A 57,524-nucleotide genomic window follows, 5' to 3' on the forward strand; every position below is an offset into this window, starting at 1 on the left:
GGGGCCCGCGCCGCCGGGGAGGAGCATCGGTTCCGCCGCGGCTCAGCCGAGCAGCCACCGTTGCATCCACTCCGCGGCGGCGCGCCGGAAGAGCCGCCGGTTGTCGGCACGCCGGAAGTCGTGGCCCTCGTCGCGCAGCATCAGGAGTTCCGCCACCAGGCCTCGCGCGCGTGCGGCACCGACGATCTGCTCGGACTCACCGGGCGGGACGTTCGTGTCGTGCTCGCCGTGCACCGCGAGCAAGGGCACGCGCAGCTCGTCGACGCGGCTCATGGGCGACAGCGCACGCAGCAGTGCGCCGTCCCGCTCGGGATGGCCGTACTTGTGGGCGGCGGATTCCGCGAGCCAGGGCTCGGTTCCGGCGAAGAACGTGGCGAAGTCCGACATCCCGCACACCGTGATGCCGGTACGGAAGAGGTGCGGGTGCCATACGAGTGAGGCCAGGGTGAGGTAGCCACCGTACGAGTGCCCCATCACGGCCAGCCGCTGCGGATCGGCGAGTCCTGACGCGACCGCGTGGGTCGCGCAGTCGGCGACGTCGTCGATCGCGGCGAAACGCCCTTCGCCCAGGTCGGCGTCGACGAAGGAGCGGCCCCAGCCGGAGGAGCCGCGGACGTCGGGGGCGAAGACGTCCATGCCCCGGCCGAGCAGTTCCTGGTAGAGCGGGTCGAAGACCGGTCGTTCCTGTTCCTCCGGGCCGCCGTGCAGATGGACGACGCACGGCGCCGGCTCGCCGGGGGACCTGCCGGGGGCACGGTGGTACCAGCCCCCGAGGAGCAGCCCGTCGCGCGCGGTGGCCCGCAGAGGTACGGGCGGTACGGGCGGAAGCCCCCGGGGTACGGAGGCGGCGTCGCCTGCCGACCACGGTGTACGCGCGGGCGGCGCCGCAGCCGGAACGGACCACACACCGGGGCGTCGCCGGGAGCCCGAGAGGGCGACCACCATGCCGTCCGGCCCCGCGGCCGCCACCCGGGTGACCACCTCGTGCGCCAGCGGCACCTCGCGCGGCGCGGGCGGCGCACTCCCTTCAGCCGTCAGCGGGAGGGTCTCGAGCACGCTCGTCCCTCCGTCGTTCCACGCCAGGGCCGCGCGCCGGTCGCCCTCCACGAACGTGAGGAGTTCGAGATCGCACCCGTCGCGTGCGGCCACCACGGTCAGGTCCTTCCGCTCGTCGGCGCCGTCGAGACGGAGCGCGAGCAGCGCCGCGAACTCCCGCTCGTGGTTGCTGCGCAGCCAGACCGTGCGGCCGTCGGCCGAGAAGCGGCCGATCCACGGATCCCCGTCGGCGACCGGCAGCGCGCACGTCGGGGTCTGGTCCGCCGCGCGGACGACCACGCCTTCGCGCCTCGCCCGGGGTCCGCGGCGCAGCAGGGCCAGACGCCCGTCCTGGCTGATGTCGCACACGCGCAGCGTCGCCGCCCCGGTCTCGTCCGCGAGGAGCCGGGGCGCCGTCGTTCCCGCGGGATCGACGAGGTACGCCGTGAGCCGGTCACGGACCGGCGCGGGCGTCCCGTCGGCCGCCCCGGCCGGAGGCACGCCGTCGAGGAGGGTCGCGTGCCCGTCGCGTTCCGTCCAGCCGGCGGAACGGCCGGTGACGGTCGCCGAGCCGGTCCTCTCACCGACCGGCTCGGCGACCGTCACCGCGAGAGCCGAGCCGTCACGGGCCCAGCACCCCAGGTAGGCCGAGCTTCCCGGTTCCGCGCCCGCCAGGACCCTGCGGTCCGAGCCGTCGGGGCGGACGCAGAGCACGCGCGTGTGACCGCTCCCGCCGGGGGCCACGGTGTACGCGATCCATTCGCCGCTCGGGGACCAGGAGACCTCCGTGACGTGATCCGGACCGGTGTCGAGGAGGTGGGCCTCGTCGCTTCCCAGCGGCCCGACCCAGAGCTGTGGGGCGCCGTCGCGGTCGCAGACGAACGCCACCTGTTCGCCCCGCGGATCGGGGGAGGGATACCAGCAGGCGTGGGCCACCCTCGGCCGTGGGGTGTCCCGCGGGCCGGCGGCGTCGGCGACCGGCGCCGCCACGGGAGCCGCCGCGGGGCGGCCCGTCGTCGCGGCGGGGGCCGTCGTCGCGGACCGGTCCGTCAGTCGATTCCGTGCGTCTGCAGCCATGTCTCCAACAACGCTACTTGCCACAGGGCGTTCGCCCCTCGGTTCGTGCGGTGGTCGTCGGGGGCCGCCAGCAGCGAAGCCACGTACTCGTCGCGGAAGAGGCCGCGTGCCCGCGCCTCCGGCGCGGCCAGGGATTCCCGTACCCGTTCGAGCACCGGACCCGCCATGTGGCGGATGGCCGGCACGGGAAAGTAGCCCTTGGGACGGTCGACGATGCTGTGCGGGAGCACGGTGCGCCCGGCCTGCTTGAGCACGCCCTTGCCGCCGTCCGAGAGCTTCAGTTCGGGCGGGCAGGCGGCCGCCAGCTCGACCAGCTCGTGGTCGAGGAAGGGCACCCGCGCCTCCAGGCCCCAGTCCATGGTCATGTTGTCGACCCGCTTGACCGGATCGTCCACCAGCATGACGTGGGTGTCGAGCCGGAGTGCCGCGTCCAGCGCGGTCTCGGCACCCGGGGCGGCCATGTGCGTGTGGACGAACTCGGCGGACGCGTCGTGGTCGGGCAGCATGTGCGGTTGCAGGATCTTCGCGAGGTCGGCGTGGGAGCGGTCGAAGTAGATCTCCTCGTACCTCCGGGGCTCCTCCGCCCGCTCGGCGTCCGCCAGCGCGGGGTACCAGTGGTAGCCGGCGAACACCTCGTCGGCCCCCTGGCCGGTCTGTACGACGCTGATCTCCTTGGAGACGAGTTCCGAGAGCAGGTGGAAGGCGACGACGTCGTGGCTCATCATCGGCTCGCTCATGGCGGCGATCGCACCGCCGAGGGCGGTGGAGACCCGGTCCGACGGCACCATCAGCTGGTGGTGGTCCGTGTCGAAGAGCCGCGAGACCTGGTCGGAGTAGGCGAACTCGTCACCCTCCTCGCCCGCCTCCGACTCGAATCCCACGCTGAACGTCGCCAGGTCGTGCTGCCCCGCCTCGGCCAGCAGGGCCACGATGAGGCTGGAGTCGAGGCCGCCCGACAGCAGGACACCTACGGGCACGTCGGCCACCGTCCGTCTCCGTACGGCCGTCCGGAGCGCGGCGAGGACGGCGTCCCGCCAATCGGCGGGCCCCATCCCGGCGAACTCGCCCTGGCGCGTGTACGAGGGCTGCCAGTAGCGGTGGTCGCGCCACGTCCCGTCCCGTTCCACGACACGGACGGTCGCAGGCGGGAGCTTGCGCACTCCCGCCAGGACGGTGCGTGGTGCGGCGACCGTGGCGTGCCAGCTCATGTACTGGTGTATCGCCACCGGGTCGAGCGAGGTGTCCACCCCGCCGCCCGCGAGCAGGGCCGGGAGCGTAGAGGCGAAGCGCAGTCTGCCGGGCAGTTCGGCCAGGTAGAGAGGCTTGATGCCCAGCCGGTCACGTGCGAGCACGAGCCTGCCCGTGTCGTGCTCCACCAGGGCCACCGCGAACATGCCGATGAGGTGCTGGACGAAGTCGGTGCCCCACTGCCGATAGGACTTGATCACCACCTCGGTGTCGGACGTGGTGAGGAAGTGGTGGCCCAGCCGGCCCAGTTCCTCGCGCAGTTGCCGGTAGTTGTAGATGCACCCGTTGAAGACACAGGTCATCAGTGCCTCACTGTCCGTCATCGGCTGAGCCCCGCGCTCCGAAAGGTCGATGATCTTCAGGCGCCGATGGCCCAGGGCGACGGCTCCCTGGGACCACATGCCCCGGCCGTCCGGGCCGCGGGCCGCCATCCGGTCGGTCATGCGCTCGACCGCCGCCAGATCGGGCCGCCCCTCGTCGAAGCGGATCTCACCGCTCAGGCCGCACACCCTGCACCTCCCCGTCGGGCGGCCCCCCGGGCGTGTCCCGGGGCCACCCGGGGTGGCGTGCGGAGTGCGCGGGTCCGCATGGGTCCTGTTCTCGTCGACATGTCGTCCGACATCAGCATGATGAGTGCTCTCCTCGATACGCCGACCGATGGCAGGGGGCAGCCGGTTCGCGACAGTCGGGACCGGCGGCCCTGGTGCCCGGTGGGCGGTTCGTGTGTGAGTGGTTCGCGTGATGCGCTCCGCGTGGTCGCCCGTGCCGGTGAGTCACCTCCAGTAGGCCTTCGCCGGCATGCCCTCCGTTCGGGAGGGGGTCGCCCCGCGCCGTCGGCCGAGCGGCGTGCGGCCGCGGTTCTCGCCCCGGGTCTCGGCCAGGAGCAGGTCCACGGCGGAGAGCAGGTCGTCCTCGGACGCCGCTCGGCGGAGGCGGTGGGCGGCGCTCCCCCGGGCCAGGGCCTCCTCGGCCAGGCCGAGAACCAGGTCCCAGTCCCCGTGCGCCTCCAGGGTCGGGCGCAGTCGTCGGAGCACGCGGCGTACGACGTCGGGGGCGGGTGCGGGCTCGTGGGTGGCGGGGTCGATCAGGTCGCCTTCCAGGCCGGATCGCGCGGCCCGCCAGGTCGCCGTGCGGAGCCATTCGTGCCGGTCGTCGCAGCGGGCGTCGCGGTCTGCCTCTGCCTGGGCGCAGGCGTCGACGACGAGTGCCCGGAACAGTGCCGCGATCAGCACCACGGTCTCGACGCGCGGGCAGGCGTCGCAGATGCGCAGTTCGAGCGTCTGCAGATGAGCGGAGGGGCGGATGTCGTAGTAGATCATCCCGGGGTCGCTGATGACGCCGCTGACGATCAGCTCCTCGACCGCGGCGTCGTACTCCTCAGCGCTCGTGAAGCATCCGGCCGGTCCGGAGGTGGGCCAGCGCTGCCAGATCATGGTGCGCCAGCTCGCGTAGCCCGTGTCCGCCCCGAGCCAGTAGGGGGAGCTGGCGGACAGCGCCAGAAGGGGCGGAAGCCACGGGTTGATCGCGCAGAGTGCCCGTACGGCGGTGTCCCGGTCGGGGACGTCCACGTGGACTTGGGCGCCGCAGATCAGCTGTTCGTCCGCGACGCGCCGGTACTCCTCCCTCATGGCGTGGTACCGGGGATCGTCGGTCGCCGGTACGACTCCGAGTCGCGCGATGGGGGCCGCCCCCGCCGCCATGACCGCGAGGCCCTGGGCGGAGGCGGCCGCGTTCAGGCGCCTCCGCGACGCGGTGAGGTCCGCGTAGAGCTCGTCGAGACGCGCGTGCACCCCGCTGTTCGACTCGACGACCGACTGGGGGAACTCCTGCGTGTAGGCGCTGCTGTGCCGGGAGAGCCGGCCCAGTACGGCGTCGGCCCGGGGCGTCAGCGCGCCACTCTCGACGTCGATGACGTGGAATTCTTCTTCGACACCTATTCGGACGACCACTGCGTCTCCTGTGCGAGTTCGACGATCTTCGGGTGGGCTGATCTCTCCGATCGGCGTCCCTCTGCCCCTCGATGGGCCTGACGTGCGGCTTCCCCCTCGGGACGAATCCAAGCATGACTCGCTCATCTGTCACGCACGATGCTCGTTCGAGCACTCGCGGCGGTGGTGCGCCCTTCTGTCATGCCGGTACGCCACGGAGGTCGGTGGAAGGACGCGGTGATCCGGCGCTCCGGGCGCCCCCGCACCGGCCTTCGCGTCACGGGAGCCGTGGGCGTCGGCAGCGACCTCCGGCCCGCCGTCCACGGGCTGCCCGTCCCGCCCGGCGGCCGACGCCCGGGCGGGAGACCCTGGAACAGGAACTGGGACACCGGACACGGGCCCGGGCAGAGCCTCGGGCGACGGCACGCGAGACGCGGGTTTGACGGAGGGACTCATGGAGATCCGTACGCGTACCCGACCCCTGCAAGGCCGCACGGTGGTGGTGACCCGAGCTGCGCGGGGACTGGGCGCGGCCCTGTCCCGGTCGTTGGACGAGCGGGGTGCGCGGCTCGCCCTGCTGGGGCTGAAAGGCTGGAGGAGGTCGCCGGTGCGTGGAACTCACGGTTTGTGTGTGACCCAGAGCAGTTCCGCCGGCCAGCGGTGTGCCCAGTCGGGTGGGTCGGTTTCGTTGTAGCCGTTGGGTGTTCCGAGCTCGGGCCGCGGCTCGATGAGGTCGTCGATGATGAGACCCGCGCCGCGCAGGACCCTGACCCAGTCGCCGTAGGTGAGCTGATAACTGGTCGCGCCGTTGCCTTCGGCGATGGTGGCCAGCCCGAAGTAGTCCTGCTGCAGCGTCGTGGTCACACGGCTGCCGGCTTCGTCGTAGCAAGCTTCGAACCATGGGCTGGCGACGTTGAACACCAAGCGCCCGCCTCGGCGCAGGACGCGTGCGGCCTGGGGGACGGCCAGGTGCGGGGGCGCCCAGCTGAGCCCACCGAAGTCGCAGAACACCAGGTCGAAGCTGTTGTCGGCGAAGGGGAGTTGCTCGGCGGCGCCTTGCACCAGCGGGTAGCGGGCCGCTCCCATCGCACGGGCCGCTGCCGCGAGTTGGGCTTCGGACAGGTCGAGGCCGACCACGGTGGCGCCCTCAGCGGCAAGCGCCCTGGACCACTGGCCGGCGCCGCAGCCGAGTTCGAGGACGCGCTTGCCGGTGACGTCGCCGAGGGCGTGCAGGTGCGCGTCGGGGATGGAGTACATGCCCCACAGCCGGGGTGTGGCACCTATCCGCGGGTCGTGCTCGTGCTGGTAGGCGCTGCTGATCTGGTTCCAGAGCCGCCGGTTGGCGGGGATGCTGTCCACCTTCCGACTCCAGCACTGCCTGCCGGGGGCAGTCAACACGGTGAGGGCCTCGACCACGACCGCACACCACCGCCTGATCAGCAGCCGTCCCGCCGGCCCGGCGGCCCGCTCACCCGGCTCATGCACCGCTCATGCACCGCATGGACCGCTCAGAGCGAGCGGGACGCCCGCTCCCCAGCGTCGGGGCTACGCGGGCTGCCGCGGGGAGCGGAGGACGAGCAGGGTGATCTCGCTCGGGGCGAGGACGCGGAAGGGCGGGCCCCAGAAACCGGTGCCGCGGCTGGTGTAGAGAAGGGTGCGGGCGCCGTGGTGGCTGAGGCCGGCCACGGCCGGCTGGTCGAGGCGCACCAGGTAGTGGAAAGGCCAGATCTGACCGCCGTGGGTGTGGCCGGAGAGCTGGAGGTCGATGCCCCGGGCCGCCGCGCGGTCGATGAACTTGGGCTGGTGGGCCAGGAGGAGGACGGGGAGGTCGGAGTCGGCGCCCTGGAGGGCTCCGTCGAGGTGGGCCCGGTGCCCGGTCAGCCCGGAGGCCTCGGCGGTGACGTCGTCGACGCCGGCGACCACGAGGGTGTCACCGCCGCGTTCGAACAGCAGATGCCGGTTGCGGAGCGGCTCCCAGCCGAGCTCGCCCATCAGGTCGACCCATCCCTGGGCCTCGCTGTAGTACTCGTGGTTGCCGGTGACGTAGACACGGGCCCAAGCCGCCCGCACGGTGCCCAGCGGGGCGGCCTGGGCCCGGCGGCGTTCGGCCGTTCCGTCGGCGATGTCTCCGGTGTGGCAGACCAGGTCGGCCTCCAGGGTGTTCACCGTCTCGCAGACCCGTTCCGACCAGCGGGCGCGGTCGAGCGGACCGTAGTGCGTGTCAGTGATCAGAACCACCCTGGTGCCGTCCAACCCGGCTCCCAGACGCGGGAGTTCCACATCGAGTCGGCGCACGCGTGGTACGCGTCGGGCCTCGCCGTAACCCCAGGCGAGCAGCACCGCGGAGACGCCGAGGACGACCCAGGTGACGATGCGCGCCCGGTCCTGTCCGTCGCCCACACCGGCCGCGGCCAGGGCGAACCTCAGCAGGACGCCGAGCAGAACGGACCAGGTGAAGAGAACCCAGATGCCGCCCAGGAGGGTGTCACCGACGATCGCCGCGCGGTCCTGCTGGCGCCGGCCGTGGCCGCGCATCATCGCGAGCGGCATGCCGATCAGGCCGACGGCGAAGACAGCGGTGGCGATCAGTGTGCCAGGGAACGGCCAGTGCTGACCGGTGTACAGGAGGACCACGCACGGCACGGTCCACAGCAGGACCGGGGCGATCAAGGGGAGGTAGCGGAACAGACGGTGCAGTCTGCTCCTCGGCTCCCCTTGAGCTTCGGTGACGGATCGGGGTTCGCTGGTCTCGGTCACGCTTCGTCTCCTGGGATTCTGTCCGGCGGGTCATACCCGTGGTGGAACCGGGTGGTGGCCCCGGACCAGTCGTCGCATCAGCCGTCCGTCCGTGACCTCGCCATGATCGGACCTGCCCGGTGCCGCTCCGGCCCCGGCTTTCCGAGTCGCTTGGGCAGGTCATCGTCCTCCGTCGCGGACGGGGGGTGCCTCAAGCTTCGCAGAGCCCGTCACGCGCGGCCCGCAGACCCTGCGGTCGGCCTGAACGGCACCGGCCGGGCAAGACGAGTCGACGAGCCCCGGCGGCCGTGCCGACCAGGACGCCCTGGTCGGCGTCGACGACGGCGGGAGGTTCGCGCGCGCCGGACGGTGCCACGGCAGCGGCCTGCCCAAACCCACGGCGCCCGCACGCGGCAGCGTCAGCCGTCCTCCGTCAGCCCACGTTCCTGAACCAGTACCATCCGAGCTCCCGCCCGGTCCGTCCTCTGTCGCGCCCGCTTCCCGCCTGTCGAGGCCTTCTCCAGCCGCAGCCGCGCCGTCCGGCCGCGCAGGGTCAGCGTCATGAGCTGGTTGCCGAACCACGGGCCGCCCGTGCGCTCCCAGCGCACCGCCGGGGCTGCGACACGGCCGTGGCGAGCGAGGAGGTGTCCGATGCCCTTGGCGAAACGGCTCCAGCCGAAGCGGAAGCCCACCCGCATCGCGGCGGGCACGGAGTTGTGCAGCGGAGAGCAGGTGAACTGGAAGACGCGGGAGCCCGGCTGCTGCCCGGCGGGCCAGACGGGCTCGGCCACGTACGCGTGGTGGACGTCCCCCGACAGCACGCACACCGTCGCCGGGGCGGCGTCGCCCCGTCCCACCTCCGCGACCGTCTCCGTCAGCCGGTGGAACGAGGCGGTGAACGCCGCCCAGTGCTCCAGGTCCGCGCGCCGCCGCAGCCACTCGCCGAACCGGGCCCAGCCCGGTCCGCGCTCGCCCCGGCACAGGGCGGCGTGCCAGCTCTCCGCGAAGTGGACCATCGGCGGCAGCAGCCACGGCAGCGAGGTCCCGACCAGCAGGTGATCGACGCCGCCGGGGTCGTCGAACGCCTGCGTCCGCAGCCAGTCCGCCTCCTCGGCGTCGAGCATCGCCCGGCTCTGCTCCTCCAGCACCCGCGCGGCCCGCGTGTCCACCATCAGCAGCCGGGTGCGGCCGAAGTCCCGGCGGTAGCTCCAGCGCACCGACGCCGGATCGGCGTCGGCCCGCTCCGCGAAGGCACGCAGCACCTCGGTGCCGTCGTCGGCGGCGAGGACCGCCGTGTACAGCGCGTCCTCCGCGAGCTCGGCCGGAGAGAGGTTCCCGAGGTGCTGGTAGACCCAGTACGACATCAGGCCGCCGGTGATCCGCTCGTGCCACCACGGCGTCGCGCGCATGTCGGCCACCCAGGCGGCGCTGGTGTTCCAGTCGTCGATGACGTCGTGGTCGTCGAAGATCATGCAGCTGGGCACGGTCGACAGCAGCCAGCGCAGTTCGGGATCGCCCCAGGACTCGTCGTAGAGACGGGTGTACTCCTCGTAGTCGGCGACCTGGTCCGGAGGGGCGTCGGAGCCGGTGCCGGCCGACCGCCGGTGCCGGGCGATCCAGTCGCGGGTGTCGGCGGAGGTCTCGTCGGCGTACACCTGGTCGCCCAGGAGGACGAGCACGTCCGGGCGGCCGTCCTCGGGATCGGCGGCCAGCCGGGCGGCGAGGGTGTCTAGGACGTCGGGGCCCACCGGATCGGCTTCGCCCACGGCGGGCGCCGCCCACCGGCACGAGCCGAAGGCGACGACCGCGCCGCTCGCCGGGACCGGCGGCGTGTTCAGGGTGCTGGGCGGCAGGGGCGAGCCCGCCTGGGGCCATGCCCGGTCGCCGTCGAGCACCACCTCGTACTCCGCTGCCGATCCGGGGGTCAGCCCGGTCACGACGACGAGCGCGTAGTGGTGCCCGGCGACGAGGAACGTGCGGGCCGAACCACCGCCGCCGCCCGCGCACCGGATCTCGACCGAACACGCCTGGTCGGTCTCCACCCACACCGTCGCACTCGTCCCCGACTCCCAGTCCACGTACCGCACCAACGGTCCCAGCCGCAGACCGGCCATCGCGCGTCCCCTTCCGCCACTCGGTACGCACCGGCCCACCGAACGGACCGGCCCTTCGTCCGAACCAGCCCTCCGAACGGAGCAGGCCTTCCTCGTACCGTACGGAATGGTGCCGCCGACAGCGTCGTCGCGCCACCGCCCCGGCGCATGGTCACGTCCGGTGTGACCCGCGGCCGGCAGGGTAGCGGAGATCCATGGCACCTGACGACACCTCCGCCGCCGCGAGCGGCTACGTCCAGCCCGAGATCGACGTCAAGGCCCTGGCGAGGCTGCTCGACGGAGAGTACGCGGAGATCCGCGACCTCGTCCGGAGCAATCTGACGGCCCATGCTTCCGTCCTCGAGGACGCTGAACGACTCGGCATGGACGCGTTCCGTGAGCGGGTGCGCGACATCGTGGTCGAGATGGCCGGGACCGGCCAGACCGGGATGGGCTTCCCCGCGGCGTACGGCGGCGGGGACGACATCGGCGCGTCCGTCGCGGCCTTCGAGACCCTGGCCTTCGGCGACCTGTCGGTGCTGGTCAAGGTCGGGGTGCAGTTCGGACTGTTCGGCGGTGCCATCCTGCACCTGGGCACCGCGCGCCACCACGACACCTACCTGCCGGACCTGATCGCCGGCCGGCTGATGGGCTGCTTCGCGATGACCGAGACCGGACACGGCTCCAACGTCCAGGCGCTCGGGACGGTCGCCCGCTACGACGCCGACGCCCAGGAGTTCGTCGTCACCACGGAGGGCGACGCGGCACGCAAGGACTACATCGGCAACGCCGCCCGCCACGCCGAGCTCGCGGTCGTCTTCGCCCAGCTGGAGGTCGGCGGCGAGGCCCGCGGCGTCCACGCCCTCCTCGTACCGCTGCGCTCCGGCGGCGAGGTCGTGCCGGGCGTCGAGATCGAGGACGACGGCCGCAAGATGGGCCTCAACGGCGTCGACAACGGCCGCATCCGCTTCCACGATGTCCGCGTCCCGCGCGAGGCGCTCCTCAACCGCTTCGCCGACGTCACCCCCGACGGCACGTACGTCAGCTCCATCGACAACCCCAACCGCCGCTTCTTCACCATGGTCGGCACGCTCGTCCAGGGCCGGGTCTGCGTCGGCGGGGCCGGAGTCGGCGTCGCCAAGGTCGCCCTCACCCTCGCCGTCAAGTACGCCGTACGCCGACGCCAGTTCGAGGCATCCACGGGTACTTCAGCTGCCGGTGCCGAGGAGCAGCTCCTGCTGGACTACGGGATGCACCAGCGCCGCCTGCTACCGCTTCTCGCCCGCACGTACGCGCTCCACTTCGCGCAGGACACGGTCCGCGGGCAGCTCCACGACGTCTTCTCCGGCGACGACGACCCGCAGGCGCGCCGTCGTCTGGAGTCGCGGGCCGCCGGCACCAAGGCGCTCGGCACCTGGCACGCCACACGCACGGTGCAGGAGTGCCGCGAGGCGTGCGGCGGGGCCGGCTATCTCGCGGTGAACCGCTTCGCCGCCCTGAAGGCCGACAGCGACGTCTTCACCACCTTCGAGGGCGACAACCACGTCCTGCTCCAGCTCGTGGCGAAGGGCCTGCTCACCGACCACGCCAGCGAGTTCGAGGATCTGGACCAGCTCGGCATGGTCCGCTACGTCACAGGCCTGGCGGTCGAGACCGTCATCGAGAAGACCTCGGCCCACAAACTCCTGGAGCGGGTGCGCGACCTGCTGCCCGGTGGCGACGAGTGGGACCGGGAGGCCGGGCTGCTCGACTCGGAGTACCAACTGGCCATGCTGCGCTACCGCGAGGAGCACATGCTCGCCGGCCTGGCCCGCCGCCTCAAGGCCGGCGTCGACCGGAGGCGTGATCCCGGCGCGGTCTTCTCCCAGGTCCAGGACCACGTGATCGCCCTCGCCCGCGCCCATGTCGAGCGGCTCGTCCTCGAGTCGTTCGTCGACGCGTGCAAGACCCACCCCGATGGTGGCAACAAGGTCGCGCTGGGGCTGCTCTGCGACCTGTTCGCACTGTCGACGATCGAGGCGGACCGGGCCTGGTTCATGGAGCACGGCCGCCTGACCGTCCAGCGATCCAAGGCGATCAGCCGCGAGGTGAACGACCTGTGCCGCAAGATCCGCCCCCTCGCCGTCGACCTGGTCGACGCCTGGGCCATCCCGCCGCGCATGCTGCGGGCGCCGGACCTCCTGGCCTGACGACGGGCCGACCGCGTCTCCCGCCCACCCGGACCCCCTGCACGCTGAAAATCACCTCGCCGAGCCGGGGGCCGGATGGCAGGGTGCGGCGCATGACGCCCCCGTATCAGATCCGTGCCGACTACGACGCCCGCACCATCGTGGTCTATCAGGCGTACTCGCCTGCCATCGCTGACGCGGCACTGCGGGCGGGCCGCTTCGTCGCGCCGTTCTCGTTCCACCGAATGACATGGATCAAGCCGTCCTTCATGTGGCTGATGCACCGCAGCAACTGGGCCCGCAAGCCAGGTCAGGAACGCGTTCTCGCGGTACGGATCACTCGAGAAGGCTGGGAGGAGGCACTGTCCCGGGCCGTGCTGACGACCGCCGACCCGGCTGCGGTGGCCCAGGCGGCCGTACACGTCCAGTGGGACCCGGAACGATCGCCGCGCGGAGCGGCACTGAACCACTACAGCATCCAGGTCGGCATCGGCCGCCACCTGATCCGCACGTTCACCGACGACTGGATCGTCAGCCTCACCGACCTCACCCCTCAGATCCGCAAGGCGTCAACGCTGGTGCAAACCGGGCACGCCACCAAGGCACAGCGGCTGCTTCCTCCGGAGCGCACCTACGCGTTGCCCCAGGCGCTGGCAGACATCCTCACCCCCCGCTAGAGGGTGGTGGCCCCGCCCGTCAGGACCGAGGCCACCACCCTCACCCCCTACCCGCGGAAGCACGGGCGCACCAGTACCCCTCCCCTTTCGAGTGTCCTCGTGTTCGCGCGGCTCCCGTCGCTCAGATCCGTCGGGCCCGGCGGAGCGAGGTCAGGGCGTAGCAGCCGAGCAGGACGACGGTGAACGCGAGGCCGATGCCGGCCGCCTGACGCATGTCCGGGACCTCCACCGCGGTGGCGGCGACGGCCAGCACGCCCACCCCGGCCGCGACGGCGAGCTTGCTGCCCCCGGGGACGCTGAACCCCGTGAACTCCCCCGGATGCCTGTCCCGGTGCCGCCGGAAGGCGACGTACGAGGCGAGGATCAACAGCCAGACGAGCAGCACCGCGAAGAGGGCGATCGACATCAGGATGCCGAAGATGCCGCCGATGTCGTAGAAGGCGAGCAGTGCGGCGGCCGCGATTCCCAGGGTGGAGGCGGCCAGGGCGTTGGCCGGGACACCGCGCGAGGTGAGGCGGGCCAGGGGTGTCGGGGCGAGGCCGTCGTCGCCGAGGGAGTGCAGGAGTCGGGAGGCACCGTACAGGTGCGCGTTCGCCGCGGAGACGGCCGCGATGAGCACGACGGCGTTGGTCAGGGTCGCGGCGGCGGGGACGCCGACGTCGGAGAAGACCCGCACGAACGGGCTCGCCTCGACACTGCCGTCTCCGGCGGCCAGGCGGCGCCACGGGATCAGCGCCACGACCAGGGTGATCGCCAGGACGTAGAAGACGCTGAGCCGCCAGGCGAGCTGGCGCATCGCGGTGCGGATGGACCGCTGCGGGTCGGTGGCCTCGGCCGACGCGATGGCGACTACCTCGAATCCGGCGTACGCGAACATCACCACGGACATGGCGACCCAGACGGACTTGGCGCCCTGCGGCACGAACCCGCCGTCGTCGGTGAGGTGTGCGAAGCCGGTCGCCCCGGTGTCCGGCAGGCCGAAGAACACGAGGAAGGCCGCGCACAGGATGAACGCGCAGAGCGCGGTCACCTTGATGGTGGACAGCCAGAACTCGGTGGTGCCGAAGGACTTCACGTTGATGACGTTGACCGCGAGTACCACCGCGGCGACGGCGAGGATGGCCGCCGACATCGGCACGCCCGGCCACCACCAGCGGATGTAGAGCGCGGAGGCGACGACCTCCGTACCGATGACGACGACCGCGCTGAACCAGTACATCCAGCGGGTGACGAAGCCGGCCCATGGGCCGAGATAGGTGTGTGCGACGGCTCCGAAGGAGCCCTGGACGGGATGCGCGGCGGACATCTCGCCCAGCAGGACCGCGATGACGGCGACCAGGACGGCGCCGAGGGCGTACGAGAGGATCACCGCGGGGCCCGCGGCGGATATCGCCGATCCTGAGCCGAGGAACAGGCCGGTGCCGAGCGCGGAGCCCAGGCCGATCATCGTCGTCTGGCGGGGCGTGAGGGAGCGGACGAGGCCCGTGGCCTTCGCCGGCCCGCCGTTCGCACCGATCTCGGCGCTCGCACCGATCTCGGCGCTCGCACCGATCTCGCCGTTCGCACCGTTCTCGACGGAAGGCGAGGCAGCGGTGAACGCCGTGGCGGGAGGGGACGCGGGGTCCTTGGCGGGTCTTTCGGGAGCGGTCATGGCAGGAGTCCTTCTGTACGGGTGCGGAGCGGGAAGGCCCCGTGAGGGTGGGAGGGGGGCCGCACCGGGGCCGGCGTGACCGGCCCCGGCAGCGAGCCGCGGGTCAGAACTCGCTGGTGCGGAAGGGCTTCTCGGGCCGATTCAGGTCGGGCCTGCCCAGGACCTTCGGCGAGGACAGCGCGTAGATGCCGTGGTTGGTCAGCACCCAGGCGATGTTGCGGTCCCACTCCACGTACACCCCGTGGGTCTGGTTGCCGTACGCGTAGTCGGGAGTGCCACTGCCGTACGCCTTCGGGACGAAGTAGGCGTCGATCTTCGGCGCGGCCGGGTCGGAGACGTCGAAGAACTGCACACCCGCGTTGTAGAAGCCGTAGCCGAGCACGCCCGGGGTGTGCCGTCCCGGGTTGGTGTAGGAGCCGGTGCGCTTGGGGCCGAAGCTGCCGCGGCGCTGGCAGAAGTCGGTGAACCCGGCCGACGGGGGCGGGGTCGGGCGCGGCAGGACGCCCACGACACGGGGGTTCTTCGGATCCTTCGCGTCGATCTGGTAGACGTCCTTGTAGGGCTCGTAACAGTCCTCGGTGAGGGGGTAGCCGGAGTAGTAGACGATCCCGGTCCGCTCGTACTGCGAGACGTCGATGTTGTCGCCTTCGGTGCCCGCGACGGACGGCGGCAGGTCCAGGTGGCTCACGGTCCTGAGGTCGGCCGGGTTGGAGATGTCGAGGACGGTCAGGCCGTACCCGCCCATGGCCGCGAACGCGTATCGACCACCCTGTTCGACGGGCTTGGGGATGAAGAGCGGCATGCGCGCGCCCATCCAGCTGGTGCGGTTGCCGCAGCGCGGGTTCTTGCGGTACGCCGCGTCCTCACCGGTCCGCTGGCCCGGCAGGTGCCAGGTGTCGAGCAGTTTCGGGTGGGCCGGGTCGGCCAGGTCCCAGGACTGGTAGCCGGCCGAGTGCAGGTTGGTGGGGTACTCGGTGCGGGAGTACGTGTCGTCGGGCGCCGTCGCGATGAACATGTAGCGCTGGCCGGTCCAGTACGGCGTGTCGAGGGAACCGGAGCCCTGCTGCGGCGTGCCGGGGTCGCTCCCGAGCGGGTCCTTCTGGGTGGCGTCGGTGGACACGGTCGCGAGGAGTTTCCAGTCCTTCTTGCGGGGGCCGTCCAGGCGGAAGACCTTGAAGCCCTTGAGTCCGGGCTTCTCGCGCAGCTTCCTGACGCCCTCCGGGTTGTTGTACTTGTCGTGCTCCGGCTCGTCAGTCAGCTCCTGGATCTGCCGCTTGTCCTCGAAGCTCTGCACCATGACGTAGGCGTCGAGCTTCCTGTTCCACTGGATGGTGGAGGCGCCCCAGTAGTCGTTGGCCGCCCAGGTCCCGTTGGACCGCGTCTCGTCGCCGTCCACGTCCTGGCGGCTCATGCGCTCGACGACCTTCACCTTCTTCACGTCGGTGATGTCGTAGACGCGACCCTCGGAGCGGTCGTACTGGAACATGTAGCGGCGGCCGTCGAAGTCGACGATGTTCTGCCAGGTGTGGAAGTGGTCGGGGGTGAAGTCCGCTCCCTCGTAAGCGGCTTCGACCTTCATGTTCTTGATGTACGAGCGGGTGTCGTAGCCCTTGTTGCGGCCCGGGAACGTGTGCTCGTGCTCCTCGTCGACCGGTGTGAGGGCGGGGTGGCGGAAGGTGTCGTCCAGCTGCATGCCGTACGCGCCGGGGTCCGCCGGTTCGGGGCGCCGGTCGGCGCAGACCTCCGGGATGTTCGGATCGGCGATGGCGGTCGCGGTGACGCTCGCGGTGGTGACGCCGGAACCGCCCGGCACGAGGAGGGTCGCGGCGGTGGCCGCGGCGACGGCCGTGGCCAGGGTGGCTCTGGTACGGAGTGATGGCATGGTTGTCCTAGGGTCTCGGCGGCGGAGAACGGACGCGGGACGGGGTGCCGGGCGCTTCGGAGCACGGCGCGGTACGCCGGCACGGAGGTGGCCGACCGGCGTGGACCCGGTCGCGCGGTGGTCGGGCGGTTGCGCTGACCTCGGGGATCGCGCGAGCCGGGTGGTCGTGCGGCGCGGTCAGGTGACCGTCGGGCGGAGCGGTCAGGTGACCGTCGGGCGCTGCTGGTACGCGCCGGCCCGGTGCGCGCCCGTGAGCACGATCTCCCGCAGCTCGCACACGGCGCGCAGTACGTCCGCGTGGGTGAGGTAGAGGGCGTTGAAGCCGAAGCGCAGCAGGTCGGGAGCGCGCATGTCGCCGATCACACCGCGCGCGGTGAGCGCGGCGACCAGCGGGTACGCCTCGGGGTGCCGGAGAGCGACCTGGCTGCCGCGGCGTCCGGGCTCACGCGGGGTGGCCATGGTGAAGCCGAGACCGTCGAGGAGGGAGTCGGCGCACTCCTGGAAGTACCCGGTGAGGGACAGGCTCTTGGCCCGTACGGACTCCATGTCCACGCCGTCGTAGGCCGTGAGCGCCGCTTCCAGGGCGACCAGCGAGAGCAGGGCCGGGGTGCCGATGCGGGCCCGGGTGATGCCCCCGGCGGGGGCGTACGTACCCGACATGGCGAACGGCTCCGCGTGTCCGTGCCACCCGGTGACGGGGTGGTCGAAGGCCTGCTGGTGGCGAGCGGCGACGTAGGCGAAGGCCGGAGCGCCGGGGCCGCCCGAGAGGTACTTGTACCCGCAGCCGACCGCGAAGTCCACCTCCAGCGAGTCGAGTTCGACCGGCAGGGCGCCCGCCGCGTGGCACTGGTCCCAGTGCACCAGGGCGCCCGCGGCGTGCGCGGCGGCGGTGAGCGTGGCCATGTCGTACAGCTCGCCGGTGCGGTAGTCCACCGGGGCGTAGGCGGCGACCGCGACGTCCGCTCCTTCGGCGGCGAGGACCGCGGCGGCCTCGCGCGCGGGCACCCGGCGGACCTCCAGGTGAAGCAGCCGGCCGACCGAGTCGGCGATGTACTGGTCGGTGGGAAAGTGGTCGGGGTCGGTCAGGAGCAGGCGCCGGCCGGGGCGGAGCCTGGCGGCGGCGAGCAGGGTGTTGAACAGCTGGACGCTTGTGGAGTCCCCGGCCACGACCTGGCCCGGGGCCGCGCCGATCAGCCGGCCGACGGCGTCGCCGGTCCGGACCGGCGCCTCCCACCAGCCGTTGGCGTTCCAGGAGCGGATCAGGTCGGTTCCCCACTGCCGGTGCACGGCGTCCTCGACGGCCGGGGGCACGGCGGCGGGCAGCGCGCCCAGGGAGTTTCCGTCGAGGTAGACGATCCCCTCGGGGAGGAGGAAACGGTCCCGGACGTGGGCGAGCGGGTCGGCGGCGTCCAGTGCGGCGGCGCGTTCGGTCTGTGTCACCGTGAGCTTCTCGACGGCTGCCGCGTCGAGGTTGTCCACGGGCGTCGCTGTGCGGTTCCCGGTCGGTGTTCCGTTCGGCACGAGGTCACTCCGTCGGTGCGAGAGGGGCGGCGGGCAGGGCGGCGCGTGCGGGAGCGAGGGCGTCACGCTCGCGGACGAGGTCCAGCGCGATGTCCGCGAGCAGGTCCTCCTGGCCGCCGACGAGTCGCCGCCGGCCGGCCGCCACGAGCAGGTCCCTGGTGTCGAGACCGTGCCGCAGAGCGGTGTCCTCCGCGTGCCGCAGGAAGCTGGAGTACACCCCGGAATAGCCCAGGGTCAGCGTCTCCCGGTCGACCCGTACGGGCCGGTCCTGCGTCGGCCGTACGAGCTCTTCCGCGGCGTCCATCAGCGGGAACAGGTCACAGCCGTGCTCCCAGCCCATCAGGTCGAAGACGGCCACCGTCGGCTCCAGCGGCGCGTTCCCGGCTCCTGCCCCCTGGCCCGCGAGGGAGGCGTCCACCCGGTGGGCGCCCGCCTCCACCGCGGTGATGCTGTTGGCCACGCCCAGGCCGAGGTTGTGGTGGGCGTGGATGCCGATCTCGGTGGCGGGGTCGAGGACGTCGCGGTAGGCGCGGACCCGGTCCCGTACGCCGTCCATGGTGAGGCGGCCGCCGGAGTCCGTGACGTAGACGCAGTGGGCGCCGTAGGACTCCATGAGGCGTGCCTGGGCAGCCAGTTCGGCCGGGGGTGCCATGTGGGACATCATGAGGAAGCCCGCCACGTCCATCCCCAGCTCACGGGCCAGGCCGATGTGCTGGGCGGAGATGTCCGCCTCGGTGCAGTGGGTGGCGACGCGCACGGAGGTGACGCCGAGGGCGTGGGCGCGGCGCAGGTCGTCGGCGGTTCCGACGCCGGGCAGCAGCAGGGTGGTGAGCCTGGCCCGGTCGAGCACCTCGGCCGCGGCCTCCAGCCATTCCCAGTCGGTGTGCGCGCCGGGGCCGTAGGTGATGGAGGAGCCGGAGAGGCCGTCTCCGTGGGCGACCTCGACGGCGTCGACGCCGGCGGCATCGAGGGCTGCCGCGATGGCCCGCACCTGTTCGACGGTGTAGCGGTGCGACACGGCGTGCATGCCGTCGCGAAGGGTGACGTCCTGGACGTAGACCGAGGTCATCGGGCCGCACTCCGTTCGGCCAGGCGCTCGGCGGTGCGCAGCGCGGCGGAGGTCATGATGTCGAGGTTTCCGGCGTAGGCGGGGAGGTAGTGGGCGGCGCCCTCCACCTCCAGGTAGACGGAGACGAGCAGTCGCCCGCCGCCGGCGAGCCGGGTGAGCGGGTCGTCGGCGGGCAGGACGCGGAACTGCGGTTCCTGCTTGAGTCGGTAGCCGGGCACGTAGGCGGCGACGGAGGCGGCCATCGCGTGCACGGAGGCGGTCACCCGCGCCGTGTCGCAGTCGTCGACGACGCAGTGCACGGTGTCGCGCATGAGGAGCGCCGGTTCGGCCGGGTTGAGGACGATGACGGCCTTGCCTCGGGACGCGCCGCCCACCTGCTCCAGGGCGCGGGCGGTGGTCTCGGTGAACTCGTCGATGTTCGCCCGGGTGCCCGGGCCCGCCGACCGCGAGGCGATCGAGGCGACGATCTCGGCGTAGTGGACGGGTGTGGCGGCGGAGACGGCGGCGACGATGGGGACGGTGGCCTGGCCCCCGCAGGTGACCATGTTGAGGTTGGGGGCGTCGAGGTGTTCGTCGAGGTTGACGGGCGGGACGACGTACGGTCCCAGGGCCGCCGGGGTGAGGTCGACGATCTGCTTTCCGTACGGCGCGAGGGCGGCCGCGTTGCGGTGGTGGGCGGCTGCCGAGGTGGCGTCGAAGACGAGGTCGATGTCGTCGAAGTCGTCGAGCGCGAGCAGCCCCGCGACTCCGTCCGCGCTCGTCCGCACCCCGAGCCTGCGGGCGCGCGCGAGTCCCTCGGACTCCGGGTCGATCCCGATCATCGCCGCGGCGGTGACGTGTCCCGTCCCCCGGACGATCTTGATGAGGAGGTCGGTGCCGATGTTGCCCGACCCGATCACGGCTGCCTTCATCGGAGGGCCTCCTTCAGCAGAGGGGTGAGCCCGAAGAAGCGGACGGCGTTGCCGCCGAGGACGGCCTCCGTCTCCTCCGGGGTGAGCGTGCTCTCCCGCACCAGGCGGCCGATGTCCTCCTCGCCGAGCGGGAACGGATGGTCGGAGCCGAGCAGCACCCGCTCCGCGCCCATCACGTCCACGAGCAGGCGCAGCGCCCCGGGGTCGAAGACGGCGGAGTCGACGGAGAAGCGGCGGGTGTAGTGCGAGGGCGGGTGGGGGCTGTCGGCGCGGACCAGGTCACGACGGTGCCAGGCGTTGTCGGCCCGGCCGAGGAGGTAGGGGAAGCTGCCGCCGCCATGGGCGAAGAGCAGTCGCAGCGAGGCCGGAAGTCGTTCGAAGGCGCCGGAGAGGATGAGCGACAGGATGGTCAGATGCGTCTCGGAGGCCATGCCCGCCAACCAGGCCAGCATGTACCGGGAGTGGCGCGGGCCGGCCGGCAGGTCCCAGGGATGGACGAGGACGGCGGCGTCCTCCTCGGCGCAGTGCGTGAGGAACTCCAGGAGAGCGCCGTGGTCGAGGTCGAGGTCGCCGAGGTGGTTGCCGATGTGGACGCCGCGGAAACCCTGCCGCATGGCCTCGCTGAGCATGGCGCAGGCGGCCTCGGTGTCCTGGAGCGGCACCTGGCACAGGGGGGCCAGCCGGTGCGGGGCGTACGAGCCGTACGCGAGGAGACGGGAGTTGACCGTGCGGCACCAGTCGGTGGCGCGCTCCGAGTCCAGCCCGTAGCCGAAGAGCAGCGGGGTGCTGGACAGCACCTGGATGTCCACGCCGAGCCGGTCCAGGTCGGCGACACGCTCGGCGGGGTCCCACAGGGTGCGGCGCACCGGCCGGTATGCGGTGGACCCGGTCATCATCATCCCGGCGTCCGGGCCGTCCGTGGTCCGGAGCCAGGGGCCGTCGTCGGAGCCGGTGAGCCGCCGCGATTCGGCGCGGCCGATCTCCGGGAAGACGTGGGCGTGGATGTCGACGACGGTCATGCGCCGCCCGCCTCGTCGCGGCGCGTGCGCGGACGCAGCTCTTCCGGCCAGTCCTTGCCCGGGTGCGCCGCGCCGCAGTTTCCGCAGGTGCGCGCCGCCTCGTCCCGGTAGAAGGAGTCGAACACCGGCGGGAGGTCGTCGACGATCGAGGTGAGCTGCACCTCGCTGCGGTGCACCAGGTGGTGGCACTCCATGCAGTACCACTCGAAGGCGTCCCGGCTGCCCTGCGGGCGGGCGAACTCGACGACGAGGCCGACGCTGTCCTCCTCGGGCCGCTGCGGCGAGTGCCGCACGTGCGGCGGGAGGAGGAAGACGTCTCCCTCGCGGATGTGGATGTCGCGCGGCGGGCTCCCCTCCTCGTCCATGACGCGGAGCACCATGTCGCCCTTGAGCTGGTGGAAGAACTCCTCGATGGGGTCGTCATGGAAGTCGGTACGGCGGTTGGGGCCGCCGACGACCGTGACCATCAGATCGGCGTCCTGCCAGATCTGGACGTTGCCGACCGGCGGCCTGAGCAGGTGGCGGTGTTCTTCGATCCAGGCGTGGAGGTTGAACGGTTTCATGGTCACGATCGTGGTTCCTTGTTCCGGGAGAGGGGGGCTTCGACGGCTCGCGGTTCGGCGTTCTGTGTTTCGGTGGTCCGCGGTCCCGTTTCCTGCCCGCCGGCGTTCGGTGCTTCGGTGGTCTGCGGTCCCGTGTCCTGCCCGCCGGCGTTCGGTGCTTCGGTGGTCTGCGGTCCCGTGTCCTGCCCGCCGGCGTTCCGCGGGATGTGGGCGACGGCGCTGATCTCGATCAGCAGGTGTGGGTGGGGAAGCTGGTGGACGGCGACCGTGGTGCGGGCAGGTCCGCTCTCGTCGAAGTACTCGGCGTAGACCTCGTTGTAGCCACCGAAGTCGTTCATGCTGACCAGGTACGTGGTGACGGACACCAGGTCCGCCAGGCCGCCGCCCGCCGCGCCCAGCAGCCGCGCGACGTTGTCGAGTACGGCCTGGGTCTGGGCGCGGATGTCGAGGTCCGTCACCCCCATCGCGTCGGCGCTCGCGCCGACGAACGTGCCGTCGGGGCGGCGCGCGCTCGTACCGGAGACGAAGACCAGGTCACCCGCGCGCCGGAGGTGCGGGAACCGGCCGCGAGGCGGAGCGGCACCGGGGACGATCACGCGTCCTCCCCGGTGGTGAAGCGGACGGTGCCGAGGCCCGCGACCGTGGCCCGCGCATGCGTTCCGGGCGGCAGGGGCACGGCGGCGGTCGCCGCGCCGGCGAGGATCACCGTGCCGGGTTCCAGCTCACCGGCGAGGCGTGCCGCGGCGGCGAGGGCCCGCAGGGGACTCCCGAGGATGGCCGCGGTGGAACCGGTCTCGGCCAGACGCCCGTCGAGCTCCAGCAGGACACCGAGGTTGTCCAGGTCACCCGGCGCGCTCCAGGCTCCCACCGCGTAGCCCGCGGCGGAGGTGTTGTCGGCGATCACCTCGGGGAGCGAGAAGCGGAATCCGTGGTAGCGCGAGTCGATGACCTCCAGCGCCGGGGCCACCGCCGCGACCGCCGCCATGGGGTCGCCACCGGGGCGCAGGGTGTCTCCGAGCAGGAAGGCGACCTCGGGCTCGACCCGGGGGTGGATCAGACCGGAGATGTCGACACGCCCTCCGTCGGGAATCTCCATCCGGTCCGTCAGCCGCCCGTGGATCAGGTCGGACACGCCCATCTGCCTCATCTTGGCCAGGCTGGTGAAGCCCAGCTTGAAGCCGGTGAGCCGTTCGCCGCGGGCGACGCGTCGGGCGACCAGCGCCTCCTGGACGGCGTACGCCTCCTCGGTGTCCTGCGGTCCGCTTCCGCCGCCGGTCAGCGGGCGGCCGTCGCGCGCCGCCGTGTCGAGCGCCTCGGCCAGTGCCGTGATGTTCATCGGGTGTCTCCCTGCCGTCCGTCGCGCCCGAAGGCCGCGCGTACCGAACCGAGGCCGTCGATGCGGGCTTCGAGCACATCACCGGGTTCGACGGTCGTCATGGGGCCGAGCGCGCCGGTGAGCACGGTGTCTCCGGCCCTCAGCGGGTTGCCGAGGCGTACGAGCGTGTCGGCCAGCCACACGGCGGCGTGCAGCGGATTCCCCAGACAGGCGGCGCCCGCGCCGGTGGACACGGGCTCTGCGCGCCGGTCGAGCACCATGCCGGCGGTCCGCAGGTCGAGTTCCCGCAGCGGTACGGGGCGGGTGCCCAGGACGTACGCGCCGCTGGAGGCGTTGTCGGCGATGGTGTCGACGGCCGAGATGTCCCAGTCACGGATCCGGCTGCCCACGATCTCCACGGCCGGGAGCGCGAACGCGGTCGCTCTGATGACGTCGGCCACGGTGTGCCGCTCGTGGGTGAGGTCATGTTCGAGGACCAGGGCGACCTCGGCCTCCGCCCGGGCCTGGAGCACCGCTCCCCAGGGGATCTCCGCGCAGTCCGGCACCGCCATGTCGTCGGTGAGGCGGCCGAAGTCCGGCGTGTCCACGCCGAGCTGCGTCTGGACGGCCGCCGAGGTAAGCCCGATCTTCCAGCCCGTGACCCGGCGCCCCTCGGCGCGTCGGCGCTCGCCGAGGACGCTCTGGACGGCGTAGGCGGCGGTCAGGTCCCCAGGGGGCAGCAGTGCGCGGACGGGGTCGCAGGGAACGCCCGTCAGGCGCGCCGTGTCGAGGCGTTCGGCGGCGCACGCCACCGCTTCGTCCACCGTGTTCACAGTTTCACGCACACATTCATCGGTTCGGAGAAGAAGTCGAGGGAGTGGTCGCCGCCCTCGCGGCCTATGCCGGAGGCCTTCACGCCGCCGAAGGGGGTACGGAGGTCGCGCAGGTTCCAGGTGTTGACCCAGGCGATCCCGACGTCGAGTGCCGGTGCGACCCGGTGCGCACGGCTCACGTCGCCCGTCCACACCGTGGCGGCCAGCCCGTACGGCCCGGCGTTCGCGAGTGACAGGGCCTCCTCCTCGGTGTCGAACGGCGCCAGGTGGACGACGGGCCCGAAGATCTCCTCCCGTACCACCGGGTGGTCCTCCGGAAGCCCGGTCAGCACGGTCGGCTCCACCCAGAAGCCGCCGTCCCGCTCGTCGGAGAAGTGCGGCGTCCCGCCTCCGGCGAGCACGTCCCCGTCGGCCGCGGCCTTGCCGACGTAGCTCAGGACCTTGTCGCGGTGGGCCGCGGAGACCATCGGGCCGTATCCGCTCAACGACCGGGCGCCGGCGGCCAGCGCCCCGGCGAACGCGTCGAACACCGGCCGCTCCACGTACACCCGCTCGGTGCACAGGCACACCTGCCCGCTGTGGGTGAACGACGAGCGCAGGGTGCCCGCCACGGCCTGGTCCAGATCCGCGTCGGCGAAGACGAGCCCGGCGTTCTTGCCGCCCAGCTCGAACGAGACGGGGGCCAGTCGCGCGGCGGCGGCCCGCATGATCGTCCCGCCGGTGCGCGACTCGCCGGTGAAGGCGATCGCGTCGACCCCCGGGTGCTCGGTGAGCCACTGCCCGGCGGCGTCCGCGCCGCCGCCGTGGACGAGGTTGAAGACCCCGGCGGGAACGCCGGCGTCCGCCATCACCTCGGCCAGCAGGCAGGCGGTGCCCGGCGTCAGCTCGGAGGGCTTGGCGATCACCGTGTTGCCCGTGGCGAGCGCCGGGGCCACCTTCCAGGTGAGCAGCAGCAGCGGCAGGTTCCACGGCGAGATCACCGCGACGACGCCGAGCGGCTTGTGCACGGTGTAGTTCAGCGCGCCACGGCCGCCCGGGGTGGTCGTGTGCCAGGACCGCTCGCCGCGTCCGGCCAGGAGATCGGCGTACGAGCGGAAGTTGGCGACCGCGCGCGGGATGTCGACCGTCGAGGCGAGTTCGCGGGGCTTCCCCGTGTCGGCGCACTCGGCGGTGACGAACTCCTCGAAACGCCGCTCGATGCCGTCGGCGATCCGGTGCAGGAGGCGCGACCTGTCCGCCGGGCTCCAGGACGCCCACGGGCCGCGCAGCGCGTCCCGCGCCACGCCCACCGCACGGTCGACCAACTCCCGCGGAGCCGAAGGCGCTTCGCCTGCGACCGTCCCGCGGGCCGGGTCGATGAGCGGGAACGGGACGCCCGAAGCGTCGAACTCGCCCCCTACGTAATGCCGCACAGGTGAGCGCACCTTGCAGACCTCCGTTGCCGGGCCGGGGGTTCGGTTCTGGCCCCTGGCGTGTGCCGGTATCGTGCACCCACCGAGCCATACCGAACCAATGCCAAAAGGCGCCCCACCCATACCGATTCGGGTATGCATGACCCGGGCTCGCCCGACCGCTCCCGGAAGGAGCCCCGGCGATGGACCTCCTGGACGGCCGGCTGAAGTTCCGGCACCTCACCCTGCTCGTCGCGATCCACGACCACGGCAGCGTGGGGCGCGCGGCCGAGACCCTCCACCTCACCCAGCCCGCCGCCACCCGAACGCTCCGCGAACTGGAAGGCATCGCCGACCTGCCGTTGTTCGTCCGCATGCCGCGCGGCATGCGCGCGACGCTCTACGGAGAGGCACTCGCGGAGCACGCCCGCGCCGTGATCGCCGAGATGCGTCGGGCCGGGGAACACCTCACCGCGCTGCGCCAGGGCCAGGAGGGCACCGTGACCGTCGGCGCGCTCCTCGCCGGCACCAACGTGCTGCTCCCCCGGGCCATCGCACAGCTGAAGCGCGAACGGCCCCGGGTCACCGTCGTCGTACGGGAGGGCACGCCGGACGCCCTCCATCCGGCACTGCTCGCAGGCGAACTGGACGTCATCGTCGGCCGGGTGGGACCGGCCCCCAAGGAGGGCGACGGGCTGCGCCAGCGACGGCTCTACCGGGAACGCATCCGGCTCGCCGTGCGGTCCGGTCACCCGCTGCTGGAGATCACCGGCGTCGCGCTCACGGACACCCTGGACTTCCCGTGGATCCTCCCGGTCGAACAGACCGCCCTGCGCCAGGAGCTGGGCGCCCTCTTCTCCGACCGGGGCCTCGCACTGCCCGCCGACCGGGTCGAGTGCACGTCCATCCTCACGATGCGCGCGCTGCTCCTGCAGACGGACATGGTCGCGCTGCTGCCCGAGCTGGTCCTGCGGGCGGACGAGCGACTCGCCGCCCTGCCGGTCGAACTTCCCTCGGTGGGGCGCACGGTGGGCACCACGGAAGCGGCGCACCGTACGCGCACGCCGGCTCTCCAGGCCCTGCTCCACCACCTCGACCTCGAGGCGGCCCTGCTGCGCGAGATGCTCTGACTACCGCGCGTCCGGTCGGCACCGGCCGCCCGCTCCCCCGCCCCGACCGCTGACCGTCCGTGGCGGCCTCGCGGACTTGGACGCGCGTCGTGATCACGGCGTGACGGAGTCTCGTCACGGCATGGAGGCGAGGAGTCCGATCTCGGGGGCCAGGACCCCTGGCTGTGCGAGTGAGCGGAAGTCGGCCTCGACGGCGGCGAGGTCGAGGACGCCCGCGCGGACCGCCCGGTATCGCACGGCGGACCACACGAACACATCGAGGTTGTCGAAGTCCGTTCCCTCCTCCAGGACTTCTTCCTCGTGGAACCACACCGCGACCCGGCCGTCGGTGCGCATCACGTACAGGTTGCCTCCGCCGTCGGCGCCGAGGGACCACACGTCGTCGTCGCCGAGCTCCGTGACGTAGTCGCTGTCGAGGACGGCGCAGCCGTTGGCCGCGAAGTCGAAGGCGTACGACCAGTCATGGACGTCGAGACACTGCCTCATCGCTCCCGAGCGGACCTTCCGGTCGAAGGCGGCCAGCGCCGTCGCGGCGTTCTGCGGGAGCCGGGCGAGGAACGGCTCGACCTGGCGGGTCGGCACGGGCATCACGACCCGTGGCGCATCCGGGAACCAGCGCGCCAGGTCAGCGTCCAGATCCCGCTCCACGTACCCGGCCAACTGATCTACGAGAAGAGGCATACGGTCAGGGTAGACAGGAGCAGTGACATCGTGAACGTCCGGCCGGGCGCAGCCCAGGAGCACCGGCCGGACGTCCCGCGCGGGGCGGGCCCGGTTTCGGTGGCGAACTCGGGCTGCTGGACGAGCGTCCCGGCGTGTTGCACACGGCCCGCGTACGAGATCTCTAGTCCCGAACGCGTCGCGCGAGCTCCCTCAGCAGCAGAAGGGCGGCCGCCGGAGCCGAGGGATTCGAGGGGCGGGTCGCCAGGGAAGAGCCCGCGCGGCGTACGGCGTCGAGGCGGAGGTCCTGGACGCCGACGAGGGCGCGGACGAAGGGGCGGTGCTCAGGGGCCACGAGGGACGGGAGAGGGGTCGCTGCCGTGAGATCGGCTGCGGCACGGTCGGCCTGTTCCTCGACGAGCCGGCCGAGTGCGGGACCGGGCCGGGTGAGGTCCGCGCCGTGACGGGCCACCGCGTCGGCGCAGACGCCGTGGCGGCCCGCACGTACGTCCTCGGACAGGTCCTCCAGAAAGTCGATGCGCTGCATGGCGCGGATGAGCAGGTGGCAGCCTTCGGTGAACGCCGCCCGCGTGGAGGCGTCCTCGGGCGCGAGGAGGCAGGCCGTGAGCATCAGTGCGGGCAGCGAGTACTCCTGGACGTACTGCCCCAGTTCCTCGTCGTCGGCGATGGTCCGCCAGACGACCTCGCGCTCGCAGCCCCGCAGGAACTCGTCCACGTGGGCGCGTACATCGGGGTGGCGCTCGGCGGTGCGTGCCAGGCAGCGCAGGACGGGCAGGGCGGAGTCGCCGTCGGCGAGGGCCTTCCGTACGAGGCCGTCCCACTCGGCGAGCGCGGCCGCCCGATCGTCCGGTGTGCCACGGTCGATCCGGTCGTCGGTGTCGTGCATGAACGCGACGGCGGCGACGACGTGCGGGAGCAACGCGGCAGGGAGCAGGACCCGTGCCGCCGCGTACTCGGCCGCCGCGAACCTCCGTACCGCCCGACGCTGCTCGGTGTAGTCACGCCGCAGCCGTGGTTCCCGCACCCCGGCCCGGTCGAGAGCCCGCTTCCACATGCCGTTTCTCCTGTCGTCGCAGGCTGTGAGCTTACGGCTCCCGGGGTTTCGGATGCCTCGCAGCACGTAGCCGCCTGGGTTCAGCTGATCTTGCCCACCACCGCCTTCTCCTCAGCGGCGGCCGCGGCGAAGAACGGGCCCAGGTCCTCCAGCCCACGGTCCTGGCCGCCCGCGGCCCACGCTGCTGCGCTTCTGGTGGTCCATCCCTCAGCTACCAGGCCCTCGGCGACCCGGCAGACCTCGTCGGGGGTGAGAACGAAACCTGACGCGTCGCCCGGCCCGCGCTCCTTCACGACGGCGCAGCCGTGGCCGACCGATGTCGCAAGCCACGGGTAGGCACGCGTCCAGTCCGCCGCGCCCATCTCCACCTCGGCACGTCCCTCGGCCACGGCATCGATGATGCGGTGGTCGCATGCGAAGGAGTCTCCCCTGGAGCCGCGAACGAGGGGGCCGCGCCCGTCCAGAACCTGCTCGACCAGCGCGGGTTCGATCTTTGTGAGCGTCAACCACGTCGACATGGGCCGTTCCCCTTTCCGCCACGCGGGACACGCAGCACGTCACCTCCGGGCGAGGTTACTGCCTCACCGAGCGCCCGGTTCCTGTCGCTGGTCCTGCACACCGTCCTGCCGTATGGCATCGGGAGCCCGCCCGCTCTCGCACGCTGAACAGCAAGGAAGGGGTTCCAGGCTCGATCCCGAGGGCGGGGCGTGACGGCCTTTCAGAACTCATGCGAAAGCAGGGCGTTTGAGCAGAAGGAGGCGGGTCAGACGACTGGTATCGGAGGTGCGCACCCTGGTGGGTGGGCCTTCCGGAGCGGGCCCGCCCCCGTGACGCCCCCTCCCCCTCGGCGTCATGGGGCGCGCCCGCCCGCACGACGGGCTGCCGCCCGGATCCGTACGGCACCCGGGCACCTCGCGCCCCCTCCCGTCCGGCAGGGGCACGCGGGGCCGTCCGGCGCACCCCCGGCCCCGGCGCTCAGACCGCCGCCCCCCGGGCAACGGATCCGACGGCAGCGGCCCGCCGCATGTGGGACAAGGCAGGCCGCAGAGTGAGTGCCCGCCTCTCGGGGGATGTAAGGCGGGCACTCACCGGCTCTTCCGCTGCGGGGCCGGGTCCGGATGCAGAGCGCATGGTTCCGATTCCGTCTGGCGGCGCAGGAAAGGAACAAGCCGTCGTCACGCACCCGCCCGACGAGCAGGGCCGGCAGCTCCGTCCGGATCGGTGGAGATCTCCGACACTTCCTTCGTGGTCCCTGATCAGACCGCGGTGGTGAGGAGGTCGCTCAAGGGCTGGGCGGAGTCCGTTCCGGAGTGGCCGAGGGGTGCGTCGAAGCTCCATACGAGGAAGAGCAGGAAGACCACCAGGGCGCTGAAGGTGGTGGCCAGCAGCAGTTCGCGCGCGGAGCGACGGATCTGCAGGGTGTAGAGCAGGCCGAGGGTGACCAGGGCGCCGGCCACGAGGCCGAACCAGAGGGCTGCGGGCAGGGTGGTGCCGGAGGTGTCCAGGCGCTGGTGACGGGCGTCGTCCGCCGCCGCCACCTGGTCCAGGAGTGGCTGGTAGGCCTGCGCCTGGAGCTCGTCCGCCGGGGTGCGATGAGCGATGTCGCTCCGGATGCGGCCCAGCAGTTCGGCGCCGGTGTCGTCCACGGGCAGGTCGTCCTTCAGGGCGGGCCATTCGGTGGTGACCGCGTGCCGGGCGTAGGCGTCGATGTGCTCCTTGATCTGTGTCCGGAAGGCGGCAGGGTAGACGTCCAGGCGCTGATCGATCTCGTACAGGGCCTGGGCCTCGCGCTGGACGGTGTCCTCGGCCGCGGTACGGGCCTCCCACACGCCGGCGATCGCGAGTCCGAGCACGATGGCGTAGACGACGCCGACCATCATGACCATGTACTCCAGCACGTCCGGTGTCTCGGAGGTGTCTTCGTCGACGGCCACGCGGCGGTGCCGCAGGACGGTCGCCGTGACGACGAGAACGCAGACCAGGACCGAGGCCAGGGTGTAGACGAGCCATTCCGGCATTGCACAACTCCATGACGAGCGAGGCGGTGTGTACGAGATACGGGGGGCGGACGCGGTGGGCCGGTCAAGGGCCCGGCGGCCGGAGGAGAGGCAGAGCGTCAGCCGCGGCCGCGGCGACGGGACCCGGGCCGCAGGGCGGCAGCGGCCAGAACAGCCGGCAGGGTGATCACGACCGTGGACATGGTCATCGAGAGCTTGGCCGGAGCGGGACGGGACGGACCCCCCGTGTAGTGCGCGCGCGGCTCCCACCGGAAGCCCGTGAGCGCTTGCGCCGGAACGGGGGTGGCGATGCTCCGCACCCGGGGCGCCGGTGGTGCCCCCTCGGGCTCGGGGCCGGGTGTCGAAGGTGCCTCGGGTGCCGGGGCGGCTGGTTCCGGAGCGGCTTCCGGTGGCGCGAGCCCGGGCGGCTTCGACGGCGCCGGCTCGGGGAGCGACGGGGTCGCGGACGGTGGTGAAGGCCGCGACGGAGGAGGCACTGCCGTGGGCGGCGGGGGAGGCGCCGCCGTGGGCCAGGGAGAGGGCGGCGCCGTGGGCGGCGGGGTCGTCGGAGCGCACGGGGGACGCGGGGCTTCCGTCACCTCGTCGCCGTAGCCCATGTCGACCCGAACGTCCGGGGCACACACCACCATGTGACCGTGGGTGGGAGAGTGGTCCATGACGACGGCCACGTCTCCGTGGTGCGGCAGCGGGCACAGCACCGCCGCTGCCCCGAGACCGATGTTGATCCAGCCACCCACTCGTCATTCCTCCCCGTGACGACCCGACGTCGGACACGCGTTCAGGGCGCGAGAGGGCGGTCGCATCACTGCCCTCGGAGCTGCCACTGCGGGTAACGATCATGAGCCTGACCGGTCACGGATACGGGACGTGCCCGCCTGCCATCGGGGTGAACACACCCCGCCGGCACCGGGGCCGAGCCGACCGGGCCGCTGGCACCGGAATCCGTGCCGCGTTTCACTGGAAGGTGCCGGAAGGCGCCGGAAGGCGCCGCACCCGCGCTCCGGGAGGTTCCGTGAACACGCACACACGCCCCCGTTTCGACCCCACTCGCGTCCCCCACCTGCTGGGCCTGTTCGCGCCGGTGACCGAGGAGGTCGACGCCGCCGAGCTGGAGGTGACGGGCGAGATCCCGGCCGCTCTCGACGGCCTGTACCTGCGCAACGGGCCCAATCCCCGCTTCACGCCGATCGGCTCGTACCTGTACCCCATCGACGGCGACGGAATGCTGCACGGGGTGTGGCTCTCGGAGGGCCGCGCACGCTACCGCAACCGCTTCGTGCGCACCCCTGCCCTGGAGGCCGAGGAGCGGGCCGGGCGCGCTCTGTGGGGAGGCCTGGAGTCGATGATCCTGCCGGACGCCGAGCAGGTCGGACCGGAGCTTGCGGGGACCTTCCGGGAGCTGCCCGACATCAACGTCGTACGGCACGGGGGCCGGCTCCTGGCCCTCGCCGAGTCGGACTGCCCGTACCGGATCGGCGGCGGGCTGGAGACCCTCGGCCGCGAGGACTTCGAAGGGGCGCTGCCCGCGGGGATCACCGCCCATCCCAAGACCGACCCGGTCACGGGCGAGATGGTCGTCTTCTGCTACGCCCTGGAGCCGCCGTATCTGACCTGGTCGGTCATCGGCCGCGACGGCACCGTCACGAGCGGGCCCACCCCCGTCGACGGCGTGGACGAGCCGATGATGATCCACGACATGGCTCTGACCGCCCGCTACGCCGTCCTGGTCCTCGCGCCCGCCTTCTTCGATCTGGACGCGGCCATGGCGGGCGGCTCTTTCCTGGCCTGGCGGCCCGAGCGGGGCACCCGCGTGGTCCTGATCCCCCGCGACGGCGGACCGCCGCGCTGGGCGGCCGACGAGGCGTTCTGGCTGTGGCACACCGTGAACGCCTACGACGACGGCCCCGGCGCGGACGCCCCGGTGGTCCTGGACTACGTGCAGTGGGGCCGGCTGACCGTCGGCAACGGAGCGGGGGCGGCTCAGGATCCGGTCAGTGGCGGTCTGGCAAGGGCGCGTATCGACCCCGCGGCGGGCTCCCTGACCCGCACCCTGCTGGACGACTCCCGAGTGGAGTTCCCTCGCATCGACGACCGCCTCATCGGCCGGCGCCACCGGCACACCGCTCTGGCCGCCTCGACCGGCCGGACGGACCTGCTGCCGGGCGAGTACGACGCCGTGCGCTTCCAGGACGTGCAGACGGGGGCCGCGCTCGTCTGGGACGCCGGGGACCTGTCGGTCGGCGAACCGGTCTTCGCACCCGAGCCGGGTACCGACTCCGAGGAGGGCGGCTTCTGGCTCACCTTCGCCACCGACCGCACGGACGGGTCGAGTTGGTTCCTGGTCGTGCCGGCCGAGGACCCCGCCTCCGGGCCGGTGGCACGCGCCCGCGTCCCCGTCCGGGTCCCGCTCGGCCTGCACGGCTGCTGGCTTCCCACCGAAGGCGGCCGAGCCGCCGAGCACGGGGCGCCGTCGACTGTGACGTGACTGCGGGCCGGGGCCGCCTGGCGCCCGCAGGTACAGGCGTCAGGCCGGCACCGTCACCTTCCTGAGCAGGCTCGTCGCCTCCCTGGACCGCGGCCCTGCCGCCTCAGCGGCACCCGCCGCTGGGTCGCCGTCCATAGTGGGGTCCGCGTGTGGAGAGAGCGCGGCCCGCAACCGGTCCGCCTCCGCCCGGGACGACCCGGCGGACCCGCGAGCGCTCCAGTGCGCGGCCCCGCCGCACGGGCGTTTCCGCAGGTGGGCGGCCACGCCCGGAGGCCCCTCACTCCCCTGGGCGCGGCGGACTGGCGACCGCCCGACCGCCCCCGGACAGTGGCCGGAGAGACAGCCCGCGAGGAGAGCCAGCCCGCGAGGAGACACCCGGCCGAAGACAGCCCCGCCCCGGAAGGCCCCCCATGTCCGGACCCGTCGAACCCCTGCCCGACTGCGCGGACGACCCCACCGGCGCGCTGCGCGCCATGTTCGTGGACCTCGTGCAGGGCAAGCGGATCGCGCAGGGGCAGGAACCCGCGCTGCGGCCCGTCTTCCTCAAGGCCCACGGCTCCGCCCGGGGCGTCCTCACCGTCGACGCCGACCTGCCCGACGAGCTGCGTGTCGGCTTCCTGGAGGCCGCCGGAGCCCAGGGCGGGCTGACCGCGTGGGTGCGGTTCTCCAGCGACACCGTGCCCTCCCGGTCCGACCTGCGCACCACTCTCGGCATCGGGATCAAACTCTTCGGGGTCCCCGGCACCAAGCTCCTGGCGGACGAGAGCGCCGCGGACACCCAGGACCTGCTGCTCCAGAACCACGACGTGTTCTTCGTCGACACCGCCCGCGACATGTGCGAATTCACCCGGGCCGGGGTGGTCGACAACACCCTCCAGGACTATCTGGACAGCCATCCGGTCACCCGTACCGTCCTCCAGGACATGGCCAAGTCCGAGGAGAGCACGCTCACGGCCACGTACTGGAGCGTCCTGCCGTACGGCTTCGGGGGCGAGCGGCACGTCAAGTACAAGCTCGTCCCGGCGGGCTGCCCGGACGGCGATCCGCAGGCCGTGCCGCCCGACGAGGACCCGTCCTTCCTCCGTGCCGACCTGCGGCGCCGGCTGGCCGCCGGGGAGGCGGCCTTCGACCTGTTCGTGCAGGTGCGCGCCGACCCGGAGCATATGCCTCTGGACCGGGCCACCGTCCGCTGGGAGGAGGCGGAGAGCGCCCCGGTCCGGGTGGCCCGGCTGACCCTGCATCAGCAGGACACGGAGGCTCGCGGCCAGGCGGCGTACGGCGAGAACCTCGCCTTCAACCCCTGGCACTCCCTGCCCGAGCACCGCCCCGCCGGCAGCATCGCCGAGGCCCGCCGCGAGGTGTACCGCGCCTCGGCCACCCGGCGGCGCGACGCCAACGGCGTCCCCGCGACCGAGCCCGGCCCCGCCCGGCCCGCGTCCACCGAGCCGCCCGGCCGCGACACCCGTATCGTCCGTGCCGCCATTCACCCGGCGATCGGCGTGGCCCGGGTCGGCGACAGCGCCGAGGGCTTCTTCCTCGCCCCCGAGGTCGACGACGCGCCCCCGGAAGCATCCTACAAGGACGCCAGCGGAGCCCTGAAGCGACAGGCGGTCCGATTCAGGGTGTACGGCTTCAACGCGGCCGGGCAGCCGGTCGCGGAGCTGACCGCGGACAACGCCGATCTGCGCTGGACCGTGCACGTGGCCAACAAGAAGGCGGCCTGGTACCAGTTCCAGTTGGCACTGGACATCCCGGAGGCCGGCGAGGCGCCCCCGAGCAGACTGCGCAACCCCCTGGTCCGGCCCCGGAGCCGGCTGGTCATCGACCCGGGCTCCCGGTCGGTGCGCGGTCGCGACCGGGCCGGGCTCCCCGAGCTCCGGTTCGACACCGGTACGTTCCTCGGCACTCCCGTCTACCTGGGCGAGCTGCGCACCGACCGGGCCGGCAGGCTCCTCTTCCTCGGCGGGCGGGGCAAGGCCGCCTCGGCGGACAACCTCCCGGCGACGGACTTCGCCAACAACGACGGCTGGCACGACGACGTCGCCGACGGGCCGGTGCGGGCCGAGGTCCGCATCGACGGACGCTCGATCCCCGTCGAACCCGCCTGGGTCGTCGTCGCGCCCCCGGACTACGCGCCCGGGCTCAAGTCCGTCCGCACGCTGTACGACCTGCTGCGCGACACGTACGTGAAGGCCGGCCTGCTGCCGCGCCCGCAGGAGGTGTCCTTCACCCAGGACGTCCTGCCGGTGCTGCGGCGGCTGTGCGACCTCCAGTGGGTCAACCACGGGCTCGCGGTCCAGTTCGGCCACGGCGGCCGCGACCATCTGCTGGCGCCCGAGCGGCTCGCCCGGCTGGCGAGCAGGGACCCGGCCCACAAGGAACTCCGCCGGCAGGTCTGGGCGTCCCTGCGGCACCTCGACCGCGACGGCATGTCCACCGTGCCCTGGCCTTCGGTGTACGGCGACGCGATGAATCTGCCGCCGGTCTCCCCGCGCCAGCACCTCGCCCTCTCGCCGCTCCAGTACGACATGCTCACGCGCTGGATGAACGGCTCCTTCGTCGAGGACTTCCGGCCGGCCGCCACGCCGGTGTCCAGGCTGGAGGACCTGCCGCTCGCCGAGCGCCCCGCGACGCTCGACCGTGCCGCGCTGTCGTTCTGCCTCGCCGACGCCTTCCACCCCGGCTGCGAGCTCACCTGGCCGATGCGGCACGCCACGCTGTACTCGGCGCCGTTCCGGATCAAGCACCGCGAGACGGGGCCGGCCGACCAGCAGTACGGGAGCGTGCTCACCCCCCAGGCCGCGCTCGCCGTCGACGGCCCGCTGTACGCGCAGGGCCCCGGCTACCTCACCCGGTGGATGGCCGTCCCCTGGCACACCGACACGGCGAGCTGCCGCTCCGGCTACGACCAGGGGTTCGGGCCCCGCTACGACCCGTACCTGCCGACGTTCTGGCCGGCCAGGGTGCCCAATCACGTCCTGGCCGAGGAGGACTACGCGATCGCGATGGATCCCGCGCGGCCGCAGGAGGAGCGCCGGCTCGCGTTCGAGCGCCGGTCGGTGTGGCTGCGCTGGCTGCCGACCGGCTACGAGTCCCAGATCAACGAGATGGTCCGGGACTTCGGCAAGCTGGGGATCGTCGAGCGCCGTCCCGGTCCGCTGGACACCCCGGGGCTTCCGGAGACGATGCTGGTGGAGTCCGAAGTGACCTTCGCTCCTGATCCGGCACCGCCCCGCGAACGGAACCTGATCACCGTGCACGTGCCGGAAGCCGCGGATCCGGAGATCCGGGCCGATGCGGTGGCCGCGGCCGCGGCGCTGGCCGAGCCTCCCGACGAGGAGGTCTCGACCGGCTTCATCACCAAGATCACCCGCTTCCCGGGTCGCGGATGACGGGCGGCTGCGACGCGGTCGTGGCGGGCGCCGGGCCGGCCGGGTCGGTCGCGGCGCTGTGTCTGGCCCGCGCGGGCCACCGCGTCCTGCTCCTCGACCCCGGTCCCGGTGAGCACCCGGCAGCAGGGCCCGCAGGTCCCGGTGACCGCCCGGCAAGGCCCGCAGAGCCCACAGAGTCCGCAGAGCCCGCAGCGACGTCGGCCACGGCCGATTCCGACGGGCCACCGCGAGACCTCCCGCGCCACCGGCCGCGAGCGGCGGCCCCGTACCGGATCGGCGAGACCCTCCCGCCCGCCGCGCGGCCCCTGCTGCGTGACCTCGGTCTGCTGGCCGCGCTCGGCGCCGACGGGCACCTGCCCTGCACCGGCACCGAAGCGGCGTGGGGCTCCGGGGAGCTGTACGAGCGCGGGAATGTCCTGGACCCGCACGGGCCCGGCTGGCATCTGGACCGCGTCCGGTTCGACGCGTTCCTGCGCGGCGCGGCCGTGGACGCCGGAGCCCGGCCCGTGTGCGGCGTGGCGGTGCGCCGGATCGGGCAGCCGGGAGCGTGGCGACTGGTGGTGCGGGAGCGCGGGGAGGAGCGGGAACTGCCCTGCGCGTGGGTGGTGGACGCCACCGGCCGGCGTGCGGTGATCGCCCGGCACGGCGCCGTACGGCTGCGGCAGGACCGGCTCGTCGCCGCGTACGCCGTGCTGCCCGGCCCCGCACCGGCCGACCAGGACCTTCGGACGCTCGTCGAGGCGGCGTCGGACGGCTGGTGGTACACCGCGCGTGTGCCGGCAGGGCGGCTGGTCGCCCATCTCACCGATCTCGACCTCGCCGATCCCCGCCTGCGCACCGCCGCCGGGTTCCTGGAGCGGGCGGCCCGTACCCGGCACGTACGGACGCGGTTGGACGGCTACGCGGCCGGGCGGCGGCCGGACCTGCGATGGGCCCCGGCCCATGGGCAGCGGCTCGCCCCACCGGCCGGGCCGGGCTGGGTGGCCGCCGGGGACGCCGCGCTCGCCTGCGACCCGCTCTCCTCCCAGGGGATCCTGACGGCGCTGCACACCGGCGTTCGCGCGGCGCGGGCCGTCGACCGCTGTCTGCGCGGCGGCTTTCGCGGCGACGAGGACGCGCTCGCGGAGTACTGCTCGTTCGTCGACGGGGTCGCGGCCCGCTACCTCACGCACCACGCCCGGGCCTACGCGGACGAACGCCGCTGGCCGTCGGCCCCGTTCTGGGCACGGCGCCGCCCGGTGGTCGTCCCGGGCCTCGCCTCAGGGGCTTTCACGCAGGTTGAGACGATGCTCTGAGTGGGGCCGGCCGTGGTCGGCTGGACCTGGACGACGAGCCGGCGAGGGCGGGGCCGGCGACGGGGCGCGGACGCGGGACAGACCTGCGGGCGGTCGGCCCCGGTGCGGCCCTCGCCGTCCCCCGGCCGCCGGAGGACTCTCGGGGGGGGCGCATGCAGGCGCATTCAGGCGCACGCGGAGGTGAGGCAGCGCGCTATCAGCGCATTGGCGCTCGACGGCGCGCGCCGTTCAGGCGTCGGTGTACCGGAACTCCGGGCCGAAGGTCCGGCCGCTCCCGTCCGGCAGCGGTCGTTCCATCAGGGTGCGGGCCGGCCCCTGCAGGGCGAACATCGTGCCGATGGCCTTCGTCAGCAGCTCCTTGGCCTTCGCCGGCACATCCGTCTGCCAGGCGCCTTCCAACAGGCGCAGCATCTCGCTGTACGAGTGGTTGACGTCGTCGAGCAGTTCCCGCGTCCCTGCGTCGACGACCGCCGAGCCCGAGGTGTCCCAACCGCCCGCGGGGACGGTGGCCATCGGCAGAACGCGGGGCATGGGGATCTCGTCACCCGTGAACTCCCACCGGTCCGGGTTCTCGGCGGTCTTGACGAGCTTGCGGCCGTGGAAGATCTCGCGGAAGACGTAGTAGTGGGCCGGCTCACCCGGCTCGCCCGCATGCGGGTTGGCGGGCGAGCCCGAGGTGCCCTCGCCCTGCTCCTTGATGACCTCGATGGCGGCGGTCACCTCAGGGAGGCCGGTGAGCGCCACGACGCTGTTGCCCTGCCCGTGGTGGGACAGGTTCCGGGTGAGCTGCCGCGCGCCCGTGATCAGGTGTGCATGGGTACGGAACACGTCGAGGATCGCCGTGTAGAAGTCGCCGATCGAGGTGGACGCGCGGGACTCGGCGAGCGGGTCGTCGGGCGCCTCGATCCGCGAGTAGAGGTCCAGCGACTCCTTCGTCAGCCCGCTCAGGAACACGGTCAGACCCGGCCGTACGCCTCCGGGCAGCGGGCCCGGATACGTCGGCACCGTCCTCGGGTCGGCCAGCCGCGGGGCACCGCCGATGGTGGTGAGCATGTTGCCGGCCAGGGCGAGGTGGGACATCTCGTCGAAGACGATCCGGCGGATCGCCTCGAACACGTCGCCGTCCTGGCCGGGGTCCTCGATGGACCAGAGGCCGCACAAGTAGGGCGGAAGCGTGGCGAGTTCCAGCATGACGGCCTGCTGGAGGGACTCCTTCAGCCAGTCCGCGTCACGGTGGTCGGCGGGCTGCCCCATCAGCTCGACGATCCTGTTGCTCCGGTAGTCGAGAAGCGCGGTCACGACCGCCCCTTCCTCGCAGCCAGGGTCGTGCTTACGCGACGGGGCCACCCACACAGCTCATCGTGGTTTCCGACAGGGCGAGTTCCGCCGGGCACGACTGGGGGATCAGATGTCTTCCACGGTACGTCAGCCATGCGTCGGCGGCGACTCGGGCGAGTTGCGGGCCGCGGCGGCCGGGCCGAGACTGAAACCGTAGCCGCGCGCGACGCGCGCCCGCTCGCGCGCCGCCCTCAACGCGTGGATACCATCCGGCACTTTCGGCGATCTCCCGCAATGCGCTCGCCTTCCGCCGCCCGCCTCCCGCGCCTCACGCGGGGCCCATCCCCCTCCAGTGCTTGACTCATCAACAGGAGTTGATGACGGTGCGTCAGAGCGTTGACACGACCTCCGGTTCCTCCGCCTCTTCCGATCCCCGCGGTTCCTCCGACTCCTTCGAGGCACTCCTGCTCAATGCCCACCCCGAGACCGCGCTCATCTACGAGCTCGGCTCCCGGCTGCGGACCCTTCCCATGCCCCTCACGGACTGGGACGACCTCACCCAGAAGCTCAGCGCTCACCCCGCACTCACGCCCGACCTCCCCCTTCCGGTCCACCCCTGCCTGCCGCCCGAGGTGTTCCCCGTCTACGACGAGGCCGACCTCGCGGTCAAGCTGTCCGCCATGGTCCGGGTGTTCCTCCGGCAGGCGGCGGGCGGCAGCTCGACCGCACGGCTCACTCACCCGTTCCACCGGCAACTGGCCACCGTGGCAGGCCGGTCCACGAGCACCAGCCGCAGAACCGGCTTCTTCGGGGACCGATCCCTGTTCGGCGGGGAGCAGCGGGACGACTCGGCCGAGGACTTCCACATCCCCTGGATCGTCACGCTGGTCCTGACCGACTGCGCCAGCGAGGAGTTGCTGCCGTGGTCCTGGATCACGGACGGCTTCAACACCTACCTGTTCGACGCCAACGCCCAGTTCATCGCGGTCATCGACGGAACGTGGACCTCGTACGGCGTCCTGGTCATGCGCGAGGGTTACGTCAACCGGACCTTCGTCCTGGACCAGGCGACCATGGCGGGAACCACCCAGCACATCTGCCTCAACCGGGCCTGAACACGGCCCGGACAGTTTCGCAGAAGGAGAGCGAACGTCATGGCGACGTACACCAAGCCGGCGCTCAACCCGCAGACCTTCGAGCAGCTCGTCCAGCAGCTGAAGGCCGACGAGAACGAACGCCGCAGAGCGATCGAGATCATCCAGACGAGCGGCGCCCTGGCCTTCGGCGAGGAGTTCTTCTCGCTCACGGACAAGCAGCGCGGCCAGTTGGTCGAGGCCACGGCAACGCCCGAGGCCGCCTTCACGTGGCAGGCGCTGCTCAGCCAGGGCCTGGCTCAGGGCGTGCCGATCATCATCACTCCCACGGCCACGGAGTCGACGTCCGTGGACATCGGCGTGCACGCCGGCGGTGTGGACATAGAGATCCACATCGAGTGTCCCTTCTAGCAGCCGATTCCGGAGGACTCGCCGCCGACAGGTCCGCGGGTCCTCCGGTCCGGGCGGTGGAGGCAGCACCATGGCTCTGCGCATCACCATCGACATGTTCTCCGGACGCCCCAACCCCTCGTGGGAGATCAGCGATCCGGATCAGCTCGGCTACTTGGAGGAGCTCCTGCTCCGCACCCCCGAAGCCCGCGGCGAAGTCCACAGCGGCTACACCGGGCTCGGTTTCGACGGGGTCCGGGCGGAGTTCACCGAGGGACCCGGCAGGGAGGGTCTGCCCCAGCGGTTCGAGCTGGCCGGGGGTGCCGCGAAGGACGAGGCCGCCAGCGCGGACCTGGCGGCCAGGCTGGTGGAGACCATGCCCTCGAACCTCTCGGAGGGCGGAGGCATCGACAACGGCACGTGGTATGCCGACGCCATGCGGGCGACCGCCCAGGAGGAGATCAGACGGACCGCGCGGGGGGAACCCGGTGGCGGCGGCCGAGCGACCTCGTCGCCGCAGGGAGACCACCGGCAGACGGGAGTCACCGACGACGTCCGGGAGCAGTTGCGACGACTGGCCGACGGCAGCCCCTTCTGCGCCTACGACAGTCAGGTGTGGGCCCCCGAGTACTGGAACCACCCCTCCATCGAGCCGTACAACAACTGCTACGCGTACGCCGTGGCCATCCGGAGCGACACGTTCGCGCGGCCGGGCCGCAGGCACGGGTACGAGATCCCTGCCACGATGCTGGGCTTCCAGGTGGCCGTGGGCTGCTACAAGGACGGGCTGTCGATGTACGGCTACCCCTGCCAGCCCCTGGGGAGCAGTCGGTTCATCGTGGGCCTGTGCACCGGTGTGTTCCCTTCCGGCGTCCGGGACTTCCACTTCTACCGCTATCACCTGGAAGGCTTCTGGTCGCACAAGCGGGCCGGGAACGCGGCGCGGAAGACCGACGAGTCGGGGCGCCTGATCACCGACCCGACGACGTGCGACCGCGGCATCTACACCGAGTGGTACGGACTGTTCCAGTCCAACGCCTTGGTGACGATCCGATGACCGAGGAGTCCGGGTACCCGACCGCTGTCACCCGGCACGCGCGTCCCACCTCGCGGACATCTCGGTGATCCGCCGCATCGAGGGGTGATCCGCCGCATCGAGAGGTGATCCGCCGCGTCGGGGATCGCCGCGAGCACGCGTGGCCGCGCCGCGTCCTCAGCTCGCAGTCGTACGCCCATCGGCTGCCCGCCGACCGTTGTCGAGCACGTCTCCGTCCCCCGAGCGTCGGAGGCAGCCGCTCCTGCTGTGTCAGCCCTGACCGGTGGGGCGCAGTTCGCGTACGAGAGCGGACAGGGCGAACGCGTGTGGGGAGGTGTGCTCCCAGCGGGGTCGCCCGAACATCACGTCTTCGGAGAGCCCGCTCAGCATGGCCACGGCCCGGACGGTGAACTCGGGGAGGTCCACGTCGGCGAAGTGTCCGAGGCCCCGGCCCTCACGAACGATGGCCTCCAGGCGTTCGTCCCAGCCGTCCAGCAGCTCCGTGAGGATGCGCCGGCCCGCTTCGTCGTGGCGCTGGGCCAGTACCTGTGTCCACAGGGCATAGCGTTCGTCGCCTTGGTGGCGGGGCAGGTAGGAGCGGACGAACAGGTCCAGCTTCTCGGCAGGGGACGCGGCCCGGTCCGCGGCCTGCTGGAACCGGGCCCAGAGGTCCGCCTGGCTCCATGCGAGGACTTCGAGCAGGAGCCGGTCCTTCTTACCGAAGTGGTAGAGGATGTGCCCGGTGCTCATCCCGGCCCGCGCGGCGATGTCCGACATCCGCAGGGCCGCGGTGCCCTTCTCGGCGATGACGCTGACGGCCGCCCGCATGGCCCGCTCCCGCGCCTCGTCCCCGCTGGGCTGACGTTTCCGGTCGATCGGGAGCCGGGCCGCGGGCCGCGGGGCGGTTCCGCCATCGGCGCCCGCCGACCCGATCACGCCGTTCGGCAGGGAGTGGCGGTCGGGCTCCGTGGGCCCGGTCTCTGACGTCGGCATGTGCTCACTCTCGGTTCCGGAGATCAGGCCAGAAGTCTAGGTTCCGAAAATCTAGACTCCTAGTCTAGACTGAAAATCTAGTTCATGCGATGAGGAGTGTGGCGGGCAGCTGTGCGCCGTCGCCCCCACGGCCGGCGGCCCGCCTGCCCTGACTCACCCCCCAGGAGACACCCACATGACGCGCGGATTCGATGTCGTGGAGACCTGTATCGCCGACCTGCGCTCAGCGCTGGAGAAGGGCGAGACGACCGCGGTCGGGCTGCTCGACGCCTACCTCGCACGGATCGACGCGTACGACCGGCCCGGTACGGCCACCGCCCTGAACGCGATGGTCGTGATGAACCCGCACGCCCGTGCGGACGCGGAGGCCTCCGACGCCCGGCGCGCCCGCGGTGAGACGCTGGGGCCGCTGGACGGCATCCCGTACACGGCCAAGGACAGCTACCTCGCCGAGGGGCTCACCGCCGCGTCCGGCTCCCCGGCGTTCGAGCACCTCGTCGCCCAGCGCGACGCCTTCGCCATCGAGCGGCTGCGCGCGGGCGGCGCGGTCCTCATCGGCCTGACGAACATGCCGCCGATGGCGAACGGCGGCATGCAGCGCGGCGTGTACGGCCGCGCGGAGAGCCCGTACAGCGCCGACTGGCTCACCAGCGCCTACGGCTCCGGCTCCTCCAACGGCTCCGGCACGGCGACGGCGGCGTCCTTCGGGGCGTTCGGCCTCGGCGAGGAGACCTGGTCCTCGGGCCGCGCCCCCGCCTCGAACAACGCGCTGTGCGCCTACACCCCCAGCCGCGGCGTGATCTCGGTCCGCGGCAACTGGCCGCTCGTACCGACCATGGACGTCGTGGTCCCGCACACCCGCACCATGGCCGACCTGCTCGAACTGCTCGACGTCATCGTCGCCGACGACCCGCAGACGCGCGGGGACCTGTGGCGCGCACAGCCGTGGGTGGCGCTGCCCTCGCCGTCGCAGGTACGCCCCGCCTCCTACCCGGCCCTCGCGCCCACCGACGCCGAGGCCGCATCCGACGCACTCGCCGGCAAGCGCGTCGGCGTCCCCAGGATGTACATCAACGCCGACCCCGACGCCGGGACGAACCCCGACGGAGGCATCGGCGGCCAGACCGGGCAGCGCATCGACACGCGCCCCTCGGTGATCGCCCTGTGGGAAGCCGCCCGCCGCGACCTGGAGGCCGCCGGCGCCGAGGTGGTCGAGGTCGACTTCCCCGTGGTGTCCCACTACGAGTCCGACCGCCCCGGAGCGCCCTCGCTGCTCACCCGCGGACTGGTCAGCCGCGAGTACCTCGCCTTCGAGATCGAGGACCTGTCCGCCTGGGCCTGGGACGACTTCCTGCGCGCCAACGGCGACCCGGCGCTCTCCACCCTGGCCGACGTCGACGGCACCCGCATCTGGCCCAAGCAGGAAGGCGAACTTCCCGACCGGTACGAGGGCTTCGACGACACGATCGGCGACTACCCCCGCTTCGTGCGCGAGCGCCCGTACGCCTCCCTCACCGACATGCCGCACCTCGAACAGGGACTGCGCGGCCTCGAGGAGACGCGCCGCGTCGACCTGGAGCTGTGGATGGACGGACTGGGCCTGGACGCGGTGGTCTTCCCCGCGGTCGCCGACGTGGGCCCCGCGGACATGGACGTCGACGAGGCGTCCGCCGACCTCGGCTGGCGCAACGGCGTCTGGGTCGCCAACGGCAACCTGGTCCCCCGCCACCTCGGCATCCCGACCGTGACCGTGCCCATGGGCACCATGAGCGACATCGGCATGCCCGTCGGGCTGACCTTCGCGGGCCGCGCCTACGACGACAACGCCCTGCTGTCCCTCGCGGCGGCCTTCGAGAAGACCGGCAGCCGGCGCACGAGCCCCCCGCGCACGCCGCGCCTGTCGGCGGAGTGACCTGACGGAGCGGACCCTTCGGACGGATCACAACACCCGGCAGCGGAAACCGACGGCCGACCGCACCGTGAGGAGGGGAGGGCACGGCATCCGGCCGTGCCCTCCCCAAGGCCGCTCTCCACGCCTTCCCCCGGCCCTCCCCGAGCCGTCCTCCCATGGCCTCCCGACGCTCGGATCAGCTCGGATCCGCGGCCGCCGATCACGCGGGGGCGGCTGCGCAGGCCTGGTGTCGGCCCCAGGGAGGGATCGGCGCGGCCGAGGAGACACGGGCGGGGCGGCGCGACCACGGCCATCAGGCGGCTCTGGCCCCGGCCCGCGGCAACGGGGTCAGGGAGGCGTACTCCAGCGGCGCCGACGGGTCGATAGACACGTCCAGCGGCGCGGGCTCGGCGCCGGACCGCACGAGGAGGTCGCCGACGGCCGCGATCATCGCGCCGTTGTCCGTGCACAGGTTCATCGGCGGCACGCGGAGCTCCACCCCGGCGGCGGCGCACCGCTGCTCGGCCAGGCCGCGGACCCGGGAGTTCGCGGCCACCCCGCCGACCACGATCAGCGTCCTCACGTCGTACGCCGTGCAGGCGGCGAGCGCCTTGCGGGTCGGTACGTCGGCAACGGCCTCTTGGAGGGCGGCGGCCCCGTCCGCGACGCGCAGCTCGAGGCCCTGCGCGCGGTGCTTCTCGACCCAGCGGGCCGCGGCCGTCTTCAGACCGGAGAAGGAGAAGGCGTACGGGTCGTCACCGGCCCGCGTGAGGGGCCGGGGAAAGTCCACCGCGTGCGGGTTGCCGTCCCGGGCGGCCCGGTCGATGGCCGGACCACCGGGGTAGGACAGGCCCATGATGCGGGCGACCGTGTCGAAGCACTCCCCCTGCCGCGTCGTCCGGCACCACACCGCCGAAAAGTGCGTGCTCGTCCATGCTCGCCGCCACGACGTGCGGGAGGAGCGACCGCCTCTGCCCACGAGTTCCGGACCCGAATGGACCGTCCGAGGTGGGCTCCGTAGGCCGAACACGGGGAGACTGACCGACAAGGCCTCAAGGCGCTTCGACGCGCCGTGTCGAAGGACCTTCCGGAGCCGGAAGCCAGCACGACGAGGGAGCGGTGAATGACGGCGGAACCAGGGACCTCGTCGAGTTCCCGGCAGCAGTCGGCCGGTCATCGATCACATGACGCCACGGACCTCCGGAGAATCGGAATCCATCCCGACTTCTGGTATCCGGTCGCCCTCTCGCGCGACGTCCCCAGGGGAAAGGCGTTCGCTGCCGTATTCGCGGGTCAGCGAATCGCCCTGTACCGCGGGCAGAGCGGCAGCGTCTTCGCCCTCGAGGACCGCTGTGCGCACCGTCAGGTGCCACTGAGCATGGGCGTCGTGGACGGAGACACGCTCCGGTGCTGCTACCACGCGTGGACATATCGCGGCAACGGGCGGATCTCTCAGATCCCCTACCTTCCCAAGGGAGTCGACAGACCGCCACGAGGCGTTCGCGCGTACCCGGTCCGGGAGGCGTACGGCCTCGTGTTCGTCTTCCCGGGTGAAGCGGAGAAGGCCGACGACGCGGATTTCCCGAAGCTTCCGGGCTTCGACTCCCGGCACAAGACGATGACGTTCTCGCGCACGGTGCGCTGCCACTACAGCTTCATGCACGAGAACCTGCTCGACATGAACCACCAGTTCCTGCACCGGAAGATCCTGGGGAGGATTCAGCCGAAGCTGCTGGGATACGAGACCGGGCCGCAGTTCGTCGAGGCTCGCTATCTCTTCATCCCGGAGGGCGGGAAGAAGGACCGTGGTGCGGGGCTGCTGTCCGCCGAAGGCGTTTCCGGCAGCCGCTCCCCCGACGCCATCACCGTGCGTACCCAGTACCCGTACCAGACGCTGCAGGCAGTGCCCGTGAATTCCGAGCAGCCCGCATTCTCGCTCTGGGTCGCGTACGTACCCGAAGACGCCGAGCAGCGCACCAATCACGCCTATGGCCTCTTGACCATCGCGAAGCCGCCGATCCCGGGCGTACTCGACGTCGCCTGGCCGCTCATCCGCCGCTTCACCGAGCGTGTCTTCGCTCAGGACCGGATGGCGGTGGAGGCCGAGCAGCGCGCGTGGGACGAACAGGGCGAGGACCGGAACCACGAGGTCTTCCCGCTGATCCTCGACGTACGAGAGGTGTTGCGCGCCAACGGGGTCCCTCTCGACCCGCCCGGCTTTTGACCGGACCGGCCCCTTCGGCACTTCGGCGCAGACGGAAGCTGCGTGCCCCCCGGCGGCCGCGGACTCCGGTCCGGTGCCGATCGTCGCCTCGGGCTCCCGGCGTCGCAGGTCGCGCAGGGGCGCCAGCCGGGTGCGAGTCGCGCGTTGGGGCGTATCCGCCGAGGCGGGCCGGACGGTCGGATCATAAGGTGGCCCCATGCCTAGAACCTCTCCTGCCGTGGCCCTTGACGCCCTCCTCGCCGGTAACACGCGCTTCGTGTCGGGCGCGCCCCAGCATCCCAACCAGGACGCCGCCCGCCGTACCGAGCTGGCCCCGGGCCAGAACCCCTTCGCCGTGATCCTCGGCTGCTCCGATTCGCGACTGGCCGCCGAGATCATCTTCGACCAGGGACTCGGCGACCTGTTCGTCGTCCGCACCGCCGGCCATGTCCTCGGGACCGAGGTGCTGGGAAGCGTCGAGTACGCGACCAGCGTGCTCGGGGCGAGGCTGGTCGTCGTTCTCGGCCACGACTCGTGCGGTGCGGTCGCCGCCGCCCGCGCCGCCGTGGAGGACGGCTTCTCCGCCGGCGGATTCGTCCGTGACGTGGTGGAACGGGTGACGCCGAGCATCCTTGCCGCCCGGGCCGCCGGACTGACCGCGGACAACGACATCATCGACGAGCACATCCGGCACACCGTGGATCTGATACTCGAACGATCCCGGCTCCTCTCCGAGCAGGTCGCATCGGGCGAGGTCGCCGTGGTGGGCCTCGGCTACGCGCTGTCCGAGGGCAACGCCCGGGTCGTGACCACCCGGGGCGACGTGCGCACCGACACGGCTACGGCAGGGGCGTAACCCTCGGCCGCGTGACCGAACGTCTCGACTGCTCTGCCGCAGCCCCGTGCGGCCGGCGTCCGGGAGCCCGCCCTGACCGCTGACTCCCCCGGTCGCCTGACGGAAGTGCCGGCACTTCCGTCAGGCGACCGGGACGACGGGAACGAGCGGGGAGCGCCGAGCAGCCGGTAGTCACGACGGGGACCACCCAGCGCGACTCGCTGCACACCAGGCGGCGGACCGTCCGGAAAAACGGATGGTCGGGCGCGAGTGTGATTCGGCAGGATGCCCCGTATGACCCTGCCCAGCCCCGAGCTGCACACCGCCCGCCTGCGACTGCGGCCGTTCACCGACGCCGATGCGGCGCCGCTCTACGCGCTGCACAGCAGCGCCCACGTGCTGCGTTACTGGGACTCCCCGCCCTGGACCGAACCTGCCAACGCCCAGCGCTTCATCGCGACCTGCCGGACTGTCGAGGAGCAGGGCACGGGAGCGCGGCTGGCCGTCGACCGCGCCTCCGACGGCGCGTTCATCGGCTGGTGCGGCCTGACCAGCTGGAACCCGGACTTCCGCAGCGCGTCCCTCGGCTACGTCTTCGACGCCGCCGCGTGGGGCCACGGCTACGCCACGGAGACCGCGCAGGCCCTCCTGCGGTGGGCCTTCGACACCCTGGACCTGAACCGCGTCCAGGCCGAGACCGACACCCGTAACGTGGCGTCCGCCCGGGTCCTGGAGAAGCTCGGCTTCGTCCGCGAAGGCACCCTCCGCGAGGACTGCGTCGTCAACGGCGATGTCTCCGACTCCTGGGTCTTCGGCCTGCTCCGCCGCGAGTGGCACCCGGCGGCCGGCCGCTAACACTCCGACAGTCCTCGCGGCCCCCGCTCGTGCGGCTCCTGGAGCGCTCAAGGCCGGCCGCCCGGCTCGGCGAGGCAGGGCTCGTTCCGGCGCGGCCGGAGGTGTCCGGTCCACTGGAGGACGCCGTCGCGCGGGCCGAGACATGGATCACGGCGAGGGATGACCACCCTCCCCTTCGAGGACACCACCGACTTGGAGAACGCCGACCGGGGTTCACCGACTCCCTGTCCCCTGCCGTCGTCACCGGGGTGGACGGCGGCATCGTGTACGACAACGACGCCTACGCGTTCCTCAAGACGGAGCGCCCCGGCACGGCGCACCCGAGTCCGGGCCAGGGTGCCGAGAACGGCCCCTGGCGCAACTTCTCTCTGACCTACGCCCTGGAACTCCGCCAGGGTGTCAACCCCATCGCCATCCACACCACCAACCCCGAGATGGTGACGGCCCTCACCACCGTCGTGCCGGGCGCGGGGCCGTCGATGCAGGCTGAGAGGCTGTGTCGTGGAGCGGATCGTCAGGCTTCACGAGGCCGCCTGTCACAGGGCGGTCCGATCGTCCCGGCGTGGCGATGACGCGCGCCCTGTAGGGCGGCCACGCCCCGTCGCGGGGGTGGGCTGCCCTCCCGCATTCCCTCCCGTATCCCCGGTGACGACCACAGCACCTTGGGCCGTGCGGGTGGCATCCGCTCCGGGCACCTGTCCTTCTCGGCGGCGGCGACGAACCCCTCACAAGCCCCACGGCCACCTTGGCCGAGGCTCTGGTAGAGGAGTGAACATGCAGAACCGCACCATGACCGCAGTATCCGCGGCCGTTCTGGCTGCCCTGTGCGCGGCGCCCGCGCTGGCGGCATCCGGCACCGTCCCGCAGACGCTGCCCTCGACGGACCACAGGGCACTGCACGCGATCGGTCTGACGGGCGGCCAGCGCCTCGTCGAGTTCGACGTGAACAAGCCGAACCAGGCCTGGTCGCTGGGCAGGATCTCCGGGCTGTCCGGCGACACGAAGCTCGTCGGGATCGACTTCCGTGTCCAGAACGAGAAGTTGTACGGCGTCGGCGACAAGGGAGGCATCTACACCCTCGACACCGACAACGCCCGGGCCATGAAGGTCTCCCAACTGACCGTGGCGCCGGCCGGCAGTGCGTTCGGCGTGGACTTCAACCCCGCGGCCAATCGGCTCCGCGTCATCTCCGACACCGGCCAGAACCTGCGCCACAACATCGACGACGCGGCCGCTCCTCTGACCACGACCGTCGACGGCACCCTCACCAACCCGACCATGCCGCCGTCGACCGCCACGGGCGTCACCGGCGCCGCCTACACGAACAACGACCTCAACGCCGCGACCGCCACGACCCTGTTCGACCTGGACACCATGGCCGACCGGATCTCCCTGCAGTCACCCGCCAACGCCGGCACCCTCGCCCCCACCGGCAACCTCGGAGTGGACGCCGCCAGGGACGCGGGCTTCGACATCTCCTACAACCCCGCCACCGGCATGAACCACGGCTTCGCGACCATCGCCGCCGGCGGCTCCTACCGCCTGTACGCCGTCGACCTGCTGACGGGTAAGGCCACCAGCAGGGGCGGCTTCCCGAACACGTACCAGGTCACCGACCTGGCCCTGCCCATCAACCAGAGGTAACCCCCGCCCGGCCCGCCACTGGGGACCCTGTGCTCAGCCAGGGTCCGCGGTCACCGCTGCCGCGGCATGGCGAGGAGCTCTGCGACGACAGCGGTCGGCGCGCGGCGCGCCCTGGTTCGGCAGCGGCCCGCCCCCCGTAACGTGGCGGGCCCCGGGGCGGTCCTGGATGGCCGGCATGCAGCCCGTGGGCGAGGGACGAGGAGAGACGGCCGACATGGGGACGACGGACGACGAGCTGTGCGACGTGACGGTCGTCGGGGCCGGGGCCGCCGGGCTCGCCTGCGCTGCGGACCTGTCCGCCGACGGGCTGCGTGTGCGGCTGCTGGAAGCCGGCGACACCGTGGGCGGGCGGATGCGTACGGACCGGATCTCGGGATTCACCGTTGATCGCGGATTCCAGGTCTTCAACACGGCCTACCCGCAAGTCAAGCGCCGCCTCGACCTGCGGGCACTGCGGCTGCGGCCGTTCACGCCCGGCGTGCTCGTCCATACCGACGACGGGATGCGCCGGTTCACCGATCCCAGTCGGCGCTTCCGCGAGAGCCGTGACCTCCTGCCCGGACGGCTGGCATCCGGCCGTGACCTGCTTGCCCTCGGTGCGCTGACGGCATACGACGTGCTCGCACCGGCGGCCCGGCTTCGGGCGCGGCCCGACCGCACGACCCTCACAGCCCTGGCCGATGCCGGCGTGTCCCCCGACCTTGTGGAGACGTTCTTCCGGCCTTTCCTGTCCGGAGTCTTCCTCGAGGACGACCTGGAGACGTCGGCCCGCTTCTTCCACCTCGTGTGGCGGAGCATGCTGCGCGGCACGTTGTGCCTCCCCGCCGACGGCATCGGTGCGGTCCCCGCCCAGCTGGCCTCCCGTCTGCCCCCGGACGTGCTGCGGACCGACGCGCCCGTCGCCGCCCTCACTCCGCACGGGGTGACGCTCACCGACGGCACCGAGGTCCGCTCCCCCACCGTCGTGGTCGCGACCGGGCAACGGGCCGCCGCCGAACTCCTTCCGGGTCTCGCCGTCCCGCGTGGTCGGACCGTCACCACGCTCTACCACGCGACCGCGACTCCGCCCCTGCCCGAACCCGTCCTCGTGATCGACTCCCGGCGCAGGTTCCTGAACAGCTGCGTCCTCACCGCCGTCCATCCTCGGTACTCCCCCGACGGCAGGGCGCTGGTGTCCACCTCGGTCCTCGGTACGCCCGACCGCCAGACCGTGGACGCCGTGGTCCGCGCGCTGGGCGAGGTGTACGACACGGACACGGGGTCGTGGGAACTCGTCCACCGGGTCACCGTTCCCGACGCCCTGCCCGCGATGCCCCCGCCCCTCCCCCTGTCACGGACCACTCGCGTCGCACCGGGCCGGTACGTGTGCGGTGACCACCGCGCCACCGGTTCCCTCCAGGGCGCTCTCGCCTCGGGCGCCCGGGCCGCGCGCGAGGTCCTGGCCGATGCGAGACGCAGCACGGGCAACACGGGCGGCACAGGACATTGACGTACAGGAGTGTTCGGCTCGGCAAGAACGAAGCAGAGAGGTGCATCCGTCTCCGGCCCGGACGGGGAAGTGGTTCGAGGCAGGTGTCCGGTACGGACGCTTGTCCGGTCACGAGAGGCTGGAGGTCGGTTCGGTGATCACGGTGGAACGGAGTTTCGTCGTCGGGCTGCCGCTGGACGAGCTCGTCGCGTACCTGGAGGACTTCAGCCGTACCGAGGAGTGGGATCCCGGGACCGTGCGCTGTGTCCGTCTGGACGAGGGGCCGGTACGGCCCGGGGCCCGCTGGCGCAACACCTCGCGGTTCCGTGGCCGCACCACCCACCTGGAGTACCGGCTCGCCGCGCGCGAGCCCTCGCGTCTGATGTTCATCGGGGAGAACAAGACGGTGACCGCAACGGACGATCTCGGTTTCGAGGCCGAGTCCGCCTCGCTCACCCGGTTGAACTACCGGGCGTCACTGCGGTTCAAGGGGCTGGCGAGGCTCGCCTCGCCCTTCCTCAGAGCCGAGTTCGAGCGCCTGGGCGACGAGGTCGCCGAACGCCTCCCGACCGCCGCCACACAACGGCGTCCCTGACGGCGCGGACGAGCTCGTGAGGGCGTCCGGACCAGCGAGGAGACGACGACTCCGCATCCCGGGACCCCCACGTCTCTGCTCCGCTCTGCTCTGATCCCGCCAGGAGCGTTCAGATCTGCTTCTCCGTGCCCGGTCGCCCGCCGGATTCCCGAGGGACTGTTTCGAGGACGAGGAAGACCTCGTCCTCGAAACACCAGGCCCAGTCCTCGTCTGCCGCAAGGGAGAGGACGACGGGGTGACCGGTCGCCTCATGATGTTCGTACGCGTGGCGGCCCGGCGAGCTGTCGCAGCACCCGACGTGCCCGCACGTCGCGCACCAGCGCAGCCGCCGCCAACTTCCGCCGGAGGCACGGCACTCGGCGCAGCCACCGACCGGCCGGTCCGGCGTGGCGGGCAGGGCTGCGGTGTGCTCGCAGGCGCATCCGCGCTCCGGACGGCCGCCGTCGTACGCCACGGTCCACGAGGACCAGCGTGCGTCGTGTGGCTGCTCCTCCGGCCGTACGTCACCGTCGCGTCGGTTCATGGTCTGTCCTTCCCCTTGAGGGCCGGAAGGCGACCAGAGCGCGGGCCACGGACCGGGCGGCCGGCACTCGGTGTCGGCCCCTGGCGGCATGCATCTGCGATTCCTGGCCGGTCACAGGTCCATTCTCCAGCATCCGGGCGGCATCGTCCGGCCGCGTCGCGCGCCTTCTAGCCGTGCGTGCCGTGCGTGCCGCCGTCCGTGCCGTGCTTTCTGTGCGTGTCGCCGTCCGAGTTGCCGTGCGCGAGCCTGTCGAACCAGCGCACGATCTGCGGACCCGCCAGCTTGAAGGAGCCGTTGTGGTCGGCCTTCCCGTGGTCGATCACGGGGGCCTTCACGCCGTTGCGGGCCAGGTCGGCCGCGCAGCTGACGGAGTTGGCGATCGGCACGTCCGTGTCGCCGGCCGCGGTGTGCAGTCGTACCGGGACGTCGGGCTTCCAGTCGCAGGTGCCGTCCTGCGCCTTGAGCGCGGCCAGCAGGCCACCGGTCGGGTTGCCCAGCCGCTGGTAGAAGTCGTCGGTCAGCAACTCCTTCACCGAGCCGGGGAGCTTCGTGACGATGTCCTCCTCGGTGTGCCGGGTGTCGAAGAGCTGCTCCACGTACCCCGCGTGCGGCTGCCGGAAGGCTTCGGCCGGGTCGGCGTAGACGGGGTGGAGCCGGTTCTGGGCGGTGAGGAAGTACGCCATGTAGAAGACGCCGCTGATGTCGTTGACCCGGCCGTCGAGCAGGGCGGGGACCTCGGCGCCCCGGAGGTCGTACGGTCCGGCGACCGGCGCGAGGGCCCGTAGCCTGAAGTGCCGGTCCGCGCCCCGCGCCAGCTCGCGGCCGAGCGCCATGGCGATCTGACCGCCCTGCGAGAACCCGGTGCCGTACACGTCCCCCGTCAGCGGCCTGCCGAGGCCGGCCGCGGCCGTCCGGGAGGCCCGCAGCATGTCGAGCGAGGCCGAGACGGCGGAGGCTGTGTCCATGTACGGGTGAAGGCCGGGGCCCTTGCCGAGCCCGAGATAGTCCGGGGCGGCGACGGCACGGCCCGCGGCGGCGTGCAGGTAGGGAGCGTAGAGGCCGAAGTCCTCGGCGACGGACGGCGCGTAGTCGCGATGGACCATCGTGCCGTGGGTGTCCGCCACCAGGTCGAGCCGCCGGTCTCCGCCCTTGGGGAGCACCAGCAGGCCGGTGGCGGTCGTCGGCGCCCCCTGCGGCGTCAGCGTCCGGTAGGTGAGCCGGTAGCCCCGTACGCCGTGGCGCACGGTCGACGCGTCGATGCCGGCGCCCTTGAGGAACGCGGCCACCTCGGTCCGGCTCAGGTCGCCGACGGGGGTGACACCGAGGAGGGTTCCGCGCCCCGTGGTCTGCTGCAGCGGGACGGGAACGGGACGGGGTTCGGACGCTGCGAACGCCGGGGCGGCGGCCAGGACGGTGACGACGGCGGCAGTCGCTGCGGCGAGGGAGCGGCGTGCCCTGCGGCGCCGCACGGACCGACCCGCGTGGGTGCGCGTCGTGGTGTGGGGCGTGGCCTTATTTGTGGTGCGGTTCGTGGTGCGGGGCGTCGTGCCGGGTGTCGTCTGGGTCATGACGAAGACGCTACGGAGCTGGTGATCACCGGGACATCCGACAGCCCCCCGGCGACGGGGGTGGCCATCCCCACCCCGGAACCGGGGAGTCCCCCTCAACCGGCTTGGTAACAGCGTTCAGTGACGGGCGATCACATCTGCCGGCATGACGCCGGCCGCGAGTCCTCGACATCGGTCATCCCTGGATACGAGCCCGCGAGGAGGCGTAGGAGTGGCTGACGACGACCTTGCCGAAGCAACCGCCGGCCGCGTAGTGACGGTAGGCGTCCGCGGCCGAGTCGAAGGAGAAGACACGGTCGATCACGGGCCGCAGTCCGTGCGTCCCGATGAAGGCGTTCATGGCGGTGAACTGAGCACGGCTGCCGACGGCGACTGGCCGCACGGTGGCACCGGAGGCGAACAGGGCACCGGTGTCGAGGAGCGCGGCGGCATTGCCGACGAAACCGACGCACACGATCGTGCCCGCCAGGGCGATCGCACGGATCGACTCGTGGAGCAGTCCGGCGACGTCGACGATGCGGTGGGCGCCCCGGCCTCCGGTGAGGGTGCGGACCTCGGTGGCCCAGTCGGGCGTGGCCGAGTAGTCCACGACCTCGTCGGCGCCGAGCTCGCGCAGCCGTGCGGCCTTGGCGGGGCCGCTGGTCGTGGCGATCACGCGCGCGCCGAGAGCCTTGGCGAACTGGAGCGCGAAGAGGGACACCCCGCCGGAGCCTTGCACGACGACGGTGTCGCCGGGCCCGAGGCGCGCCCCGTCCCCGGTGAGCGCGTTCCACGCCGTCACCGCCACACACGGCAGGGTCGCCGCCTCCTCGTACGACAAGTGCGCCGGGACGCCCACCAGCGAGCCCGTGTCGAGCAGCGCGAACTCGGTGAGCAGGCCGTCCAGCGAGCCGCCGCGCTGCGCGAGGTGCTCGACGGCGAACGGGCCGTCCTGCCAGGAAGGGAAGAGCGTGGCGGCCACGCGGTCACCGACGCGTACGGTGTCGGCGCCCGGGCCGAGCGCGACGACCTCGCCGGCCCCGTCCGAGACGGGGACGACGTCAGGCTTGACCGGCAGCACGTAGGTCCCGTCGAGCACCATGAGTTCGCGGAAGCTCAGGGACGTCGCTCGCACCGCCACCAGGGCCTGGCCGGGGCCGGGCACGGGCATGTCGTGCTCGCGGACGGCAAGGCCGGACAGCCCGGCGCCACTGTGGGACAGGTGGTAGCTCAGCATCTGGGGGTGCCCTTCTCGTGAGGTGGGTGGTACGTGGGGCGTTGAAGGTGCGGGTGCGGCGGAGCCAGTGAGGCGGCGCGGAAGCACAGTGCGGCGCCGGAGCCCGGGCGCCGGAGCGCCGGAGCCAGGAGCTCCGGAGCGCGAGCCGCCGGAGCCGGGTGGGCGGCTCCGGCGATTCAGTGCGGCCTCACGCGCCGTCGGGCGCGGAGGCCGGCGGAACCTCGCCGACGGTCTTGCTGAAGCCGAGAGCCTCCGCGATCCGGCCGTCCGTCACGCGCATGACGTTGACGCCGTGCACCCACTGGTCCGGGCCGTCGCCGAAGCGGTAGGTCCACACGACCGTCGCGCGGTCACCCGCCACGATCACCTCCTGCGGGGTGAACTGCGTGGCCAGGTCGTCGACGAGGGCCGTCCACCACTCCGTACAGGCTTCGCGCCCGACGACGCGCTCCCCGCGCGGCGCGGGCTGGACGCTCTCCATGACGCAGTCCTCGGCGACCAGGTCGGCCAGAAGGGCCGCGTCGCGGTCGGTGAACGCGCGGTTGAAGCGGTCGATGACTTCGGCGGTGCTGCGCACGGACATGAGGCCTCCTCGGACGAGATAGACCAGTCGGTCTATCTTCCTTCGGCACCTATAGATAGACCGGTTGATCTACTGCGTCAAGGGCTGGCACAATCACGCCATGACTGCTTCCGCCAAGCCCGGCCCCCGCGAACGCCTGCTGGCCGCCGCCCAGGAGTTGACGTACACGCACGGTGTCGGCGTCGGCGTGGACAGCCTGCTCAAGGCCGCCGGCGTCGCACGCCGTTCCCTGTACGAACACTTCGGCGGCAAGGACGGCCTGATCGCCGAGGTGCTGCGCCGGAGCACCTCCGAGGACGTGGCGGAGTACCGCGCCACCATGGACGCTGCCGGCGACGACCCGCGGAATCGGCTCCTCGCGGTCGTCGACCGGCTCGGCCGCATCGCCGCGGGCCCTCAATTCCACGGCTGCCGCTATCTCGCCGCCGACCTCGCGCTCACCGACCGGGAGCATCCCGGCCACGAGGTCACTCGGGCCTACCGGCGCACCCTCCACGGGTTGTTCACGGACGAGCTCGCCGACCTCGGACACACGCGCCCCGAGTTCGCCGCCGACCAGCTGCTCATCCTCGTCGACGGCCTGCTCGCCACCGGCGCGGAGCCCGCCGAGGACCGGCCGCCCGCCGCCGCGGCCCGCGAACTCGCCGAGCACATCATCGACGCCGGGATCCCCTCAGCCGCCGCAACGGCCGGCGCCCCACGTCAGGCGCCGTGAGCACGGAACGGCAGCACCGGCCTTGCGGCGATCCTGCCCGCGCCCGCGGTCGGCCGGGCGCGGCCAGGGCTCAGGCAGTCGGACCGGCTGGGTGTCAGGAGGACGGGCGGGGCTGCGGGCGGGTCGTCCCGGGGAGGCAGGTGACCGCCGGGTTGTACGTGGTGAACCGGCCCTCGGGGTTCTTCTTCCACAGCCAGAGGTGCAGGGCGTAGTGGACGGGCTGGCCGGGGAAATTGCCACGGTTCGGGCCCTTGAAGGGCACCCCGAACATGCTCGGCCGGTCGTCGTCCGTCTTCAGGTTCTGGTCGCGGTCGTGGACCAGCCACTCCACGCCGACGAGACGCTTGCCGCCCTTGCCGTCGTCCTCGTAGAAGAGGGCGGTGGGCCGTGCGGGGTCCGTCGAGTTGTCGTGGGCGTGGTTGAAATGCGGGTAGCCGAGCGCACCCGTGCCACCCGCCCGGTCGGAGACGCAGTACTGATCGGGCTTGTAGCCGGCCCCCACACCGTTCTCGTGCTGCTGGTACGGAGCGGTCACCCGATAGGTGACCGCCATGTCCGCCGCCGCCCCGCCGGGCCCTGGCCCTGCGACGGCGGGCGCCCCCGCAAGCGCGGTGGCACCGGCCAGGACCAGGGCGAGCGTGCGGGCCATACGCGGACTCCTCTGCAGCGGCGGCGATCGGATGTCCCCTAGCCCTTCCCCCACCCACTTCTCCCGTCCCACGGACAGTCCGGACGGAGGACACCCGGACGGGCCGCCCCAGGCCCGGATGACGGTGCGGGCCGGCCCCGGCGCCTGGCCTGATCCGCGTCTGTGATTCTTCCCGACTTGCCGGTACGCAGGGCGATGGTCTTCGCTTGCGCGAGCAGGCGCGAAGACCACCGTCTGCTGCGTTCGGCAGACACCGCGTGGAGAAAGCACTTATGGCAGGCACGACGACATGTCCGGTTCTCGGGACGGAGGGGCTTCCCGGCCTCTCCGACACGCGCTTCGTCCGCGATCCGCATCCCGTGCTGGCTGCCCTGCGGCGTACCGACCCCGTCCACTTCGACGCCGGAACCGGGTTGTGGCTGGTCAGCCGGTACGCCGATGTACGGCAGGTGCTGCTTGATCCGGTTGCCTACCTGCCGGACAACGCCCAGCTCGCCGTCTCCCCGCTCGCCATGCCCACGCTGCGCGGACTCGCCCGGGCCCGGTTCGCGCTGCCGCCCGCCCTCGCCAACAACAGCGGCTCCAGCCATGCCGAACTCCGCCGGCTGGTCACGCGCTTCTTCAACGCCGACCGGGTGAGCGCGGCGGTACCGCTGATCGAGGAGACGGCGCGGGAGATGGTCGGCGCCCTCAGCGCTCGGTACGCGTCCGGCCACCCGTGTGACATCGCCGCCGAGTACGCGCAGCTCCTGCCGTGCCGGGTGATGATGCGCCTGCTCGGCGTCGACGGCATATCCGACACCACCCTCACGACAT

General features: G+C 72.2%; 46 protein-coding genes and 2 pseudogenes (1 of these 48 only partly in view). 19 read left to right on the plus strand and 29 right to left on the minus strand.

Annotated features, from left to right (window positions below; genetic code table 11):
- Window positions 1-42 precede the first annotated feature (42 nt).
- The 6 genes from ACIP84_RS00870 to ACIP84_RS00895 all read right to left on the minus strand — a co-directional run bounded on the left by ACIP84_RS00870 (window position 43) and on the right by ACIP84_RS00895 (window position 10,138).
- The gene (locus ACIP84_RS00870; RefSeq protein WP_401792927.1) at window positions 43-2,112 is read right to left on the minus strand and encodes a S9 family peptidase; all 2,070 of its coding nucleotides are present in this window, start codon (window positions 2,110-2,112) and stop codon (window positions 43-45) included.
- On the minus strand, window positions 2,085-3,869 hold the full coding sequence (locus ACIP84_RS00875) for an N-acetylglutaminylglutamine amidotransferase (RefSeq protein WP_401792929.1): 1,785 nt from the start codon (window positions 3,867-3,869) through the stop codon (window positions 2,085-2,087). Before ACIP84_RS00875 ends, ACIP84_RS00870 begins: the two co-directional genes overlap by 28 nt.
- A 264-nt stretch (window positions 3,870-4,133) precedes the next feature.
- Complete coding sequence (locus tag ACIP84_RS00880; RefSeq protein ID WP_401792930.1) at window positions 4,134-5,309, minus strand: glutamate--cysteine ligase; 1,176 nt, start codon at window positions 5,307-5,309, stop codon at window positions 4,134-4,136.
- 597 nt (window positions 5,310-5,906) lie between these two features.
- On the minus strand, window positions 5,907-6,647 hold the full coding sequence (locus ACIP84_RS00885; RefSeq protein WP_401792932.1) for a class I SAM-dependent methyltransferase: 741 nt from the start codon (window positions 6,645-6,647) through the stop codon (window positions 5,907-5,909).
- A gap of 186 nt (window positions 6,648-6,833) precedes the next feature.
- On the minus strand, window positions 6,834-8,045 hold the full coding sequence (locus tag ACIP84_RS00890) for a metallophosphoesterase (RefSeq protein WP_401792933.1): 1,212 nt from the start codon (window positions 8,043-8,045) through the stop codon (window positions 6,834-6,836).
- A 398-nt stretch (window positions 8,046-8,443) separates the two neighbouring features.
- Window positions 8,444-10,138: an alkaline phosphatase D family protein gene (locus ACIP84_RS00895; protein ID WP_401792935.1), complete on the minus strand. Its 1,695-nt coding sequence runs from the start codon at window positions 10,136-10,138 to the stop codon at window positions 8,444-8,446.
- A 194-nt stretch (window positions 10,139-10,332) separates the two neighbouring features.
- On the opposite strand from ACIP84_RS00895, the gene ACIP84_RS00900 reads away from it, so the two are divergent.
- A complete protein-coding gene (locus ACIP84_RS00900; protein WP_401792937.1) occupies window positions 10,333-12,306 on the plus strand; it encodes an acyl-CoA dehydrogenase in 1,974 nt (657 codons plus the stop codon).
- Between the two features lie 92 nt (window positions 12,307-12,398).
- Window positions 12,399-12,962: a DUF4291 domain-containing protein gene (locus ACIP84_RS00905; RefSeq protein WP_401792939.1), complete on the plus strand. Its 564-nt coding sequence runs from the start codon at window positions 12,399-12,401 to the stop codon at window positions 12,960-12,962.
- A gap of 121 nt (window positions 12,963-13,083) precedes the next feature.
- On the opposite strand, the gene ACIP84_RS00910 is transcribed toward ACIP84_RS00905, so the two are convergent.
- From ACIP84_RS00910 to ACIP84_RS00960, 11 genes and pseudogenes are all read right to left on the minus strand, one after another.
- Window positions 13,084-14,613 carry an amino acid permease gene (locus tag ACIP84_RS00910; protein WP_401792941.1) on the minus strand — a complete coding sequence of 510 codons (1,530 nt, stop codon included), beginning with the start codon at window positions 14,611-14,613 and terminating at the stop codon, window positions 13,084-13,086.
- A 103-nt stretch (window positions 14,614-14,716) separates the two neighbouring features.
- Window positions 14,717-16,495, minus strand: coding sequence for a hypothetical protein (locus tag ACIP84_RS00915; protein WP_401792944.1), 1,779 nt, complete (start codon window positions 16,493-16,495; stop codon window positions 14,717-14,719).
- A gap of 201 nt (window positions 16,496-16,696) precedes the next feature.
- The gene (gene kynU / locus ACIP84_RS00920) at window positions 16,697-17,935 is read right to left on the minus strand and encodes a kynureninase (protein ID WP_401795585.1); all 1,239 of its coding nucleotides are present in this window, start codon (window positions 17,933-17,935) and stop codon (window positions 16,697-16,699) included.
- A gap of 85 nt (window positions 17,936-18,020) precedes the next feature.
- A complete protein-coding gene (dmpG, locus tag ACIP84_RS00925; RefSeq protein WP_401792947.1) occupies window positions 18,021-19,085 on the minus strand; it encodes a 4-hydroxy-2-oxovalerate aldolase in 1,065 nt (354 codons plus the stop codon).
- Window positions 19,082-19,996, minus strand: coding sequence for an acetaldehyde dehydrogenase (acetylating) (locus ACIP84_RS00930; protein ID WP_401792950.1), 915 nt, complete (start codon window positions 19,994-19,996; stop codon window positions 19,082-19,084). Before ACIP84_RS00930 ends, dmpG begins: the two co-directional genes overlap by 4 nt.
- Complete coding sequence (locus ACIP84_RS00935; RefSeq protein ID WP_401792953.1) at window positions 19,993-21,015, minus strand: amidohydrolase family protein; 1,023 nt, start codon at window positions 21,013-21,015, stop codon at window positions 19,993-19,995. Before ACIP84_RS00935 ends, ACIP84_RS00930 begins: the two co-directional genes overlap by 4 nt.
- Window positions 21,012-21,584 (minus strand): 3-hydroxyanthranilate 3,4-dioxygenase, encoded by a 573-nt coding sequence (locus ACIP84_RS00940; RefSeq protein ID WP_401792956.1) that lies wholly within the window; start codon window positions 21,582-21,584, stop codon window positions 21,012-21,014. Before ACIP84_RS00940 ends, ACIP84_RS00935 begins: the two co-directional genes overlap by 4 nt.
- Before the next feature lie 191 nt (window positions 21,585-21,775).
- Window positions 21,776-22,174, minus strand: a pseudogene (locus tag ACIP84_RS00945) (RidA family protein); the annotation flags it as partial.
- Window positions 22,171-22,914 carry a 2-keto-4-pentenoate hydratase gene (locus tag ACIP84_RS00950; RefSeq protein ID WP_401792959.1) on the minus strand — a complete coding sequence of 248 codons (744 nt, stop codon included), beginning with the start codon at window positions 22,912-22,914 and terminating at the stop codon, window positions 22,171-22,173. The pseudogene ACIP84_RS00945 and the gene ACIP84_RS00950, both read right to left, overlap by 4 nt.
- Entirely contained in the window at window positions 22,911-23,738 is an 828-nt protein-coding gene (locus ACIP84_RS00955) for a 2-keto-4-pentenoate hydratase (RefSeq protein ID WP_401792961.1), read from the minus strand. Before ACIP84_RS00955 ends, ACIP84_RS00950 begins: the two co-directional genes overlap by 4 nt.
- Window positions 23,723-25,138 (minus strand): 2-hydroxymuconic semialdehyde dehydrogenase, encoded by a 1,416-nt coding sequence (locus tag ACIP84_RS00960; protein ID WP_401792964.1) that lies wholly within the window; start codon window positions 25,136-25,138, stop codon window positions 23,723-23,725. Before ACIP84_RS00960 ends, ACIP84_RS00955 begins: the two co-directional genes overlap by 16 nt.
- Before the next feature lie 182 nt (window positions 25,139-25,320).
- On the opposite strand from ACIP84_RS00960, the gene ACIP84_RS00965 reads away from it, so the two are divergent.
- Window positions 25,321-26,247, plus strand: coding sequence for a LysR substrate-binding domain-containing protein (locus tag ACIP84_RS00965; RefSeq protein ID WP_401792967.1), 927 nt, complete (start codon window positions 25,321-25,323; stop codon window positions 26,245-26,247).
- A gap of 114 nt (window positions 26,248-26,361) precedes the next feature.
- On the opposite strand, the gene ACIP84_RS00970 is transcribed toward ACIP84_RS00965, so the two are convergent.
- The 4 genes from ACIP84_RS00970 to ACIP84_RS00985 all read right to left on the minus strand — a co-directional run bounded on the left by ACIP84_RS00970 (window position 26,362) and on the right by ACIP84_RS00985 (window position 30,000).
- Window positions 26,362-26,928, minus strand: coding sequence for a hypothetical protein (locus ACIP84_RS00970; RefSeq protein ID WP_401792970.1), 567 nt, complete (start codon window positions 26,926-26,928; stop codon window positions 26,362-26,364).
- A 163-nt stretch (window positions 26,929-27,091) separates the two neighbouring features.
- Window positions 27,092-27,982, minus strand: coding sequence for a phytoene/squalene synthase family protein (locus ACIP84_RS00975; protein ID WP_401792972.1), 891 nt, complete (start codon window positions 27,980-27,982; stop codon window positions 27,092-27,094).
- A gap of 80 nt (window positions 27,983-28,062) precedes the next feature.
- Window positions 28,063-28,500 (minus strand): hypothetical protein, encoded by a 438-nt coding sequence (locus ACIP84_RS00980; protein ID WP_401792974.1) that lies wholly within the window; start codon window positions 28,498-28,500, stop codon window positions 28,063-28,065.
- A gap of 738 nt (window positions 28,501-29,238) precedes the next feature.
- Window positions 29,239-30,000: a hypothetical protein gene (locus ACIP84_RS00985; RefSeq protein ID WP_401792976.1), complete on the minus strand. Its 762-nt coding sequence runs from the start codon at window positions 29,998-30,000 to the stop codon at window positions 29,239-29,241.
- A 1,012-nt stretch (window positions 30,001-31,012) separates the two neighbouring features.
- On the opposite strand from ACIP84_RS00985, the gene ACIP84_RS00990 reads away from it, so the two are divergent.
- From ACIP84_RS00990 to ACIP84_RS01000, 3 genes are all read left to right on the plus strand, one after another.
- Complete coding sequence (locus tag ACIP84_RS00990) at window positions 31,013-32,485, plus strand: carotenoid oxygenase family protein (RefSeq protein WP_401792978.1); 1,473 nt, start codon at window positions 31,013-31,015, stop codon at window positions 32,483-32,485.
- A 410-nt stretch (window positions 32,486-32,895) separates the two neighbouring features.
- The gene (locus ACIP84_RS00995) at window positions 32,896-35,877 is read left to right on the plus strand and encodes a LodA/GoxA family CTQ-dependent oxidase (RefSeq protein ID WP_401792981.1); all 2,982 of its coding nucleotides are present in this window, start codon (window positions 32,896-32,898) and stop codon (window positions 35,875-35,877) included.
- Window positions 35,874-37,172 (plus strand): FAD-dependent oxidoreductase, encoded by a 1,299-nt coding sequence (locus tag ACIP84_RS01000; RefSeq protein ID WP_401792983.1) that lies wholly within the window; start codon window positions 35,874-35,876, stop codon window positions 37,170-37,172. The genes ACIP84_RS00995 and ACIP84_RS01000 overlap by 4 nt, the downstream gene beginning before the upstream one ends.
- A gap of 228 nt (window positions 37,173-37,400) precedes the next feature.
- Here ACIP84_RS01000 and ACIP84_RS01005 read toward each other — a convergent pair whose 3' ends face one another.
- Entirely contained in the window at window positions 37,401-38,471 is a 1,071-nt protein-coding gene (locus ACIP84_RS01005; RefSeq protein ID WP_355962292.1) for a ferritin-like protein, read from the minus strand.
- A gap of 362 nt (window positions 38,472-38,833) precedes the next feature.
- Here ACIP84_RS01005 and ACIP84_RS01010 point away from each other — a divergent pair, with 362 nt between their 5' ends.
- From ACIP84_RS01010 to ACIP84_RS01020, 3 genes are all read left to right on the plus strand, one after another.
- Window positions 38,834-39,565 (plus strand): hypothetical protein, encoded by a 732-nt coding sequence (locus tag ACIP84_RS01010; protein WP_355962294.1) that lies wholly within the window; start codon window positions 38,834-38,836, stop codon window positions 39,563-39,565.
- Between the two features lie 39 nt (window positions 39,566-39,604).
- Window positions 39,605-39,955, plus strand: coding sequence for a hypothetical protein (locus ACIP84_RS01015; RefSeq protein WP_401792986.1), 351 nt, complete (start codon window positions 39,605-39,607; stop codon window positions 39,953-39,955).
- A 70-nt stretch (window positions 39,956-40,025) separates the two neighbouring features.
- On the plus strand, window positions 40,026-40,991 hold the full coding sequence (locus ACIP84_RS01020; RefSeq protein ID WP_401792989.1) for a hypothetical protein: 966 nt from the start codon (window positions 40,026-40,028) through the stop codon (window positions 40,989-40,991).
- Between the two features lie 249 nt (window positions 40,992-41,240).
- On the opposite strand, the gene ACIP84_RS01025 is transcribed toward ACIP84_RS01020, so the two are convergent.
- Entirely contained in the window at window positions 41,241-41,963 is a 723-nt protein-coding gene (locus ACIP84_RS01025; RefSeq protein WP_401792990.1) for a TetR/AcrR family transcriptional regulator, read from the minus strand.
- Window positions 41,964-42,138: 175 nt separating this feature from the next.
- Here ACIP84_RS01025 and ACIP84_RS01030 point away from each other — a divergent pair, with 175 nt between their 5' ends.
- Window positions 42,139-43,875 carry an amidase gene (locus ACIP84_RS01030; RefSeq protein WP_401792993.1) on the plus strand — a complete coding sequence of 579 codons (1,737 nt, stop codon included), beginning with the start codon at window positions 42,139-42,141 and terminating at the stop codon, window positions 43,873-43,875.
- A gap of 292 nt (window positions 43,876-44,167) precedes the next feature.
- On the opposite strand, the pseudogene ACIP84_RS01035 reads toward ACIP84_RS01030, so the two are convergent.
- Window positions 44,168-44,740: pseudogene (locus tag ACIP84_RS01035) on the minus strand (tRNA (adenosine(37)-N6)-threonylcarbamoyltransferase complex transferase subunit TsaD); the annotation flags it as partial.
- 237 nt (window positions 44,741-44,977) lie between these two features.
- On the opposite strand from ACIP84_RS01035, the gene ACIP84_RS01040 reads away from it, so the two are divergent.
- The 7 genes from ACIP84_RS01040 (at window position 44,978) to ACIP84_RS01070 (ending at window position 51,454) form a co-directional block, all read left to right on the plus strand.
- Entirely contained in the window at window positions 44,978-46,078 is a 1,101-nt protein-coding gene (locus tag ACIP84_RS01040; RefSeq protein WP_401792995.1) for a Rieske 2Fe-2S domain-containing protein, read from the plus strand.
- A gap of 196 nt (window positions 46,079-46,274) precedes the next feature.
- The gene (locus ACIP84_RS01045) at window positions 46,275-46,913 is read left to right on the plus strand and encodes a carbonic anhydrase (protein WP_355962308.1); all 639 of its coding nucleotides are present in this window, start codon (window positions 46,275-46,277) and stop codon (window positions 46,911-46,913) included.
- 273 nt (window positions 46,914-47,186) lie between these two features.
- On the plus strand, window positions 47,187-47,747 hold the full coding sequence (locus tag ACIP84_RS01050) for a GNAT family N-acetyltransferase (RefSeq protein ID WP_401792999.1): 561 nt from the start codon (window positions 47,187-47,189) through the stop codon (window positions 47,745-47,747).
- Between the two features lie 248 nt (window positions 47,748-47,995).
- A complete protein-coding gene (locus ACIP84_RS01055) occupies window positions 47,996-48,319 on the plus strand; it encodes a hypothetical protein (protein WP_401793002.1) in 324 nt (107 codons plus the stop codon).
- 217 nt (window positions 48,320-48,536) lie between these two features.
- Entirely contained in the window at window positions 48,537-49,391 is an 855-nt protein-coding gene (locus ACIP84_RS01060) for a DUF4394 domain-containing protein (RefSeq protein WP_401793005.1), read from the plus strand.
- Between the two features lie 214 nt (window positions 49,392-49,605).
- Window positions 49,606-50,880 (plus strand): NAD(P)/FAD-dependent oxidoreductase, encoded by a 1,275-nt coding sequence (locus ACIP84_RS01065; RefSeq protein ID WP_401793008.1) that lies wholly within the window; start codon window positions 49,606-49,608, stop codon window positions 50,878-50,880.
- Window positions 50,881-50,980: 100 nt separating this feature from the next.
- On the plus strand, window positions 50,981-51,454 hold the full coding sequence (locus ACIP84_RS01070) for an SRPBCC family protein (RefSeq protein ID WP_401793011.1): 474 nt from the start codon (window positions 50,981-50,983) through the stop codon (window positions 51,452-51,454).
- Between the two features lie 109 nt (window positions 51,455-51,563).
- Here the strand turns inward: ACIP84_RS01070 and ACIP84_RS01075 are convergent, their stop codons facing one another.
- The 4 genes from ACIP84_RS01075 to ACIP84_RS01090 all read right to left on the minus strand — a co-directional run bounded on the left by ACIP84_RS01075 (window position 51,564) and on the right by ACIP84_RS01090 (window position 55,344).
- Window positions 51,564-51,908 carry a UBP-type zinc finger domain-containing protein gene (locus ACIP84_RS01075; RefSeq protein ID WP_401795587.1) on the minus strand — a complete coding sequence of 115 codons (345 nt, stop codon included), beginning with the start codon at window positions 51,906-51,908 and terminating at the stop codon, window positions 51,564-51,566.
- A 236-nt stretch (window positions 51,909-52,144) separates the two neighbouring features.
- A complete protein-coding gene (locus ACIP84_RS01080) occupies window positions 52,145-53,545 on the minus strand; it encodes an alpha/beta hydrolase (protein WP_401793014.1) in 1,401 nt (466 codons plus the stop codon).
- A 175-nt stretch (window positions 53,546-53,720) separates the two neighbouring features.
- On the minus strand, window positions 53,721-54,761 hold the full coding sequence (locus ACIP84_RS01085; protein WP_401793015.1) for an NAD(P)-dependent alcohol dehydrogenase: 1,041 nt from the start codon (window positions 54,759-54,761) through the stop codon (window positions 53,721-53,723).
- A 187-nt stretch (window positions 54,762-54,948) separates the two neighbouring features.
- Window positions 54,949-55,344 carry a nuclear transport factor 2 family protein gene (locus ACIP84_RS01090; RefSeq protein WP_401793018.1) on the minus strand — a complete coding sequence of 132 codons (396 nt, stop codon included), beginning with the start codon at window positions 55,342-55,344 and terminating at the stop codon, window positions 54,949-54,951.
- Between the two features lie 100 nt (window positions 55,345-55,444).
- Here ACIP84_RS01090 and ACIP84_RS01095 point away from each other — a divergent pair, with 100 nt between their 5' ends.
- Entirely contained in the window at window positions 55,445-56,059 is a 615-nt protein-coding gene (locus ACIP84_RS01095) for a TetR/AcrR family transcriptional regulator (RefSeq protein WP_401793020.1), read from the plus strand.
- A gap of 94 nt (window positions 56,060-56,153) precedes the next feature.
- Here ACIP84_RS01095 and ACIP84_RS01100 read toward each other — a convergent pair whose 3' ends face one another.
- A complete protein-coding gene (locus tag ACIP84_RS01100) occupies window positions 56,154-56,708 on the minus strand; it encodes a hypothetical protein (protein WP_355969436.1) in 555 nt (184 codons plus the stop codon).
- Between the two features lie 272 nt (window positions 56,709-56,980).
- Between ACIP84_RS01100 and ACIP84_RS01105 the strand changes: the two genes are divergently transcribed.
- Window positions 56,981-57,524 carry the 5' end (the start) of a cytochrome P450 gene (locus ACIP84_RS01105; RefSeq protein ID WP_401793023.1) on the plus strand. Its footprint extends 713 nt past the window's final position, so 544 of the gene's 1,257 nt are visible here — the first part of the coding sequence; it begins with the start codon at window positions 56,981-56,983; its stop codon lies off the right edge, out of view.

It is taken from the genome of Streptomyces sp. NPDC088707, assembly GCF_044752725.1.
GTDB lineage: Bacteria > Actinomycetota > Actinomycetes > Streptomycetales > Streptomycetaceae > Streptomyces.

Bases quoted from the DNA above. Each gene is read 5' to 3' on its own strand.
- ACIP84_RS01020 (WP_401792989.1), top strand. From the start codon at position 40,026: ATGGCTCTGCGCATCACCATCGACATGTTCTCCGGACGCCCCAACCCC.
- ACIP84_RS01040 (WP_401792995.1), top strand. From the start codon at position 44,978: ATGACGGCGGAACCAGGGACCTCGTCGAGTTCCCGGCAGCAGTCGGCC.
- dmpG (WP_401792947.1), bottom strand. From the start codon at position 19,085: ATGACCTCGGTCTACGTCCAGGACGTCACCCTTCGCGACGGCATGCAC.
- ACIP84_RS00975 (WP_401792972.1), bottom strand. From the start codon at position 27,982: ATGTGGAAGCGGGCTCTCGACCGGGCCGGGGTGCGGGAACCACGGCTG.
- ACIP84_RS00910 (WP_401792941.1), bottom strand. From the start codon at position 14,613: ATGACCGCTCCCGAAAGACCCGCCAAGGACCCCGCGTCCCCTCCCGCC.
- ACIP84_RS00985 (WP_401792976.1), bottom strand. From the start codon at position 30,000: ATGCCGGAATGGCTCGTCTACACCCTGGCCTCGGTCCTGGTCTGCGTT.
- ACIP84_RS01100 (WP_355969436.1), bottom strand. From the start codon at position 56,708: ATGGCCCGCACGCTCGCCCTGGTCCTGGCCGGTGCCACCGCGCTTGCG.
- ACIP84_RS00870 (WP_401792927.1), bottom strand. From the start codon at position 2,112: ATGGCTGCAGACGCACGGAATCGACTGACGGACCGGTCCGCGACGACG.
- ACIP84_RS01030 (WP_401792993.1), top strand. From the start codon at position 42,139: ATGACGCGCGGATTCGATGTCGTGGAGACCTGTATCGCCGACCTGCGC.
- ACIP84_RS00970 (WP_401792970.1), bottom strand. From the start codon at position 26,928: ATGCCTCTTCTCGTAGATCAGTTGGCCGGGTACGTGGAGCGGGATCTG.
- ACIP84_RS01050 (WP_401792999.1), top strand. From the start codon at position 47,187: ATGACCCTGCCCAGCCCCGAGCTGCACACCGCCCGCCTGCGACTGCGG.
- ACIP84_RS00995 (WP_401792981.1), top strand. From the start codon at position 32,896: ATGTCCGGACCCGTCGAACCCCTGCCCGACTGCGCGGACGACCCCACC.
- ACIP84_RS01015 (WP_401792986.1), top strand. From the start codon at position 39,605: ATGGCGACGTACACCAAGCCGGCGCTCAACCCGCAGACCTTCGAGCAG.
- ACIP84_RS00935 (WP_401792953.1), bottom strand. From the start codon at position 21,015: ATGACCGTCGTCGACATCCACGCCCACGTCTTCCCGGAGATCGGCCGC.
- ACIP84_RS01095 (WP_401793020.1), top strand. From the start codon at position 55,445: ATGACTGCTTCCGCCAAGCCCGGCCCCCGCGAACGCCTGCTGGCCGCC.
- ACIP84_RS01060 (WP_401793005.1), top strand. From the start codon at position 48,537: ATGACCGCAGTATCCGCGGCCGTTCTGGCTGCCCTGTGCGCGGCGCCC.
- ACIP84_RS00950 (WP_401792959.1), bottom strand. From the start codon at position 22,914: ATGAACATCACGGCACTGGCCGAGGCGCTCGACACGGCGGCGCGCGAC.
- ACIP84_RS00965 (WP_401792967.1), top strand. From the start codon at position 25,321: ATGGACCTCCTGGACGGCCGGCTGAAGTTCCGGCACCTCACCCTGCTC.
- ACIP84_RS01085 (WP_401793015.1), bottom strand. From the start codon at position 54,761: ATGCTGAGCTACCACCTGTCCCACAGTGGCGCCGGGCTGTCCGGCCTT.
- ACIP84_RS01090 (WP_401793018.1), bottom strand. From the start codon at position 55,344: ATGTCCGTGCGCAGCACCGCCGAAGTCATCGACCGCTTCAACCGCGCG.
- ACIP84_RS01080 (WP_401793014.1), bottom strand. From the start codon at position 53,545: ATGACCCAGACGACACCCGGCACGACGCCCCGCACCACGAACCGCACC.
- ACIP84_RS00930 (WP_401792950.1), bottom strand. From the start codon at position 19,996: ATGAAGGCAGCCGTGATCGGGTCGGGCAACATCGGCACCGACCTCCTC.
- ACIP84_RS00900 (WP_401792937.1), top strand. From the start codon at position 10,333: ATGGCACCTGACGACACCTCCGCCGCCGCGAGCGGCTACGTCCAGCCC.
- ACIP84_RS00895 (WP_401792935.1), bottom strand. From the start codon at position 10,138: ATGGCCGGTCTGCGGCTGGGACCGTTGGTGCGGTACGTGGACTGGGAG.
- ACIP84_RS00905 (WP_401792939.1), top strand. From the start codon at position 12,399: ATGACGCCCCCGTATCAGATCCGTGCCGACTACGACGCCCGCACCATC.
- ACIP84_RS01045 (WP_355962308.1), top strand. From the start codon at position 46,275: ATGCCTAGAACCTCTCCTGCCGTGGCCCTTGACGCCCTCCTCGCCGGT.
- ACIP84_RS01065 (WP_401793008.1), top strand. From the start codon at position 49,606: ATGGGGACGACGGACGACGAGCTGTGCGACGTGACGGTCGTCGGGGCC.
- ACIP84_RS01000 (WP_401792983.1), top strand. From the start codon at position 35,874: ATGACGGGCGGCTGCGACGCGGTCGTGGCGGGCGCCGGGCCGGCCGGG.
- ACIP84_RS00915 (WP_401792944.1), bottom strand. From the start codon at position 16,495: ATGCCATCACTCCGTACCAGAGCCACCCTGGCCACGGCCGTCGCCGCG.
- ACIP84_RS01025 (WP_401792990.1), bottom strand. From the start codon at position 41,963: ATGCCGACGTCAGAGACCGGGCCCACGGAGCCCGACCGCCACTCCCTG.
- ACIP84_RS00980 (WP_401792974.1), bottom strand. From the start codon at position 28,500: ATGTCGACGTGGTTGACGCTCACAAAGATCGAACCCGCGCTGGTCGAG.